This window comes from Hydrogenophaga sp. L76 (assembly GCF_057654755.1).
Genome location: NZ_CM172807.1, coordinates 2,499,796 through 2,556,207, shown reverse-complemented (window position 1 = coordinate 2,556,207; position 56,412 = coordinate 2,499,796). Strand labels below are relative to the sequence as shown.

The window sequence follows — 56,412 nt, the reverse complement described above, 5'->3', positions numbered from 1 at the left end:
CCGCGACAACATCCAGGGCTGAGCCCCACTTTTTTTCTTTTCAGGAGACACCCCATGAACAACCTGCCCGGCCTCAACTTCCAGCTCGGTGAAGACATCGACGCGCTGCGCGACGCGGTGCGCGAATTCGCGCAGGCCGAGATCGCGCCCCGCGCCGCCGAGATCGACAAATCCGACCAGTTCCCCATGGACTGCTGGCGCAAGATGGGTGAGCTGGGCGTGCTGGGCATCACCGTGTCCGAGCAGTACGGCGGCGCCAACATGGGCTACCTGGCGCACATGGTGGCCATGGAAGAGATCAGCCGCGCCAGCGCCTCGGTGGGACTGTCTTACGGCGCGCACAGCAACCTGTGCGTGAACCAGATCAACCGCAACGGCACGCCCGAGCAGAAGGCGAAGTACCTGCCCAAGCTGATCAGCGGCGAACACGTGGGCGCGCTGGCCATGAGCGAACCCGGCGCCGGCTCCGACGTGATCAGCATGAAGCTGAAGGCCGAAGACAAGGGCGGCTACTACCTGCTCAACGGCAACAAGATGTGGATCACCAATGGCCCCGATGCCGACACTTTGGTGGTCTACGCCAAGAGCGAGCCCGAGATGGGCGCGCGCGGCGTCACCGCCTTCCTGATCGAAAAAGGCATGCCCGGTTTCAGCATCGCGCAGAAGCTCGACAAGCTGGGCATGCGCGGCAGCCACACCGGCGAGCTGGTGTTCCAGAACGTCGAGGTGCCGGCGGAGAACATCCTGGGTGGCCTGAACATGGGCGCCAAGGTGCTGATGAGTGGCCTGGACTACGAACGCGCCGTGCTCACCGGCGGGCCGCTGGGCATCATGCAGTCGGTCATGGACAACGTGATCCCCTACATCCACGACCGCAAGCAGTTCGGCCAGAGCATCGGCGAGTTCCAGCTGATCCAGGGCAAGGTGGCCGACATGTACACCGTGCTGCAGGCCGCGCGCTCGTTCGCTTACACCGTGGCCAAGAACCTCGACCTGCTGGGCACCGACCACGTGCGCCAGGTGCGCAAGGACTGCGCCTCGGTCATCCTCTGGACCGCCGAGAAGGCCACCTGGATGGCGGGCGAGGGCGTGCAGATCTACGGCGGCAACGGCTACATCAACGAGTACCCGCTGGGCCGCCTCTGGCGCGACGCCAAGCTGTACGAAATCGGCGCCGGCACCTCGGAAATCCGCCGCATGCTGATCGGCCGCGAGCTGTTTGCCGAGACCTGCTGAAACACCGATGGACATCGGGGTGAACCGGCCTTGCCCGACAATGGCCAGACTGTTCAACCACATCTGACTTTCCATGAGCTCATCGCTGCAAGACCTGTTTGATCACAACCGCGAATGGGCTGCGGCCATGGTTCGCGAGAAGCCCACCTTCTTCACCGACCTGCTGGCCCAGCAGAGCCCGCAATACATGTGGATCGGCTGTTCCGACAGCCGCGTCCCGGCCAACCAGATCACCGGTCTGGCGCCCGGCGAGGTGTTCGTGCACCGCAACGTGGCCAACGTGGTGGTGCCGACCGACCTGAACTGCCTGTCCACGATCCAGTTCGCGGTGGACCAGCTGCAGGTGAAACACCTGATGGTGGTGGGCCACTACGGCTGTGGTGGTGTGAAGGCCGCGCTGAACGACACCCGCGTGGGTTTGGCCGACAACTGGCTGCGCCACATCAAGGACGTGCGCGACCGCCACGCCGCGCTCATCGCGGCCTCGCCCGAGGACTTCCGGGTCGAGGTCCTGTGCGAACTCAACGCCATCGAACAGGTGATGAACGTGGCCCAGACCACGGTGGTGCAGGACGCCTGGGCGCGCGGCCAGTCGCTCACGCTGCACGCCTGGGTCTACGCCCTGAGCGACGGCCTGTTGCGCGACATGCTGATGACGGTGGACGGCGCCAGCGGGCTCGAATCCATCTACCAGGCCGCCCTGGCGGGTGTGGCGGCCAAGCGCCGGAACACGGCGGCCTAGAGAGGCCGAGACAGCCGCCCCAAGGCCCTGCATGTTTCCCCAGCGACTTGACTCCACCGTGGCCTACGCCATCGCCAAGGCGATGATGGACGGCTTCAACCGCCACTACCGGCTGTTCCGCACCGAGTCGGCGCGCGCCAAACACCGCTTCGAGACGCGCGACTGGCGCGGCCAGCAGCGCGCACAGCGCGAGCGCATCGAGTTCTACGACCTGCGCGTCAACGAATGCGTGATGCGCCTGCACAAGGAGTTCAAGGCCGAGCAGCAACCCATGGACGTGTGGGAGCAGGTCAAGCTGCATTACATCGGCCTGCTGGTGAACCACCACCAGCCCGAACTGGCCGAGACTTTCTTCAACTCGGTCTGCACCAAGATCCTGCAGCGGGCCTATTTCCAGAACGACTTCATCTTCGTGCGCCCGGCGGTCTCCACCGAGTACATCGAAAACGAGGAGCCGCGGGCCCTGCCCACCTACCGCTGCCATTACCCGACCGCAGACAACATGGGGGCCGAGGTGCTGCGCATGATCGCGGACTTCGACCTGCGCGTGCCCTTCGAAGACCTCGCGCGCGATGCCCGTCTGGTGCTCGAAGCCATGAAGCCGCATTTCGACCACGTGAAGCTGCGCGCCAACTTCCAGTTCCAGGTGCTCTCGGGCCTGTTCTTCCGCAACAAGGGCGCCTACGTGGTCGGCAAGATCATCAACGGCTTCCAGGAAGTGCCGTTCGCGCTGCCCATCCTGCACAACGAAGACGGATTGCTGGTGGTGGACGCGGCGCTGTTCGGTGAAGACGACCTGCTGATCCTCTTCAGCTTTGCGCGCGCCTACTTCATGGTGGACATGGAGATTCCCAGCGCCTATGTGCAGTTCCTGCGCAGCATGATGCCGCGCAAGCCGCGCGCCGAGTTCTACAACGCGCTCGGTCTGGCCAAGCAGGGCAAGACGCTGTTCTACCGCGACTTCCTGTTCCACATGCGGCATTCCACCGACAAGTTCCGCATCGCGCCCGGCATCAAGGGCATGGTGATGCTGGTGTTCGACCTGCCGAGCTTTCCGTTTGTGTTCAAGGTCATCAAGGACTTCTACCCGCCGCAGAAAGACACCACGCGCGAGCAGATCCGTGGCAAGTACCTGCTGGTCAAGCAGCACGACCGCGTGGGCCGCATGGCCGACACGCTGGAGTTTTCCGAGGTGGGTTTCCCGCGCGAGCGTTTCACCGACGAGCTGATCGCCGAGATCCAGAAATTCGCGCCGAGCCAGCTGGAGATCAGCGACCGCAACGGGGACGGGGACATCGAGGTCATCCTCAAGCATTGCTACATCGAGCGGCGCATGATCCCGCTCAACATCTATCTGCAGGAGGCGTTTGATGCACTGCGGGGCGAGGGGGCGGACGACCTGTCGCTCAAGCGCGCGCGCCAGCAGCTCACCCGCGCCGTGGTCGAGTACGGCAATGCCATCAAGGACCTCGTTGCGGCCAACATCTTCCCGGGCGACATGCTGTGGAAGAACTTCGGCATCACGCGCCACGGCAAGGTCGTGTTCTACGACTACGACGAGATCGAGTACATCACCGACTGCAACTTCCGCCGTGTTCCCGCGCCGCGCAACGAAGAAGACGAGATGTCGGGCGAGGTCTGGTATCCGGTGGGTCGCCACGACGTGTTCCCCGAGACCTTCGGCCCCTTCCTGCTCGGCAACCCGATGGTGCGCGAGGAGTTCATGAAGCACCACGCGGACCTGCTCGACGCCGCCTTCTGGCAGGCTCACAAAGAGCGCATCGCCGCGGGCCATGTGTTTGACGTTTTTCCCTACGAGCGCGACCGGCGCTTCCATGTCCAGGCGGACAAAGAACTTTTAGCTTGAACTTTCACAGGAGATTTCCATGAACCCAACAGATCCCATCGTCATCGTCGGCGCCGCGCGCACCCCCATGGGTTCGTTCCAGAGCGACTTCGCTTCCCAGTCCGCCCACGATCTCGGCGGTGTGGCCATCCAGGCCGCGGTCGAGCGCAGTGGCGTGGACAAGTCGCTGGTCGACGAGGTGCTGTTCGGCAACTGCCTGATGGCCGGCCAGGGCCAGGCGCCCGCGCGCCAGGCCGCGCTCAAGGGCGGGCTGCCGCTGTCGGCCGGCGCGGTGACGCTGTCCAAGATGTGTGGCTCGGGCATGAAGGCCACCATGCTCGCGCACGACATGCTGCTCGCCGGCAGCGCCACGGTGATGGTGTCGGGTGGCATGGAGAGCATGACCAACGCGCCCTACCTGATGCTCAAGGGCCGCGGCGGCTACCGCATGGGCCACGACAAGATCTACGACCACATGATGCTCGACGGCCTGGAAGATGCCTACGAAGCCGGTCGCAGCATGGGGACCTTCGGCGAAGACTGCGCCGCCAAATACAGCTTCACCCGCGAGCAGCAGGACGCCTTCGCCATCGCCTCGGTGACGCGCGCCAAGGCCGCCACCGAGAGCGGTGCGTTTGCCAAAGAGATCGCGCCCGTGACGGTGAAAGACCGCAGCGGCGAACGCGTGGTGTCGGTGGACGAAGGCCCGGGCAAGGTCAAGCTCGACAAGGTCACTTCGCTCAAGCCCGCGTTCAAGAAAGACGGCACCATCACCGCTGCCAGCAGTTCCTCCATCAACGACGGCGCCGCCGCGCTGGTGCTGATGCGCGAGTCCACCGCGCTCAAGCAAGGCCTGAAGCCGTTGGCCCGCATCGTCGGCCACGCCACCCATGCGCAGGAGCCGAACTGGTTCGCCACCGCGCCCGTGGGCGCCACGCAGAAGTTGCTGGCCAAGACCGGCTGGGCGGTGGGCGACGTGGACCTGTGGGAGATCAACGAGGCCTTCGCCGTGGTGCCGATGGCGCTGATGACCGAGCTGTCGATCCCGCATGAAAAGGTGAACGTGAACGGCGGCGCCTGCGCGCTGGGCCACCCCATTGGCGCCAGCGGTGCGCGCATCCTGGTGACGCTGCTGTACGCGCTGCAGGCGCGTGGCGGCAAGAAGGGCGTGGCCACGCTGTGCATCGGCGGCGGTGAAGCCACGGCGATGGCCATAGAACTGGTCTGACGCTGCGCATGGCAACGGTTCTGGTCATCGGCGCGTCGCGCGGCATCGGCCTCGAATTCGTGCGCCAGTACCGCGAGGCGGGTGAGCGTGTGATTGCCACCGCGCGCGACGACGCCGGGCTGGAGCGCCTGCGCGCGCTCGGTGCCGAGCCGCTGCGGCTGGATGTGGGGCAGCCCACCAGTGTGAGTGCGCTGTCCTGGCAACTCGATGGCGAGAAGCTGGATGTGGCGCTCTATGTGGCGGGCGTGATCGATCGCGCCAGTGCCACCTCGCCGCCCACCCAACCGACCTTTGACCGCGTGATGCACACCAATGTGATGGGCGCCATGCAGGTGATCCCGCAGGTGTTGCCCCTGGTGGAAGAAGCCGGTGGCGTGTTCGGTGCGCTGTCCAGCGCCATGAGCCAGATCGGCAGCGTGCCGGGCAGCAACAGCTGGCTCTACCGCGTGAGCAAGGCGGCGCTGAACATGGCGGTGAGCAGCGCACGATTCGACTACCCGAAGGCCCGGCTGGTGGCGCTGGACCCGGGCTGGGTGCAGACCGACATGGGCGGCGGTGGTGCGCCGCTGACGGTCGAGGCCAGCGTGCGCGGTTTGCGCGCCGTGCTCGCCAGCGTGACACCCGAAGACAACGGCTGCCTGATACACCACGACGGCCGGCGCGCCGAGCACTGGTAAGACTTTCAAAACATCAACGAGACACACAACATGCTGCTGACCGAAGACCAGGTGATGATCCGCGATGCCGTGCGCGCCTTTGCGCAAGAGCAGCTCTGGCCGAACGCTGCGAAGTGGGACAAGGAACACCATTTCCCGAAGGACGTGCACAAGGGTCTGGCCGATCTGGGCGCCTACGGCATCTGCGTGCCCGAGGCGCTGGGCGGCGCGGGGCTGGACTACCAGACCCTGGCCATCGTGCTCGAAGAGATCGCGGCCGGCGACGGCGGCACCAGCACCGTGATCAGCGTGACCAACTGCCCGGTCAACGCCATCCTCATGCGCTACGGCAATGCGCAGCAGCAGGAGCAATGGTTGCGCCCGCTGGCCGCCGGACAGATGCTCGGCGCCTTCTGCCTGACCGAGCCACACGTGGGGTCCGACGCGTCCGCCCTGCGCACCACCGCAGTGAAAGAGGGCGATGAATACGTGATCAACGGCGTCAAGCAGTTCATCACCAGCGGCAAGAACGGGCAGGTGGCCATCGTCATCGCGGTGACCGACAAAGGCGCCGGCAAGAAGGGCATGAGCGCCTTCATCGTGCCGACGAGTGCGCCCGGCTACGTGGTCGCGCGCCTCGAAGACAAGCTGGGACAACACAGCAGCGACACGGCGCAGATCAACTTCGACAACTGCCGCATCCCGGCCGAGAACCTGATCGGCGGCGAAGGCGAGGGCTACAGGATCGCCCTCAGCGCGCTCGAAGGCGGGCGTATCGGCATCGCGTCACAAAGCATCGGCATGGCGCGCAGCGCGTTTGAATGCGCCGTGAAATACGCCAAGGAACGTGAGAGTTTCGGCCAGCCCATCTTCAACCACCAGGCGGTGGGCTTCAAGCTCGCGGAAATGGCGACGCAGATCGAAGCCGCCCGCGCGCTCACGCACCACGCCGCTGCGCTGCGCGACGCCGGCCAGCCCTGCCTGAAGGAAGCTGCCATGGCCAAGCTGTTCGCCAGCGAAATGGCCGAACAGGTCTGTTCGCAGGCGATCCAGGTGCACGGCGGCTACGGCTATGTGAGCGACTTCCCCGTTGAGCGCATCTACCGCGACGTGCGTGTCTGCCAGATCTACGAAGGCACGTCCGACGTGCAGAAAATCATTATTCAAAGGGCGCTGTGAGCGCCCATCCCCCTCGCCGCAGGCGGCGCAGGGGTACCATCCCGGCATGAAGATCATCATCTTGGGCGCTGGCCGCGTGGGCGAGAGCGTCGCGGAAAGCCTCGTTTCCGAGCAGAACGACATCACCGTCATCGACCAGGATCCGGCGCGGCTGCGGCTGCTGGAAGAAAAGCTGGACCTGCGGGGTGTGGTGGGCAATGGCATCCAGCCCTCCGTTCTGCAGGAAGCCGGGGCCCGCGATGCCGACATGGTGATCGCGTGCGCCGCGGCTGATGAGGCGAATCTGGTGACCTGCAAGGTGGCGCACGACGTGTTCAACGTGCCCACCACCATCGCCCGCCTGCGCTCGCCAGAGTTTGTCGAAGGCGATGAACTGCTGGGCAAGAACGGCTTTTCGGTGGACCACGTGATCTGCCCCGAAGAGTCGGTCACGCGCTACATCCACCAGCTCATCAGCTACCCCGAGGCGCTGCAGGTGCTGGAATTTGCCGATGGCCGCGCCAGCCTGATTGCCATGCGGGCGGCCTACGGCGGCTCCCTGGTGGGGCACACCATCGGTGAGTTCCGCGAGCGTTTTCCACACGCGGAAATGCGGGTGGTGGCGCTGTACCGTCTCGACACCGAAATGGAGGCGACCAAGACCACCCGCATCCTGGCGGGCGACGAGGTGTTCGTGCTGGCCGACACCGACAAGATCCGTTACGTGCTGGGCGCCATCCACAACATCGACAAGCCGGTGCAGCGCCTCATGATCGCGGGCGGTGGCAAGGTGGGCCTGCGTCTGGCGCGCAGCCTGGTGGGACAGTGCGAGGTGAAGATCATCGAGCGCGACAAGACGCGCTGCGAATACCTGGCCAGCCAGCTGCCGTCTAGCATGCTGATCCTGCAGGGTGACGGGGCGGACGAAGACCTGCTGCTGGAAGAAAACGTGGGCCAGATGGACCTGTTCCTCGCGCTCACCAGCGACGATGAAGACAACATCATGTCGGCCATGCTGGCCAAGCGGCTCGGCGCCGGGCGCGTGATGTCGCTGATCAACCGACGCGCCTACGCCGACATGATGCAGGGCAGCACGATCGACATCGCCATTTCACCGGCACAAGCCGTCATTGGTGAACTGCTGACGCACCTGCGCCGCGGCGATGTGGTGGCCGTACACAGCCTGCGCCGGGGGGCGGCCGAAGCGCTGGAAGGCGTGGCGCGCGGCGACGTGAAAACGTCCAAGCTGGTGGGCCGCAAGGTCGAAGAGGTCAAGCTGCCCAAGGGCACGCGCATCGGGGCCATCGTGCGCGGCCAGGGGCGCAGCTCGAAGGTCCTGATGCCGCACCACGACACGGTGATTGAAGCCGATGACCACATCATCATCTTCATCCCGAACAAGCGTCTGGTGCGCGAAGTCGAGAAACTGTTCCAGGTGACCGCCACCTTCTTTGGCTGAATTCCGCAGGGTCGCCATGCCGTTTCTGCGCATCTTTCCCGTGCTCGGCGCCATTGTGATGGTGTTCGCCCTGACCATGCTGGTGCCGTTGGGCGTATCCGCCTGGACGCACGATGGCGCCGAAGCGGCGTACCCCATCGCCATGCTGGTCACCTTCGCGGCGGGCCTGGCCATGCGCAGCGCGGTCTGGCGCGTGGGTCGGCAGCTGGACCTGCAGGCGCGCGACGGCATCCTGCTGGTCGGGATGGTGTGGACCCTGCTGCCGCTGTTCGCCAGCCTGCCCTTGCTGCTCTATTTCTCGGGCACGGCCTCGCCCATGTCGTTCACCGACGCCTACTTCGAGTCCATGTCGGGGCTGACAACAACCGGGGCGACGGTGCTGGTGGGCCTGGACGCGCTGCCTGCCTCCATCAACCTCTGGCGCTGCTTCCTGCAGTGGCTGGGCGGCATGGGCATCCTGGTGCTGGCGGTCGCCATCCTGCCGATGCTGGGCGTGGGGGGCAGCCAGCTCTTTCGCGCCGAAGCGACCGGTCCCATGAAGGACGCCAAGCTCACGCCGCGCATCACCGAAACCGCCAAAGGCCTGTGGAGCGTGTACAGCCTGTTGTCGCTGGCGTGCGTGCTGGGTTACTGGCTGGCCGGCATGCCGGCGCTGGATGCCTGGATCCACATGTTCTCGACCCTGAGCCTGGGCGGCCTGTCGTCGCACGACAGCAGTTTTGGCTTCTTCCAGTCGCCCGCCATGGAGTGGGTGGCGATCGTGTTCATGCTGCTCGCCAGCTGCAATTTCGCGCTCTATTTCGTGGCCCTGACCAAGCGCAATCCGGGGCGCATCTGGCGCGATGCCGAGTGGCGCGGTTCCATGGCACTGCTGGTGGGTTCGAGCGTCTTCATCGCCGGTTTGCTGCTGTTCAAGGGCACCATGAGCGATCCGCTGGAGACCCTGCGCGTGGCGCTGTTCAACGTGGTGTCGATCGGCTCGACCACCGGCTACTCCACCGTGGACTACACCACCTGGCCGGTGTTTGCGCCGCTGTACATGATCATGCTGTCGGGCATTGCCACCAGCGCCGGGTCCACCGGGGCAGGCATCAAGATGGCGCGGCTGGTGATCCTGTTCAAGCAGGCCAAGCGCGAGATGGCGCGCATCGTGCATCCGCGGGCGGTCAACCCCGTCACGCTCGGCGGCCACCTGATCGACAGCAGCACCATCTTTTCGGTGCTGGGCTTCATGCTGGTGTACGGCGGCACGATCATCGGCCTGACCATGTTGCTGCTGTTGACCGACATGCCGTTCGACACCGCGTTCACGGCCGTTGTGGCCAGTGTCAACAACATGGGGCCCGGGCTCAACGAGGTGGGTCCGGCGGGGAATTTTGCGGGCCTGACCGATTTTCAGACCTGGGTGTGCACGGCGGCCATGCTGCTGGGCCGGCTGGAAATGTTGTCGTTCCTGGTGCTGTTCACGCCCGGCTTCTGGCGCAAGTAGATCGCGCCCATGTACACGTTGCTGCCGGTCCTGAACGTGTTTTCGCGCATCCTGTTTGCGTTCGCCTTCAGCTTTCTGGTGCCGCTGGCCTGGGCCTGGAGCGAAGACCACGAGCAGTACCGCTACGTCTGGGAAGGGGCGTTTGCGCTGGCCGCGCTCAGCGGCCTGGCGCTGTGGGCCGCCACGAACCGCCACCGCCGCGAGCTGCAGGCGCGCGACGGCTTCCTGCTCGTCAATCTGGTGTGGATCGTGCTGCCGGCCTACGCCGCTTTGCCGCTGCTGTTCACGGTGCCCGGCATCGGCTGGACCAAGGCCTATTTCGAGGCCATGAGCGCGCTCACCGCGACCGGGGCCACGGCGCTCTCCGGGCTGGACTACCTGCCGGTGTCCGTCAATGTGTGGCGCTGTTTCCTGCAGCTGGTGGGCGGCCTGGGCATCATGCTGCTGGTGGTGGCGGTGCTGCCCATGCTGGGGCTGGGGGGCTACCAGGTCTACAAGGCCGAAACGCCAGGGCCCATGAAAGACGCGAAGTTCACACCGCGCATTTCCGAGACGGCGCGCGGGCTCTGGGGGGTCTATGCCGCTTTTTCGGTGGCCTGCATGCTGGCCTACCGCTGGGCCGGCATGAGCTGGGCCGACGCCTTCATGCACATGTGCACGACCATGGGCCTGGGTGGCTTTTCATCGCACGACGCCAGCCTGGGCCACTTCAGCTCGCCGACGATCGAGGCCGTCGCCACGGTGTTCATGGCCCTGGCCGGCATCAGTTTCGTGCGCTATTTCATCGTGATCCGCAGCCGCTCGCTGCGGCCCATCATCCGCGACCGCGAGATCCGCACCTACATCAGCGTGCTGCTGGTTTCGATCATGCTGGTCGCCAGCCTGCTGCTGGGGCACGGCGTGTATGACGACTTGGCCCTGGCCCTGCGCACCAGCGCCTTCCATGTGGTGTCGCTGGCCACCACCACCGGCTACGCCTCCACCGACTACGCGCAGTGGCCGGTGTTCGCGCCGGTGCTGCTGCTGTTCCTGGGCTGTTTCGTGTCCTGTGCCGGCTCCACCGGCGGCGGGATCAAGATGGTGCGCATGGTGTTGCTGATCAAACAGGCGCGGCGCGAACTGGTGCGCAGCATCCACCCGCGCGTGGTGAACCCGGTCACGATGGGCGGCGCCATCCTGCCCATGTCGGTCATGAACGCCACCTTTGGCTTCATGCTGATCTACGGCGCGGTCACCATGGGCCTGACCATGCTGTTGCTGTTCACCGGGCTGGACATCGTGACCGCGTTTTCTGCCGTGGTCGCCACGGTCAACAACATCGGTCCGGGGCTGGGACAGGTGGGGCCGACGAGCAACTTCGGCGTGCTGAGCGGTTTCCAGATCTGGGTGCTGACCTTCGCCATGCTGCTCGGCCGGCTGGAACTGCTGACGGTGCTGGTGCTGTTCACGGGCTCCTTCTGGAGGAAGTAGAGAGCACCCCCCGCGCCGCCTGCGGCGTCACCCCCCTCCAGGGGGGCGGCACAGGCCGTCCGGCAAAGCCGGCCCGGCGGTGCCCTGGGTGACGGCACTTCGGGCGCGACTGGTCGCGTGTTTCTCAGCTGCTTTTCAGGCCGGGGTTGCCGGGATGTTCAGGCCGCGTTGCACGGCGGGACGTTCGACAAACCGGGCCAGCACGCGGGCGACTTCGGGGAAGTCCTTGAAGCCCACCAGATCGCCCGCGCCGTAGAAGCCGACCAGGTTGCGCACCCAGGGCCAGGTGGCGATGTCGGCGATGCTGTAGTCGGCGCCCATGATCCAGTCGCGGCCCGCCAGGCGCTGGTTCAGCACGCCCAGCAGGCGGCGCGATTCGGCGGCGTAGCGGTCGCGGGGGCGCTTGTCTTCATAGTCCTTGCCGGCAAACTTGTGGAAGAAGCCGAGCTGGCCAAACATCGGCCCCACGCCGCCCATCTGGAACATCAGCCACTGCAGCGTTTCGTAGCGCGCAGCCGCGTCCTGCGGCAGGAACTGGCCGGTCTTTTCCGCCAGGTAGATCAGGATCGCACCCGATTCGAAGAGCGCCAGCGGCCGGCCACCGGGGCCGTTGGGGTCGAGGATGGCGGGGATCTTGTTGTTCGGGTTGAGCGAGAGGAACTCGGGCGAGAGCTGGTCGTTGCTGTCGAAGGCGACGCGGTGCACTTCGTAGGGCAGGCCGGTTTCCTCCAGCATGATCGAGACCTTCACGCCGTTCGGCGTGGGCAGCGAATACAGCTGCAGGCGGTCCGGGTGGCGCGCAGGCCACTTCTTCGTGATGGGGAAGGCAGACAGGTCGGTCATGGGCGCTCCAGGGCGGGGCGGCGGGCTGCCGCGAGGCATTCATTGGACACCGCCGCGCAATGCCCTTGTGCCAGCGAACCCATGGCGTTTGGCGTAGCCCGGTGGCGCGGATAATTCCCATCAAAGGAGACACCGACCCATGCCCATCACCAAAGGATTCCGCGTGCTCGTGGACGAAGCCACGGCGCAGATCACCACCTACAGCGTCGAGCAAGTGCGCAAGCGCCTCGAAGCGGGCGACGCCACCTTGCAGGTGGTCGACATCCGCGACGTTCGCGAACTCGAACGCGAAGACACCGTGCCCGGCGCGCTGCACGCACCGCGTGGCATGCTCGAATTCTGGGTCGACCCCGAGTCGCCTTACTACAAGCCGGTGTTCGGCGACGAAAGCAAGGAGTTCGTGCTGTTCTGCGGCGCCGGCTGGCGCAGCGCGCTGGCCACCAAGGCCCTGCAAGACATGGGCATGACCAACGTGGCCCACATCGACGGCGGCTTTGCCGCGTGGACCAGGGCCGACGCGCCCACCGAAACCCTGGAGGCGCACAAGGCCCGGCACGCGGCGCGCAAGGCCGCTTGATTGGGGTGCCCGTGAGCGTCTGTCCCTGTGGCCGGACCGACGCGCGGGGCAAAGCCAGTGCGTTCGACGACTGCTGCGGGCGCTACCTCGACCACGACACCCCGGCGCCCGACGCCGATAGCCTCATGCGCTCGCGTTACAGCGCCTTCGTGCTGGAGCGGGTGGCGTACCTGCAGAGCAGCTGGCACGCCAGCACCCGCCCGGCCGACCTGACGCTGGAGCCCGGTGTGAAGTGGCTGGGGCTGGACGTGAAACGCCACCGCGTGATCGACGCCGACCACGCCGAAGTCGAGTTCGTGGCCCGCTCGCGCGTGGCCGGCCGCGGGCAACGCTTGCACGAGACCAGCCGCTTCGTGCGCGAAGGCGGGCGCTGGTTTTATGTGGACGGCGACATCCGCTGACCCTTCACACGGGCTCAGCGCCCCGTTGGGCAACCAGTCGACAAACCACGTTTTTGGCTCCAAAATGGATCCAGATCCATTTTGGAGCCAAAACATGTCAAACCTGTCGATCAAAGACGTGCCTGAAGCCTGGGCCGAGGTGCTGCGCCAGCGGGCCGCGCGCAACCACCGCTCGCTCCAGGGTGAGCTCATGGCCATTCTGGAGCGCGCCGTGACCGAGGGCGCAGACGCTGGCGGGCCGGGCTTGCTGGCCAGTGGCACAGCGCGCGCACTCCCCAGCAGCTCCAGCCGGCAGGCCTGGAAACCCGTCGAGCAAGTGGCCGCCGAGTTGCGAGCCCGCTTCCCCCAAGGCCTGCCCACCGGGCCATCCAGCATCGATCTGATCCGGCAAGACCGGGACGCCCGATGAGCCAGGCCACCCCCACGCCCGTGTTGCTCGTGGCCGAGCCCCCGGCCCAGTACCTGCCCCGGCCGCCCATGGTGGTGGACTGCAGCGCGCTGGCCGGTGTGTTGTTTCAGGAGCCGTGGATGGACCAGGCCTTGCAGCGCCTGTCGGGTCAACGGCTCTATGCGCCCCACCTGCTGCAGGCTGAAATCTGCAGCGTCGCCGTCAAGAAGGCACGCCGAGGCGCGGCCGAAGCCGCCGCCGCCGGCCTGGCGCAATGGCACAGCGTGGCGGTCGAGCTGACCGACTTCGACGTGGAACAGACCTTTGCGCTGGCCCAGCGCTACCAGCTCAGCGCCTACGACGCGAGCTACCTTTGGCTGGCCGAGCAACTGCGCTGCCCGCTGGCCACCTTTGACGCCCAGCTCGGCGCCGCTGCCACCGCGCACCTCGGTGCGCTGGATTGAGACCCCATGAACACGACAACCCTGTTTGAAGCCGTGCTGTTTGATTGCGACGGCGTGCTGGTCGACAGCGAACCCATCACCAACGGCGTGCTGCGTGAGGTGCTGAACGAAGCCGGCTGGGCACTGACCCAGGCCGAGTGCATGCAGATCTTCATCGGCAAGGCCGTGCGCGACGAACGCGCGCGCATCGAGGCCGAGACCGGCCAGCCGCTCACCGATCACTGGATGCGCGCCTTCTACGCTCGGCGCGACCAGCGCCTGCGCGCCGAACTGCAGACCGTGGTGGGCGCGCTCGACGCCGTCATGGCCGCGCACGAACACACGGCAGGCCGCATCGCCTGCGCCTCCGGGGCCGACCGGCCCAAGGTCGTGATGCAGCTCGGCATGGCCGGCATGGCGCCGTATTTCGGTGACCGCATCTTCAGTGGTCACGACCTGCCGCGCTCCAAACCGCACCCCGACGTGTACCTGGCCGCCGCGGCCCACCTCGGCGCCGACCCGGCGCGCTGCCTCGTGATCGAAGACACCGCCACAGGTGCCCAGGCCGGCCTGGCCGCGGGTGCCACCGTTTGGGGCTACTGCCCGCAGGGCCACGGCCGCGCGTTCGACGGCCTGCCGGTGGCACGGGTGTTTCGCCACATGGACGAGCTGGCGCAGGCCCTGCCCACACTGCGGTAAAAACAAGCCATGCAAACCACACGCCGCCAACTGCTCGCGCACAGCGCAGCCCTGCCATTTTTGCCACTGGTCGGCCTTGGCCTCACTGCCTGCTCCACCGTCGAAACGACCAGCGTGCAGGCGCGCCTGCTCGGCAAGTCCATCACCGTCATCAGCACCATCGGCACCACGCTGCGCCTCAGCTGGCGCGGCACCACGCTGTTCAACAACGAGTTCGGCGAAGCCTTCGTGCCCGACTGGGGCTACAAGGAACAGCTCGAAAACCGCACCGTCGAACTGCTCAGGGCCTCGGGGCGTTTCTCCAGCGTGCAGCGCGTGACCATCACCGCCACCCGCCGAGAAGAAGCGCTCAAGGAGCTGAATGAACTCAAGACGCCGACCGACCACGTGCTGCTCATCTCGGGCGCTCCCTCGGCCGACAGCATCTGGGCCACCCGCGAAGGCTTCTTCGGTCTGGGCATCGCGCAGCGCAGCATCCTGCAGCTCGGCACCGAGTCGGTGGCCCACGCCTCGTTGCGCGTCGACCTGCTCGTGCCCAGCACCTTCGGCACGGTGCTCGGCGAAGCCACCGTGTCCACCGCCCAGCGCGTGCCCGCGCCCGCGCTGCTGCGCGGGCCGCGCCTGAACGACGACCACGCCGCTGCGGCGCGCGAGTCGCTCAAGGTGCAGGTGGACGCCGCGGTGCAGAGTTTGGTGAACCAGCTGGGGTTGGGGAAGGCGGCGCCTGCACCGGCCTCTTCGGCACCGAGGCCTGCACCGGCTCCCGCAGCGGCGCCGACGGCACCATCGAGCAACGCTTTCCCGGTGACCACGCCGAACGTGGAAGGCCGGGGCATTCCGGCGCCTTCAGGGGCTGGCGCGTCAGACAGCCTGCCTGAGAGGCGTTGATTGGGGCAATTTCTTTGCTGTCGTGTTCGGAGGCGCTGGGGACGTGCCGAATGCGATCAGACAGGTGGGTCTTGGTCAGCGTTGCCAAATGCCGGTTGAGTCGACAGGCGGACTGTTGTCGACCTGGAGCGGCCACCGCTCCATAGGGAAAGGTAAAGCTGACGTCCCGCTGTTGGTGCTCCGGTTGAGTTGGCGCAGCACTGGGCCGCGATAGCCCAGTGGGAGATGTCGTGCGGGGCTCACGCCATGAATTTTCGAATGGAGTCGCATACCGAGAGCAACTGCCGATCATCCATGCGGCCGATGATGTTTCTGATGACGGTGCCCATGACCTTCTGAACGCCGGATAGTCCGAGGGCAGCAGACTGCTGCACAACGAAGTTCGCCTTCGTGGCCTTCAGCGATTGCAGAAAGTACTGATCCATGCCGCAATCAGTCAGTTCAAGTACCAGCTCTGTGAGCTGGCCGGAGTGGACAGTTGCCTTCTCGGCGCCCTCGACGGCTTCGAGCACTTCAAGTGTCTTCACTCTCAATTCTTGCGAGTGATGGAAGCGCAGGAATGGCTTCGGGCCTGGCTCGGCGCTCTTCTTCGGTGCCCGCTTTGCTGCGGCAGGAGTCGTGCGCTTCGTTGAAGTTGGCATGGTTCGGATCCTGTCGCGGAAAGAGCACCATCGTACGCGTCATGGCCGCGCCTCGCCACTCCCCCGGCGTCACCCCCGTCCAGCCCTTGAACGCGCGCATGAAGCTCTTCTGGTTCTGGAACCCGGCCGCTTCGGCCACCTGTTTGATCGGCCGGGTCGTGCGCTGCAGCAGGTCGAGCGCGCGGTCGCGGCGCACCTCGTCTTTCAGTGCCTGCAATGTGGCGCCTTCGTCTTTCAGCTGCCGGTGCAGCGTGCGGGCCGAGGTGTTGAGCAGGGACGCGAGGTCGTTGGCGTTGTGCGCGTCCAGCGGCTGCGTCATGAGCACCTGGCGCACGCGCTGCACCAGCAGGCGGTCGCGCCGGTAGGGGCGCACCTGGATCGGCAGGGCGCGCTGCAGCATCTGGTTCATGGCGGCTTCGTCGCGCTTGACGGGCAGGGCGAGGTAGCGCGCGTCGAAGTGGATCGCGGTCTGGTCGGCGCCAAACACCGTCGGGCCATCGAACAGGACGCGGTAGACCTCGGCGTGCGCTGGTGCGGCGAACGGGAAGCTCGCGCCCAGCAGCGGGATGCGCGAGTCCACCAGCCAGCAGGCCAGGCCGTGGCTGTTGCGCAGCACCGAGACGCCACAGAATTCGCGCAGGCTGCCGTCGCCGCCCGGCGGGCGGTGTTCGGTGAGCACGATGCTGGCCACGTCGCCGCTGGTGGTCACGGCGAGCGTGATGTCGGGCGTGAGCAGGCCGTGGTGGCGGCACCAGCGTTTGAGTGCCACGCCCAGCGTGGGGGCCGACAGCGAGGCGCGCGCGAGCATGCCGTAGCTGCCCCAGGGCAGGGCGCGGCGAAACCAGCCCAGGGCTTCGTCGTCCAGTTCCTGCATGGCGGCGCCGGAGAGGGTTTCCATCTGGACGGCGGTGATGCGTGCCGCGGGATCGGCCACGCGTGCTGGCGGAATCTGTGCCTGCGCCAGGGCCTGCGCCGGGTCCAGCCCGCGCTGCTGGTAGGCGGTCACGATGGCCTGCACGAACGCCATGGGCGTGGCGGCGCGGTCGCTGCGGCGGTCGGATGGGCTGGCCAGGGTGGTGCGGGGGTCAGGCATGGCGCCAGTGTGCCTGATGGGTGGCGTGATTTGCAACCATTCTGGCAAGCGTTGTCGGCGCAAGCCTCCTAAGCTAGGCCTTGCAGTCCGGTGCGAGCCGGACCCTGGAACCCGAGGAGACAAGCCCATGAGCGACCCCCGAAACACGGCCGAGCCCCTGACGCTCAGCCTGGCGCGTGGCGCGACCGACGTGCCGCTGATCGAGCAGACCATCGGCGCATTTTTTGACGCCATGGTGGCGCGCCAGCCCGATCACGAAGCGCTGGTGAGCGTGCACCAGGGGCGGCGCTACACCTACCGCGCGCTGCAGGCCGACGCGCACCGCCTGGCCAGCGCGCTGCTGGCGCAGGGCCTGAATCCGGGCGACCGCGTGGGCATCTGGTCGCACAACAACGCCGAGTGGGTGCTGATGCAGCTGGCCACGGCGCAGGTGGGCCTGGTGCTGGTGAACATCAACCCGGCCTACCGCACGGCCGAGGTGGAATACGCGCTCAACAAGGTCGGCTGCCAGCTGCTGGTGAGCATGGCGCGCTTCAAGACCAGCGACTACCTGGGCATGCTGCGCGAGCTGGCGCCCGAGTGGGCGCACGGCCAGCCCGGCGCGCTCGAAGCGCAGCAGCTGCCGCACCTGAAAACCGTGGTCTGGATCGACGAGCCGGGGCAGGGCGCCGAAGAGCCCGGCCTGATGCGCTTCTCGGCGCTGCTGGCGCAGGGCGACGCGGCCGACCCGCGCGTGGCGCAGGTGGCGGCCACGCTCAAGGCGAGCGACCCGATCAACATCCAGTTCACCAGCGGCACCACCGGCTTCCCCAAGGGCGCGACGCTCACGCACCGCAACATCCTGAACAACGGTTTCTTCATCGGCGAGTGCATGAAGCTCACGCCGGCCGACCGCCTGTGCATCCCCGTGCCGCTGTACCACTGCTTCGGCATGGTGCTGGGCAACCTGGCCTGCTTCACGCACGGCGCCACCATCGTCTACCCGAACGACGGCTTCGACCCACTCACCGTGTTGCAGACGGTGCAGGACGAACGCTGCACCGGCCTGCACGGCGTGCCCACCATGTTCATCGCCGAGCTGGACCACCCGCGTTTTGCCGAATTCGACCTGTCCACGCTGCGCACCGGCATCATGGCCGGCTCGCCGTGCCCCACCGCCGTGATGCAGCGTGTGGTGAGCGACATGCACCTCTCGCAAATCACCATCGCCTACGGCATGACCGAGACCAGCCCGGTGAGCTGCCAGAGCAGCACCGACACGCCGCTGGACCGGCGCGTGTCCACCGTGGGCACGGTGCAGCCGCACCTGGAAGTGAAGATCGTGAACCCGGACAGTGGCGAGGTGATGGCGCCCGGCCAGTCGGGCGAGCTGTGCACGCGCGGTTATTCGGTGATGCACGGCTACTGGGAAGACCCGGCCAAAACCGCCGAGGCCATCGACACCGAGGGCTGGATGCACACCGGCGACCTCGCCACCATGGACACCGAGGGCTACGTGAACATCGTCGGCCGCATCAAGGACATGGTGATCCGGGGCGGCGAAAACATCTACCCGCGCGAGATCGAAGAATTCCTCTACCGCATGCCGCAGGTGCAGGACGTGCAGGTGGTGGGTGTGCCCGACGCGAAATACGGCGAAGAGCTGTGCGCCTGGGTCATCGTGAAACCCGGCCAGACGCTGGACGAAGACACGGTGCGCGCCTTCTGCAAAGGCCAGATCGCCCACTACAAGGTGCCGCGCTACATCCGCTTCGTGGACGCCTTCCCCATGACCGTGACCGGCAAGATCCAGAAGTTCAAGATCCGCGATGCCATGAAGGACCAGCTGGGGCTGGCCGAAGCCAAAACCGCCTGAAAGCACACCAACATGCCCGCACTCGACACAAAACTCAATGCCCGTTCCGCCGACTTCCAGGCCAACGCCACCGCCATGAAGGTGGTGGTCGACGACCTGAAGGCGCAGGTTGAAAAAGCCACGCTCGGCGGCGGCGATGCGGCGCGCGCCAAACACACCGCGCGCGGCAAGCTGCTGCCGCGCGACCGCGTGCAGATGCTGCTGGACCCGGGCACGCCCTTCCTGGAGCTGAGCCCGCTGGCCGCGATGGGCATGTACCCGGACCGCGACGGCAGCGACAGCGCGCCCTGCGCCGGTGTCATCGTGGGCGTGGGCCGCGTGAGCGGGGTGGACTGCATGATCGTCTGCAACGACGCGACGGTGAAGGGTGGTACCTACTACCCGCTGACCGTCAAGAAGCACCTGCGCGCGCAGGAAGTGGCGCAGCAGAACAACCTGCCCTGCATCTACCTGGTGGACTCGGGCGGCGCCAACCTGCCGAACCAGGACGAGGTGTTCCCTGACCGCGACCACTTCGGCCGCATCTTCTTCAACCAGGCCAACATGAGCGCGCAGGGCATCGCGCAGATCGCGGTGGTCATGGGCTCGTGCACGGCGGGCGGCGCCTACGTGCCGGCCATGAGCGACGAGACCATCATCGTCAAGAACCAGGGCACCATCTTCCTGGGCGGCCCGCCGCTGGTGAAGGCCGCCACGGGCGAGGTGGTCACGGCCGAAGACCTGGGCGGTGGCGATGTGCACACGCGCCTCTCGGGCGTGGCCGACCACCTGGCGCAGAACGACCTGCACGCGCTGGCCCTGGCGCGTCAGGCGGTGAAGAACCTCAACGCGCGCAAGGTCCCGCCCATCACCACCATCGACCCGGTCGCGCCGCTGTATCCGGCCGAAGAGCTGTACGGCGTGATCCCGACCGACACGCGCAAGCCGTTCGACGTGCGCGAGATCATCGCCCGCATCGTCGATGGCTCGGACTTCGACGAGTTCAAGTCGCGCTTCGGCACCACCCTGGTCTGCGGCTTCGCGCGCATCGAAGGCATGCCGGTCGGCATCATCGCCAACAACGGCATCCTGTTCAGCGAGTCGGCGCTCAAGGGCGCGCACTTCATCGAACTCTGCTGCCAGCGCAAGACGCCGATGGTCTTCCTGCAGAACATCACCGGCTTCATGGTCGGCCGCAAGTACGAAAACGAAGGCATCGCGCGCAACGGCGCCAAGATGGTGACGGCCGTGGCCACCGCCGCGGTACCGAAGTTCACCGTGATCATTGGCGGCAGCTTCGGCGCCGGCAACTACGGCATGTGCGGCCGGGCCTACAGCCCGCGCTTCCTCTGGATGTGGCCGAACGCGCGCATCAGCGTGATGGGCGGCGAGCAGGCCGCGAGCGTGCTGGCCACCGTCAGGCGCGACGGCATCGAAGGCAAGGGCGGCAGCTGGAGCGCGGAAGAAGAAGCCGCTTTCAAGGCCCCGATCAAGGAACAGTACGAGGTGCAGGGCCACCCCTACTACGCCACCGCCCGCCTGTGGGACGACGGCGTGATCGACCCGGCCGACACGCGCCGTGTGCTGGCGCTGGGGCTGAGCGCTTCACTCAATGCGCCGATCCCCGAAACAAAGTTCGGCCTGTTCCGCATGTGAGCACCGGCATGGACCCGATCGCCCACTTCACCCGCCAAGCGCGTTACCACGTCTGGGCCACGCACCGCTTGCTGGACGCCGTTTCCCGTCTGAACGATGAAGAGTACCGGCGCGATGTGGGCCTGTTCTTCAAGAGCATCCACGGCACGCTCAACCACCTGCTGGTGGGCGAGCACCTGCTCTGGTACGCACGATTCTCCAAGGGCGCGTCGCCGCTGCTGGCTTTGAACGCCGAGATCGAACCCGACCGCGAACGCCTGGGTCAGGCGCTCAAAGGCGGCGCCGCCAACTGGGAGCATCTGATCGCCAGCTGGCCCGCCGAGCGCTTTGATGGCCAGCTGGACTACCGGACCATGAAGGGCGTGCCGCAGTCGCTGCCGTTTGCGGCCACGCTGGCGCACGTGTTCAACCACGCCACCCACCACCGCGGCCAGATCACCGCCGCGCTCACCGCCCTGGGTCAACCCGGTCCCGAGCTGGACTGGGTGTACCACCTGCAACTGGAAGCCCAGAAGCCATGAACAAAGCCCTGACCATTGCGGTGCAAGACCGCATCGCCCGCATCACGCTCAGCCGCCCCGAGGTGCGCAACGCCTTCAACGACGAAGTGATCCAGCAGCTCAAGACCGCGTTTGAAGCCGTGGGCACACGCGACGACGTGCGCGCCGTGGTGCTGGCCGCCGAGGGCCCGACCTTCTGCGCCGGGGCCGACCTCAACTGGATGCGCCGCATGGCCGACTACACGCGCGACGAAAACGTGGCCGATGCGGGCCAGCTCGCCGCAATGCTCCAGGCCATCTACGAATGCCCCAAGCCCACCATCGCGGCCGTGCAGGGCGACGTGTTCGCCGGCGGCATGGGTCTGGTGGCGGCCTGCGACATGGCCGTCAGTGTGGACACCGCCACCTACTGCCTGAGCGAGGTCAAGCTGGGCCTGATCCCCGCGACCATCAGTCCCTACGTGATCCGCGCCATGGGCGCGCGCGCCTCGCACCGCTACTTCCTCACGGCCGAGCGCTTCAGCGCGCAGGAGGCGCACCGCATCGGCTTCGTGCACGAGCTGGTGAGCGCCGACGCGCTGGACGCCAAGGTCAACGAACTGGCCCAGGCACTCGTGAGCGCCAGCCCGGCCGCCGTGAAAGCCTGCAAGCGGCTGGTGCAGGACGTGGCCAAGCGAGCCATTGACGACGCACTGATCGCCGCCACGGTGCAGGGCATTGCCGACATCCGCGCGAGCGAACAAGGTCGCGAAGGCGTGCAATCTTTTCTGCAGAAGCGCAAGCCCGCGTGGCTGGCGGGCTAGCCGGTTTCTTCTCTCAAGGAGAACACCATGGACGCACTCTGGACCACCCTCGTCAACTGGCTGCACGGCATCGGTCTGCACCTGGGCACCGGCGTGGTCCATGAGGTCGGTGGCCAGGTGGCCGAGGGCGTGAGTGCCGCCGCCAGCCAGCTCGACATGCCCAGCCTGCTGGCGCTGGCCGCCGCGCTCGGCTGGGTCAGCGGCTTCCGGCTGTACGCGGTGGTGTTCCTGGTCGGTGCTTCGGGCGCGCTGGGCTGGATGCCATTGCCCGAAGGTTTGCAGGTGCTGCAGCACCCCGCCATGCTCATCACCAGCGGCGCACTGCTGTTCGTGGAATTTTTCGCCGACAAGATCCCCGGCCTCGACTCGCTGTGGGACATGGTCAACAGCGTGATCCGCATCCCCGCGGGTGCCGCGCTGGCGGCGGGCGCGCTGGGTGCCGACGGCGCCACCATGGCCCTGGTGGGCGCGCTGCTCGGCGGCACGCTCGCGGCCAGCAGCCAGGCCGCCAAGACCACCACGCGCGCGGCCATCAACAGCTCGCCCGAGCCGTTCTCCAACATCGCCATGAGCCTGGTCGAAGACGGCCTGGTGGTCGGCGCGGTCTGGCTGGCCACCCACCACCCGCTGGTGTTCGGCGTGCTGCTGGTCATCACCGTGGTGCTGATGTGGATCGTCACCTGGATGCTGTTCAAGTTCCTGCGCGCGGTGTTCCGCCGGGCGCAATCCCTGTTTTCTTCTGCTACCGCTTAGGACCCCTCATGTTCAACAAGATCCTGATTGCCAACCGAGGTGAAATCGCCTGCCGAGTCGCCGCCACCGCCCGCCGCATGGGCGTGCGCACCGTGGCCGTGTACTCCGATGCCGACGCCAGCGCCAAACACGTGGCGGCCTGCGACGAGGCGGTGCACATCGGCGGCAGTGCGCCGAAAGACAGCTACCTGCAGTGGCAGCGCATCCTGGATGCGGCCAAGGCCACGGGCGCCCAGGCCATCCACCCGGGCTACGGTTTCCTGAGCGAAAACGAGGCCTTTGCCAACGCCTGCGCCGAGGCCGGTCTGGTGTTCATCGGACCGCCCGCGAGCGCCATCCAGGCCATGGGCCTGAAGGCCGAGTCCAAGCGCCTGATGGAAAGCGCCGGCGTGCCGCTGGTGCCGGGCTACCACGGCGCCGACCAGGACCCGCACATGCTGCAGCACGAGGCCGACCGCATCGGTTACCCGGTGCTGATCAAGGCCAGCGCCGGCGGCGGTGGCAAGGGCATGCGTGCGGTCGAGAAGGCCGAAGACTTTGCTGCTGCGCTCGCTTCGTGCAAACGTGAGGCCATCAACAGCTTCGGCAGCGACGCTGTGCTGGTTGAAAAATACGCGCAGCGTCCGCGCCACATCGAGATCCAGGTGTTCGGCGACACGCACGGCAACTGCGTCTACCTGTTCGAGCGCGACTGCTCGGTGCAGCGGCGTCACCAGAAAGTGCTGGAAGAGGCGCCCGCGCCCGGCATGACGCCCGAGCTGCGCCAGCAGATGGGCCTGGCCGCCGTGGCCGCGGCGCGCGCCGTGAACTATGTGGGCGCCGGCACGGTGGAGTTCATCGTCGAGCAGCCGCCCGAAGGTGGCATGCGTTTCTATTTCATGGAGATGAACACGCGCCTGCAGGTGGAACACCCGGTGACCGAAGCGATCACGGGGCTTGATCTTGTTGAATGGCAGCTGCGCGTCGCCAGCGGCGAGCCGCTGCCGCTGACGCAGGAGCAACTGCATATCGACGGCCACGCCATCGAGGCGCGCATCTGCGCCGAAACGCCCGACAACCAGTTCCTGCCCGCCACCGGCCGGCTCGACGTCTACCGCAAGCCCGCCTGCACCAGCTTCGAACGCGGCGCGGTGCGCGTGGACGACGGCGTGCGCGAGGGCGACGCGATCAGCCCGTTCTACGACTCCATGGTCGCCAAGCTGATCGTGCACGGCCGCACCCGCGCCGAGGCACTGGCCCGGCTCGACGCTGCGCTGGCTGAAACGCGCATCGTCGGCCTGTCGACCAACGTGCAGTTCCTGCGCCACGTGGTCGCCAGCCCCTCGTTTGCGCAGGCGAATCTGGACACGGCGCTGATCCCGCGCGAAGCGGGCGTGCTGTTCAACCAGGACAAGGTCGGCCTGAACCTGGCCGTTGCCGCCGCCGTGGCGCAGACCCTGCTGGCCGAGCGCGCGAGCGAAGGCAAAGACCCGTTCTCGCGCCGCGACGGCTGGCGCCCGCACGGCCTGACCGTGCGCCGCTTCGACTTCGAATACCTGGGCGAGGCCATGCAGGCCAGCCTGACCTACCTGCACGACGGCGCGTTGCAACTGGCGTTCCATGAAACCAGTGGCCTGCTTGAGTTGGATGCGCTGCCGGCGGAGAACGGCACGCTGATGGACCTGCGCTTCATGGGCCAGCGCCAGACGGTGCAGACCTGGCAGCGCGAAGAGATCGTGCACATCTTCTGTGCCCTGGGCGCCACCCAGATCACCGAGCTCGACGCACTCGCCCACGCCGGTGAAGCCGCTCACGACGTTGGCCGTCTCACCGCGCCCATGCCGGGCAAGGTGGTGTCGTTCGCCGTGAAGGCCGGCGACGCGGTGAAGAAGGGCCAGCCGCTGGCGGTGATGGAGGCCATGAAGATGGAACACACCATCGCCGCGCCGGCCGATGGCACCGTGGCCGAGCTGCTCTACGCGCCGGGTGACCAGGTGGCCGAGGGCGCGGAGCTGCTGAAGATCCAGACCGCCTGACCACAACAACGGGCCTGTGTTGCAAGGCGGTGCGGACCCGCATCCACCGTCCGACCTGAGCCTGTCGATGGGCCTTGAGCGAACGGGCCTCCCAGCCAACGGGCTATTCGTCTTGCCATAAGCTCGCCGCATGAACATCACTTTCTGCTGCACCGACACCAAGGCACAACCCTGGCTGGACGGCCTGCGCGCGGCGTTTCCCGAAGCGTCCGTCGAGGTCTGGGAACCCGGCGCGCCACAGGCCGACCACGCCGTGGTCTGGGCGCCGCCGCAACAGTTCCTGGATCAACAGCAGGCGCTCAAGGGCCTGTTCAACATCGGCGCGGGTGTGGACGCGCTGCTCAAGCTGCGCCTGCCGCCCGGCGTGAAAGTCGTGCGTCTTGACGACGCGGGCATGTCGGTGCAGATGGCCGAATACGTGTGCCACGCGGTCATCCGCCACTTCCGCGAATTCGATGGCTACGAGGCCGACGTGAAGGCCGGCAAATGGTCGTACCGCAAGCCGTGTGATCGCCAGGACTTTTCCATCGGTGTGATGGGCCTGGGCGTGCTCGGCGAGCGCGTGGCCAAAGCGCTGCGGGTGTTCGAGTTTCCGGTGCACGGCTGGAGCCGCAGCCCCAAGGCCATCGAGGGCGTGCTCACCCACAGCGGAGAGGCCGGGTTCGATACCTTCCTCTCAAACTGCCGCGTGCTGGTGAACCTGCTGCCGCTCACGCCCGACACGCGGGACATCCTCAACCGCGACACACTCGGACGCCTGAAGCCCGGCGCTTACCTCATCAACGTGGCGCGTGGCGCGCACCTGGTCGAGGCCGACCTGCTCGCCCTGCTGGAGAGCGGCCACATGGCCGGCGCCACGCTGGACGTGTTCCGCACCGAACCATTGCCCGCTGACCACCCGTTCTGGAACCACCCCAAGATCACCGTCACGCCCCACACCTCGGCGCGCACGCTGCGCGACGAAAGCATCGCCCAGATCGCGGGCAAGATCCGCGCGCTGGAGCGTGGGGAGCCGGTGGCGGGTGTGGTCGATCCGGTCAGGGGCTACTGACCCGGCACAATCACCAGATGTCCGCAAAAGAAGCACAGGCGAGGATCAAGATCAACAAGCTGCTCGAAGCAGCAGGCTGGCGCTTTTTTGATGACCCCAAGGGTCGGGCCAACGTGGTGTTGGAACCCAACGTCCAGCTCACCCAGGCGCAGGTCGATGCCATGGGCAACGACTTCGAAACCAGCAGCAAGGGCTTCATCGACTTCCTGTTGCTCGACGAACAAGGCTTTCCCCTCGTGGTGCTCGAAGCCAAGGCCGAGAGCAAGAACCCGCTCATCGGCAAAGAGCAGGCCCGCAAATACGCGAAGTCGCAAAACTGCCGCTTCGTCATCTTGAGCAACGGCAACCTGCACTACCTGTGGGACCTGCGCCAGGGCAATCCGCAGCTCATCACCGCCTTCCCCGCGCCCGATGCCATCAAGGGCTACACCCGCTTCCAGCCCGAGCCCGCGCGCCTGATCGCGGAGGACGTGGCGGCCGACTACATTGCCCGCACGCAAATGCCCGCGTACGACGCCGAGGCCGGCTGGAAAGACGAAGCCCAGCGTCCCGACTTCGTGCAAAAGCAGCGCCTGCGCTTCATGCGCGCCTACCAGCAGCGTGCGGCCCAGGCCATCCAGCTCGCGGTGAAAGGCGGCGCTTCGCGCTTCCTGTTTGAAATGGCCACCGGCACCGGCAAGACGCTCACTGCCGCCGCCGTCATCAAGCTCTTCTTGCGCACCGGCAACGCCCGCCGCGTGCTCTTTCTGGTGGACCGGCTGGAGCTGGAAGACCAGGCCAACAAGGCCTTCGTCTTCCTGCTCAAGAACGACTACAAGTCCACCATCTACAAGGAAAACCGCGACGACTGGCGCAAGGCCGAAATCGTCGTCACCACCGTACAGAGCTTGCTCTACGGCAACAAGTACAAGCAGTTCGCCCCCACCGACTTCGACCTCGTCATCTCCGACGAAGCGCACCGCTCCATCGGTGGCAACGCACGCGCCGTGTTCGAGTATTTCGTGGGCTACAAGCTTGGCCTCACCGCCACGCCCAAGGACTACATCAAGCAGTTCAACCTCGCCAAGCCCACAAGCAAAGACCCGCGCGAGGCAGAGCGCCGCCTGCTGCTCGACACCTACCGCACCTTCGGCTGCGAATCCGGCGAACCCACCTTCCGCTACTCCCTGCTCGATGGCGTTCGGGAAGGCTTCCTCATCAACCCGCTGGTGGTCGATGCGCGCACCGAAGTCACGACCCAGTTGCTGTCTGACGAGGGCTACGCCGCCGTCGTGGTGAGCGACACCGAGCAGGGCGAACAAACGTCCGAACAGCGTTTCAAGCAAAAGAGTTTCGAGAAGAAGTTCTTTTCAAAACCCACCAACGAGCTGTTCTGCAAGACCCTGCTGCAGCACGGCCTGCGCGACCCCATCAGCGCCGAGTTCGGCAAGACCATCGTCTTCGCCGTCAGCCAGGCCCACGCCGCCAAGCTCACGCAAATCCTCAACGAGCAGGCCGACGCGATGTTCCCGGGGCGCTACCAGTCCGACTTCGCCGTCCAGGTCACGTCCAGCATCCCGGACGCGCAGCAGTTCACCATCAACTTCACCAACAACAACCTGCTCGGTTCCGCCAACGGCTTGCCCACTTACAAGACCAGCAAGGCTCGCGTGTGTGTGACTGTGGGCATGATGACCACCGGCTACGACTGCCCCGACCTGCTCAACCTCGCGCTCATGCGCCCGGTGTTTTCGCCGTCCGAGTTCGTGCAGATCAAAGGACGCGGCACACGCAAGCACGACTTCCGCGAGCAACTGCAAGACGAAGCGCTCAAAAACCAGGTCAGCGCGCCGCACAAGGCCGCCTACAAGCTGTTCGATTTCTTCGCCACCTGCGAATACTTCGAAGAGACGTTCAACTACGACGAGGTGCTCAAGCTGCCGCGCGTCACAGCCGGCAAGCCTGACACAGGCGGTGGTACGGGAACGGGTGGTGAAGGAGGCGATACGGGAGGGGGCGGTGACACCGGCGACGGCCACTACCACCACACCGGCGCCGACGCCATCACTGCGCAGGAAGAAACCCAGATCGGCTTCCAGGGCATGAGGGTGGACCGCATGTTCTTCGAGAAATTCGAAGACACCGTCAAGGCCGACCCCGTGGTGGCGAAGCAGGTGAGCGATGGGCAATGGGATCAGGCCATCGACTACATCTCGACCGAGCTGTTCGACAAACCAAACGAGTACTTCAACCTCGACAAACTCCGCCGCGCTGCCGGGGTGGACCGCCGCCTCGGCCTGCGCGAGATCCTGGAAAAAGCCTTTGGCTTCATCACCGGCTTCAAGAGCAAAGACGAACTGCTCGAAGAAGAGTTCGAGAAATTCCTGCTCGACCAGCAAAACGCCACCGGTTTTCACGCCGATTCCACCGCCAGCGCCGTGCAGGCCATGAAGTACTACTTCAAGGCTTACGCCACGGATCACAACCTGCGGCAAATCATCGAGACCAAGACGCTGACCTCACTCAACGTCTATCCGTCGTTCGGCATGAGCGACTTCAAAGCCGTTCCGCCCGCCTGGCGCACCCGCATACCCGAGTACGTCAAAGACTACGTGCCGCTCAATCAGTTCATGTAGGCCGGTCCGTCCCGCCTGAAACACAAAACGCATCCAAGGCGGCTTCAATCGTAGCCAATATGGATACAATCGAAGCCTGAACAGCTACACCCTCCCGCCATGTTGACCGACCTGCTCCTGGGCGATTACCGCAAAAAGCTGCTGAGCCAGCTGCTGCTGCACCCCGATGCGGATTACCACGTGCGCGAACTCGCCCGCCTCACCGGCACCTCCCCCGGCAGCCTGCACAAAGAGCTGGCCCGCTTGGCCGCTGCCGGGTTGTTGCTGCGCAAAGAGCAGGGCAACCAGGTGCGTTACCAGGCCAACCGCCAATGCCCCGTGTTCCCCGAGCTGGCCAGCCTGCTGCGCAAGACCACCGGCGCGGCCGAGCTGCTGGCCCAGGCGCTGGCGCCGCTGCAGCCCGCGCTGGCCCTCATCTTCGGCTCGGTCGCCCGCGGCACCGAAACTGCCGCCAGCGATGTGGACCTGCTCGTGGTCACCGAGCGCGGTTTCGGCGAGGTGGTGCGCGCGCTGCATGGCGCGCAAACCACGCTGGGCCGCGAGATCAACCCCGTCGTCTACACCCCGGCCGAGCTGCAAGGCCACGTGGCCGAGCAAGACCCGTTTGTCATGAACCTGCTCGCCGGCCCCCACATTTTTCTGAACGGAACCCCCGATGACATTAGCCAACTTATTGGCCATCCAGCGCCTGCAAGCGTTTAACGCTTCGCCGCAGGGTGTGCAGCGCCTGCTGGCCGCCGCCGCCCGCAACCTGTCCGACGCGCAGCTGCAAGCCCTGAGCGCTGAAAACCGTTTCGATGCCGCCTACAAGTGCATCCTGCAATGCGCCATGCTCGGCCTATGGGCGCAGGGCTACCGCACCCCCACCAGCCAGCCCGGCCACCACCAGACCACGCTGCAGTGCCTGCCGCTCACCATGGGCCTGCCTAACGACGTGATCATCGTGCTCGACGCCCTGCGCAAGCAGCGCAACCAGAACGACTACGAAGGTGACCCGGTGAGCGCCGCCGTGGTCACCGAATGCATCACCCAGGCCACCGGCCTGCTGGCCCACACCCGCCAGTTCCTGCAAACCCAGTTCCCAGCCTTGCTGAAGTAAAGCGCCCATGCTCGACGCCACCACCAAGAAGCGCATTGACGACTGCCGCGACATCCTCGTCGGCAAAGTGCCCGACCCGAAATCCCAGGTCGAGCAGATCACCATCGCGCTCATCTACAAGTTCATGGACGACATGGACGCCGAGGCCGAAGAGCTGGGCGGCCAGCGCAGCTTCTTCACCGGCGAATACGCACGCTTCGGCTGGGCCCAGCTCATGGCGCCGGGCATGGGCGGCTTTGAGGTGCTGGCGCTCTACAGCGCCGCCGTCCAGAGCATGCGGCTAAACCCCGGCGTGCCCGAGCTGTTTCGCGACATCTTCAAAAACGCCTACCTGCCCTACCGCGACCCCGAAACGCTCAAGAGCTTTCTGAAGGAAATCAACGGCTTCAGCTACGACCACTCTGAGCGCCTGGGCGATGCCTTCGAGTATTTGCTGAGCGTCCTGGGCAGCCAGGGCGACGCGGGCCAGTTCCGCACGCCGCGCCACATCATCGACTTCATGGTCGCCGTGCTCGACCCTCAGAAGAACGACACGATTCTGGACCCGGCCTGCGGCACCGCCGGCTTCCTGATCTCGGCGTGGAAACACATCCTCCAGGCCAACACCACACCCGGTGCCAAGACCCCGGGCGACCGCCTCACGCCCGACGAACGCGCCCGTCTGGCCGGCAGCATCAAGGGCTACGACATCTCGCCCGACATGGTGCGCCTGAGCCTGGTCAACCTGTATTTGCACGGCTTCGCCGACCCGCACATCGTCGAGTACGACACCCTGACGCAAGACGACAAGTGGAACGAGCTGGCCGACGTGATCCTGGCCAACCCACCGTTCATGAGCCCCAAGGGCGGCATCAAACCGCACAAGCGCTTTTCGGTGCAAGCCACCCGCAGCGAAGTGCTGTTTGTCGACTACATGGCCGAGCACCTCACGGCCACCGGCCGCGCCGCCATCGTGGTGCCCGAGGGCATCATCTTCCAGTGCGGCACCGCCTACAAAGCCCTGCGCAAGATGCTGGTGGAGAGCAGCCTGGTGGCCGTGGTCAGCCTGCCGGCTGGCGTGTTCAACCCCTACAGCGGCGTCAAAACCAGCATCCTCTTTCTGGACAAACGTGTTCACAAGCAGACCGACAGCGTGCTGTTTGTGAAGGTGGGCAACGATGGCTTCAACCTCGGTGCCCAGCGGCGGGCGGTGGCGAACAGCGACTTGCCGGAAGCGGCGCGCTTGCTGCGCAGCTGGATCACGGCACCTCAGGCGTTTGAGGGGGATGAGGTGATGGCGCAGGCGGTGGCGCGTTGCCGGATTGGCGAGGGTGGGGGCTTCAATTTGAGTGGCGAGCGCTACCTGACAGCGGTGAGTTTTGTGAATCACCAGTGGCCCAATATTTCCTTAGGAGAGATCGGTTACTTGCAGCGCGGATTGACCTACAGCTCGGCAGAACTGGGGAGTAAAGGAAATGGTGTTCCGTTTTACAACTTGAAATCAATCAAGAAGGCAGAATCGTCGCAAAACACCGACTTTAAATACTTCAAGGGAATAGTAAAAGAAAAGCATTTTGTGGCTTGCGAAGATATTCTTATTGCATTAACTGATTTAACCCCGACGTCCGATTTAATTGGTTCTCCAAAAATAGTTACCGATTCAATTGAGGCAGCGTACTCGGCAGACTTAGGGAAGCTGGTCTTAAAGACCGAAATAGTTGCTCCTAGGTTTTTATATCGGCTGTTGCGCTCCGACCGCTATCGAACCTACATAGTCACGTACTCGCATGGGGCCAACGTTAAACATTTGCAGTCGGACGGCTTCTATGGCTTCAAAATTCCGCTTCCTCCGATCGAAGTTCAGCAGCAAATCGTGGCCGAAATCGAGGGCTACCAAAAAGTCATCGACGGTGCTCGGCAGGTGCTTGATGAATATAAGGTTCAAATCACCATCGATCCCGACTGGAACAAGTTGCGAGTGGACGACCTGTGTGTCTTGGTCAGAGGCAGTTCGCCACGACCACAGGGCGACCCCCAATTTTTTGGCGGCCCGGTGCCTCGTTTGATGGTGGCAGACATCACACGCGACGGCATGCGCGTAACGCCAGCCATTGACACACTGACAGAAGAAGGTGCCAAAAAGAGCCGCCCCATGCTGGCGGGGAGCGTGGTGATGGCGGTGAGTGGCAACCCGGGGCTCCCGGCCATCCTGCAGGTTGACGCATGCATTCATGACGGATTCGTGGGCTTCCGTGATCTGGACAGTCAGCAGCTGCTGCCCGAGTATTTCTATTACGTCTTGCTGGCGAACAAGGAAACCAACAAGTCGCAGTCGGTGGGCGCAGTGTTCATGAACCTGACCACCGATCAGATTCGTGAATTCCTGATTCCCGTGCCCGACCTCGCCACCCAGCGCGCCATCGTTGCCGAGATCGAAGCCGAGCAGGCTCTGGTCAACGCCAACCGCGAACTCATCCGCCGCATGGAAGCCAAGATCAAAGCCGCCATCGACCGCGTGTGGGGGAGCGAAGCCCCGAGCGCCGTAGCAGATCCCGCGCCCACTGCCGCCGACACCGAAACCCCCGAATCACAAACCGCCGAGGTGATGCCATGAGCGCCCTGAACAACTTGCCTTCCCGTGTCCGCCTCATCGACGTCGGCCCGCGCGACGGCCTGCAGAACGAAAAGCAGCCGGTGCCCGCCACCGTGAAGATCGAGCTGGTGCACCGCCTGCAGGCCGCCGGCCTGAAAGAGATCGAGGTCACCAGCTACGTGAGCCCCAAGTGGGTGCCGCAGATGGCCGACAACCACGAGGTGATGGCGGGCATCACGCGCCAGGCCGGCGTGCGCTATTCGGTGCTCACGCCCAACCTCAAAGGTTTCGAGGCTGCGCTGGCCGACAAGCCCGACGAGATCGTGGTGTTCGGCGCCGCCAGCGAGGCCTTCAGCCAGAAGAACATCAACTGCTCCATCGCCGAAAGCATCGAACGCTTTGCGCCCGTGGTCGCCGCGGCCAAAGATGCCGGCATAGCGGTGCGCGGAGCCATGAGCTGCACGGTGGGCTGCCCCTACGAAGGCGAGATTCCGCCCGAGCGTGTGGACTATCTCGCGGGGCTGATGAAAGGCATCGGCGTCGAACGTGTGGACGTGGCCGACACCATCGGCGTGGGCACGCCGCGCAAGGTGCAGGCCGCCATCGAGGCGACCCTCAAACACTTCCACATCGATCACGTTTCCGGTCACTTCCACGACACCTACGGCCAGGCCCTGTCCAATACGCTCGCTGCGCTGGAGCTGGGCGTCTGGAACTTCCAGTCCTCCGTGGCCGGCCTCGGCGGCTGCCCCTACGCCAAGGGCGCGACCGGCAATGTGGCGACCGAAGACGTGGTCTACCTGCTGCACGGCATGGGCATTCAGACCGGCATCGACCTGGATGCGCTGGTGGATGCGGGCCAGTTCATCAGCGAACACCTGAACCGCCCGAGCGGCTCGCGCGTGGCGCGCGCGTTGCTCGCGAAACGCCAGGGCTGAACACCATGGATCTCAACATCTGGCTCGCGTTCTTCGCCGCCTCCTGGGTGATCGCGATTTCACCGGGCTCGGGCGCGGTACTGTCCATGAGCCATGGTCTGGCCTACGGCGTGCGCCACACCAGCGCCACCATCGCCGGCCTGCAGCTGGGGCTGTCGGTGATCCTGCTGATCGCCGGGGTGGGCGTGGGCGCGCTGCTGCTCGCCTCGGCCACCGCGTTCACCGTGGTCAAGGTGCTGGGCGCGGGCTACCTGATCTGGCTGGGTGTGAAGCAGTGGCGCTCGCCGGTGCATGCGGCCCATGCCCACCAGCAGGCCGCCGACGGCGTCGCTGGCCTGAAGCCCGGGCTGCCCACGGTGCGCCAGCGGGTGCTGACCGGCTTCATGACCAACGTGACCAACCCCAAGGGCATCGTGTTCATGGTGGCCGTGCTGCCGCAGTTCATCGACCCGTTGCGTCCGCTGTGGTTGCAGCTGCTGATCCTGCTGGTGACCTCGATCTCGGTCGATCTGGTGGTGATGCACGGCTACGCCTTCCTGGCCTCCCGCGCGCAGCGCTGGCTGGCCACCGCGAAGGCGCGCCGCGCGCAGAACCGCGTGTTCGGCGGCGTGCTGGTGGCCATGGGTGCGAGCCTGATGCTGGTGAAACGGGCCGCCTGATGGTGGCAGGTACCATTCCCGCCCATGACTGACGACACCCTGAATTCTGTGGAGCTGCCGCCCGGCGTGCAGCGTGTCATGGCCGCGCTGGCTGAACGCGGCCACCCGCACACGCCCGTGATGCTGAGCGATGCCGCGCGCACCGCGCAGCAGGCGGCGGACGCCCTGGGTGTGGCCCTGGGCCAGATCGCCAAGAGCATCATCTTCCGGCGCAAGAGCGATGACGTGGCGGTGCTCGTCATCACCTCGGGCGACCTGCGTGTGGACGAAAAGAAGGTGCAGGCCATCGTCTGCGCCGAGGGCGGCAAGCTCGGCCGTGCCGACGCCGATTTCGTCAAGAGCAAGACCGGCTTCTCCATCGGCGGCGTGTCGCCGCTGGCGCACGCCACGCCGCCGGTGACGCTGATCGACGATCAGCTGTTCCGTTTTGCCGAAATCTGGGCTGCGGCGGGCCACCCGCACGGCGTGTTCCGCCTCAGCCCGCATGAACTGCAAAGCCTGACCGCCGCACCCGTGCACGATGTCACCGCGCCGCTGGCGCCTCTCTCATGAATGCGCCCCTGATCAACCTGCGCGACGCGCGCGAACGCCACCCTGGCCCCGGCGTGCCCTCGCCCTGTGTGTCCATCTGCGAACTGGACGAACGCAGCAGCAGCTGCAAAGGCTGTTACCGGACCCTGCCCGAAATCGCCACCTGGAGCGCATTGGCGGATGCGGAAAAGCTGGTGATCTGGGAACGCATCGAGGCGCGCCAGAGCGCCTGACCCGAGAGGACCCCATGAGCGTTGACACCCTGCACGACATCACGTTCTGGTACGACCCGATCTCGCCCTACGCCTACCTCGCGTTCGAGCGCCTGCCCGAAGCGCTGATGGGACTGAGCGTGCGCGTGCGCTACAAGCCGGTGCTGTTCGCGGCCTTGCTCAAGGCCAATGGCCAGCTCGGGCCGGCGGAGATTCCTTCCAAGCGCGACTGGACCTACCGCCAGGTGGGCTGGCTGGCGCACCAGCACGGCGTGACGCTCGACCTGCCAGCCGCCCACCCGTTCAACCCGCTGGCGCTGCTGCGCCTGGGACTGGCCACCGCAACCGATGACCTGCCTGGCGAGACCAACCGCTATGTGACCGAGCAGCTGTTCCACCATGTCTGGCAGGGCGGGCACGACGCGGTGGCGCCGGATCGCCTGGCCGCGCTGCAGACCCTGCTGCAGGACCACATGGCCCAGCGCGAGAAGCCCTGGCACGCACCCGACAGCGAGGTGGTGAAACAGCGCCTGCGCAGCAACACCGGCGCCGCGCTGGCGCTCGGCCTGTTCGGCGTGCCGGCACTGGAGACCGCTGGCCGTGTGTTCTGGGGGCAGGATGCGCTGCCCATGCTGCGGGCCCAGCTGGAGGGTGATCCCTGGTTCGATTCCGGTGCCTGGGAGGCCGCAGCGGCGCTGCCTGTGGGCGTGCGTCGCGGGGGCTGACGCCCGGGTCGTTGACGGGCCTCAAGCCGGGGGGCGCGCGATGACGACTAAGATGGTGTGCACCCGTCGCGGCCGGGATCCTGAAACGGACCTCAGGCTGGAACTGAAACACTTTCACCCACAAGGAGATATGGCATGTTCAAAAAAATTCTGGTCCCTACCGATGGCTCGACCCTGGCGCAGAGCGCAGCCACCACCGCCGCCCAGCTCGCCAAGAGCCAGGGCGCGCAGGTCGTGGGCGTGTATGTGATCGACCCGTTTCCCTACATCGGCATCGGTGATGCGTCCGCCGTCGGTTTGCAGGCCTACATGGCCGAAGCCCGCAGCGCCGCCGGGCAAGCGCTGGAGGCGCTGGGCAAGGTCTGCAAGGAAGAAGGCGTGCCTTTCGCGGGGGACACCATCGAGCGCAACGTGGTCTACGAAGGCGTGATCGAAACCGCAAAAGCCGAAGGCTGCGACCTGATCGTCATGGCCTCACACGGCCGCCAGGGCGTCAAGGCACTGATCCTGGGCAGCGTGGCGCAGAAGGTGCTCACGCACGCCAGCATGCCGGTGCTGATCGTGAAGGGCTGAAGGAAACACCCCCGCCGCGCTTCGCGCGACGGCGGCACTGGCCGTCCGGCAAAGCCGGCCCGGCGGTGCCCTGGGTTGCCCCCTTTTCAAGGGGGCGGCGACGCAGGGGCTATCGTCTGAACTTCCCCGCTGCATCGACGATCGACAGGTCGGCAAAATCGAGGCCGGTGTGGTTGTCCGGTCCGTAGCTCACGCTCAGTCCGCCGATGTTGAAGTTCTGCAGGCCCTCCAGCGCATCCCGCAGGCTGCCGGATGTCGGGTTGGGCCCGGCGCGTCGCAGGCCTTCGACCAGCACCTTGGCGGCTGCAAAGCCTTCGATCATCGCGGGCGACACGCCTTCCATGCCCCTGGCCTTGGCCAGCGTTTGCGCCTCCCGGATCAGGGGGTAGGCCAGCGAGCGTTCATTGGGAAATACCTGGGTCACGATCACGCCGTGTGCGTGTTCACCCAGCAGCTTGATGAACCCTTCTGAGGCGTTGTTGGACAGGGTGACGATCTGTGCCCTTGAGCCGGCGGCGCGGATCGCCCTGACCGCGTTGGCGGTGTTGCCGGCCGAGCCGATCACCATCACGGCCTGGGCTTTCTGCTGGGTCACTTGCTGGCCCAGCGCGGCAAACTCGGGTTTGTCGCGTGGAAACTTCTCCAGCAGCAGCGGTTTCTGCCCGACCTTCTCAAAACCTTTCTGCGCCCCGGCGGCCGAATCCGCGCCAAACGAATCGTCGGTCTGCAGCACCGCGATGCGCGTCATGCCGATGCTGGCCAGGTGTTCGATGGCCTTGGCCGCTTCGCGCTGGTAGGTGGCGCGCACGTTGAACACCCAGGGGTTGACGGGGGTGTGCAGCGCCATGGCGCCTGTGCTGGGGCCCACCAGCGGCAGCTTGTGCTCGGCCAGCAGCGGCAGCAGGGCCTGGGCGTGCGGTGTGCCGCGGTTCAGAAACAGCGCCAGCACCTTCTGTTGGGTGATCAGTTCGCGGGCCACCTCGACCGTGCGCTTGGGGTCGAACTGGTCGTCCACCGAAATCAGCTCGATCTTCTGGCCGTTCACGCCGCCGCGCGCGTTCACCGCGTCCAGGTAGAGCCTGGCGCCTTCGGTGTTCTCTTTCACGCCGGCCGCCACCGAACCGGTGAAGCCCGAGGGCTGACCGATGCGCAGCTGGGCCCAGGCGGGCATGGCGAGGGTGGTGAGGGCCGTCAGGCAGACGGTGACCAGAGCCAGGCGGTGCCCTGGGCGGGTGGGTGTCATGTGTTTGTCTCCAAGGATGGCGCCAGTCTAGGCGCGGCGCCGTCGCGGGAAATTGTGGAAATGACGTAGCCGCGCACGGCGCGGGCCTTGCGCTCCTAGAATGTTTGCCTCCCCACCGGAAGCCCCCTCATGTCTGATGCGCACCCGCTCCTGAACCCCTCGTCCCCGTCCGAACCCGCGGACGCTGCGCCGGCAGACAGCCCGGCGCACACCGAGACCGGGCTGATCCGCATCCGCGGCGCGCGCCAGCACAACCTCAAGAACATCGATCTCGACATCCGCACCGGTGAACTCACGGTGGTCACCGGGCCCAGCGGTTCGGGCAAGTCCAGCCTGGTGTTCGACACGCTCTTTGCCGAGGGCCAGCGCCGCTACGTGGAGACCTTCAGCGCCTACGCGCGCCAGTTCCTCGACCGCATGGACAAGCCGGCGGTGGACCGGGTGGATGGCGTGCCGCCCGCCATCGCCATCGACCAGACCAACCCGGTGCGCAGCTCGCGCTCGACCGTGGGCACGATGACCGAGCTGAACGACCACCTGAAGCTCCTGTTCGCGCGCGGCGCCGACCTGTTCGACCGCGAGACCGCGCTGCCGGTGCGGCACGATTCGCCGGAGTCGATCTGCGCCGAGCTGCAGAAGCGTTGTGTGGCGTTGAACGATCCCAGGCTGGTGGTGACCTTCCCGGTCGAGCTTCCGGCCAGCACGACCCCCGAGGAGATCGAACAATGGCTCTCGGCCAGCGGTTACACGCGGGTGCAGGCCGAGCGCATCGTGCAGCGTGCCGCACCGGCGCCCGATGCGAAAGCGGCGAAAACCACCAAGGTCAAAGCCACCAAGAGCACCGCGGCCAGCGAAGCTGTGAAGGTGCTCGACGTGGTGGCCGACCGCTTCCGCATCGGCACCGCCGAGCAGGCCCGTGTGATGGAGGCCATCGAAGCCGGCCTCAAGCGCGGCAGCGGCAAGCTGATGGTCTATGTGTTGGGTGAAGACGGTTCAGAGCCTGTCATCTGGCGGTTCTCGACCGGCCTGCACTGCCCCGAGAGCGACATCCGCTACACCGACCCCACGCCCTCGATGTTCTCGTTCAACTCGGCCGTGGGCGCCTGCGAGGCCTGCCGCGGCTTCGGCCGTGTGATTGGGGTGGACTACGGCCTGGTGATCCCGAACGACAAGCTCACACTGCGCAACGGCGCGATCAAGGTGTTCCAGACCCCCGCCTGGAAAGAGGCGCAGGACGACCTGATGCGCCACGCTGAAAGCGCGGGCATCCCGCGCGACACACCCTGGAGCAAGCTCACGCCCGAGCAGCAGCACTGGGTCAGGGCCGGATCGCCGAACTGGAACGGCAAGTGGAACCAGCACTGGTTCGGCATCGCGCGTTTCTTCGAGTACCTGGAGAGCAAAGCCTACAAGATGCACATCCGCGTGCTCTTGTCCAAGTACCGCAGCTACACCGAATGCCCGAGCTGCGGCGGCGCGCGCCTGAAGACCGACAGCCTGCTCTGGCGCATCGGCACCAAGGCCCAGGCCGACGCGGTGCTGCCGCCCGAGAAACGGTATCTGCCGAAGGGCGTGAAGTGGTCGCGTGCGCAGCTGGAGGCTTTGCCCGGCCTGTGTCTGCACGACCTGATGCTGCTGCCGCTGGACAAGCTGCGGGTGTTCTTTGCGGCGCTGGACAAGACGCTGGTACCGGCGGGTTCGGACCTTGCGGGCGCCGGTCAGGCGCAGGCGGTGCGTCTGCTGTTCGAAGAGATCAACACCCGCGTCCGCTACCTCTGCGAGGTCGGCATCGGCTACCTCACGCTCGACCGCCAGAGCCGCACCCTCAGCGGCGGCGAGGTGCAGCGCATCAACCTCACGACCGCGCTCGGCACCTCGCTGGTCAACACGCTCTTCGTGCTCGACGAGCCCAGCATCGGCCTGCACCCGCGCGACATGGCGCGCATCAACGACGCCATGCTGCGCCTGCGCGACGCCGGCAACACCCTCGTGGTGGTCGAACACGACCCGGCCGTGATGCTGGCGGCCGACCGCCTGATCGACATGGGCCCCGGCCCGGGCGAGCGCGGCGGACAGATCGTGTTCGACGGCACGCCCGAGCAGATTCGCAGTGCCGACACGCTCACCGGTGCCTACCTTGGTGCCCGCAAGACCATCGGCATGGGCTTCAAGCGCATGGTGACCGACAGCACACCGCGGCTGATCCTCGAAGGCGCGCGCGAGCACAACCTGCAGAACGTCTCGGTCGAGTTCCCGCTGCAACGCCTGGTGGTGGTCACCGGCGTCTCGGGCTCGGGCAAGTCCAGCCTGATCCAGGACGTGCTCGCGCCCGCGCTGCTGCGCCACTTCGGCAAGTCCACCGACAGCCCGGGCGCACACGACCGCCTGCTCGGTGCCGACTTCCTGAGTGAAGTGGTGTTCGTGGATCAATCGCCCATCGGCAAGACCGCGCGCTCCAACCCGGTGAGTTACGTCGGTGCCTGGGACGCGGTGCGCGCGCTGTTCGCCGACGCGCCGCTCTCGCGCCAGCGCAGCTACACCGCGAGCAAGTTCAGCTTCAACAGCGGCGACGGGCGCTGCCCCACCTGTGGCGGCTCCGGCTTCGAGCACGTGGAGATGCAGTTCCTGAGCGACGTGTATTTGCGCTGCCCGGATTGCGATGGCAAACGCTACCGGCCCGAGATTCTGGAGGTGAAGATTGAACGCGGTGCCCGCTGGTTCAGCGTGGCCGACGTGCTGAACCTCACCGTGAGCGAAGCCGCCGCCTTGTTCGTCGGCGATCGCGAAGTCATCCGTGCGCTGCAGCCCATCGTGGACGTGGGGCTGGAGTACGTGAAACTGGGCCAGCCGGTGCCGACCCTGTCGGGTGGCGAGGCGCAGCGCCTGAAGCTCGCGGGTTTCCTGGCCGAAGCCGCCAAGAGCGCGAGCGCCAGCCGCCAGCCGATCTCGCGCAAGGGCACGCTGTTCCTGTTCGACGAGCCCACCACCGGCCTGCACTTCGACGACATCGCCAAGCTCATGCGCAGCCTGCGCAAGCTGCTCGAAGCCGGGCATTCGCTGGTCGTGATCGAACACAACCTCGACGTGATCCGCGCCGCCGACTGGCTGATCGATCTTGGCCCCGAAGGCGGCGCGGGCGGTGGTCTGGTGGTGGCCGAGGGGCCGCCCGAAGACCTGCGACAACACCCCACCAGCCACACCGCCAAAGCCCTGCGCGACTACGCCGAGTCCATGGGCGAGGTGCACGCGGTGCACGAAGGCCGGCTGGTCGACTACCTGAAGCAGCCGCAGCGCCAACGCGCCTCGGCCGCGCGCGCCGAGGGTCACAGCAACGCCATCCGCATCGTCAACGCCAAGGAACACAACCTCAAGAACCTGAGCGTGGACATTCCGCGCGGCCAGTTCAACGTGATCTCCGGCGTGAGCGGTTCGGGCAAGTCCACGCTGGCCTTTGACATCCTTTTCAACGAAGGCCAGCGGCGCTACCTCGAATCGCTCAACGCCTATGCGCGCAGCATCGTGCAGCCCGCGGGCCGGCCCGAGGTGGACGCGGTCTACGGCATCCCGCCCACGGTGGCGATCGAACAGCGCCTCAGCCGCGGCGGCCGCAAAAGCACGGTGGGCACCACCACCGAGGTCTGGCACTTCCTGCGCCTGCTCTACGTGAAGCTCGGCACGCAGCACTGCGTGCACGATGGCGCGGCCGTGATGCCGCAGAGCCCCGAGAGCATCGCCGCCGCCATCCTCACGCGCTACGCCGGCCAACACATCGGCCTGCTCGCGCCGCTGGTGGTCAACCGCAAGGGTGTCTACACCGAGCTGGCCGACTGGGCGCGCCCGCGTGGCCACACGCACCTGCGCGTGGACGGCGAGTTCCTGCCCACGAGCGGTTTCCCGCGCATCGACCGCTTCAAGGAACACACCATCGAACTGCCGGTGGCCGACGGTGTGGTGGACCCGGCCAACGAGGCCTGGCTGCGCAGCCAGCTCGGCAAGGCGCTGGAGATCGGCAAGGGCCAGGTGCATGTGCTGCACCAGATGGAGGGCCTGGCAGAGGCCATGGCCGAAGGCATCACCACCGTGGGCCTCGGCAAACTGGAAGTCTTTTCAACCAACCGCGCCTGCCCGGTCTGCGCCACCAGCTACCCCGAGCTGGACCCGCGCCTGTTTTCGTACAACAGCAAACACGGCTGGTGCCCCGACTGCGTGGGCACGGGCCTGGCGCTTTCGCGCGAGCAGCGCAAGGCGCTGGACGATTCGGTGCGCGACGACAACGAGCGCGGTCGCGAGCAGAGCTTTGCCGAGCCCGAGGTGGAAGACCTGGCCGACCGGCCTTGCCCGGGTTGCGAAGGCACCCGTCTCAATGCGCAGGCCCGCGCGGTGAAGTTTGGCGGTGTGGGCATCACCGACGTGGCCCGTCTGTCGGTGAATGAAGTCCGCTCTTGGGTGCAGGGCTTGCTGAAAGTGGCCGTGCTGACGAGCCGCGAGGCCGACATCGCGCGCGACCTGCTGCCGGAGATTGAAAGCCGCCTCGCCTTCCTCGAAGAGGTGGGGCTGAATTACCTCACGCTCGACCGCGGCGCCCCCACGCTCAGCGGCGGCGAAGCGCAGCGCATCCGCCTCGCAGCGCAGCTCGGCAGCAACCTGCAGGGCGTGTGTTACGTGCTCGACGAGCCGACCATCGGCCTGCACGCTCGCGACAACGCCATCCTGCTCAACGCGCTGCACAAGCTCGGCGAGATGGGCAACACGCTGGTGGTGGTGGAACACGACGAAGACACCATCCGCCGCGCCGACCACATCATCGACATCGGCCCGAGTGCGGGCAAACGCGGAGGTCGTGTGGTGGCGCAAGGGTCGGTGGCCGACCTGTCGGCCAACGCCGAATCTGTGACCGGGCGCTACCTGCTGCACGCGATGAAACATCCGCTGCAGCTGCGGCGAGCCGTGGATTCGGCGGCTCCCGCACTCGAAGTCCGTGGCGCCAAGCTGCACAACCTGCAGAACCTCACCGTCGCCGTCCCCCTGCAACGCCTGGTCGTGGTCACCGGCGTCAGCGGCTCCGGCAAGTCCACCTTCGCGCGCGACGTGCTGCTCACCAACGCGGCGACTGCCGTGTCCCAGCGCAGCACCTTCGCCGGCCGCACCAGCTGGGACGCGGGCGAGCGCCCCACCTGGACCGGCTGCGACAAGCTGCTCGGCTCCGAGGTGGTGGACCGCGTGCTCGAAGTCGACCAGACCCCCATCGGCAAAACGCCCCGCAGCTGCCCGGCCACCTACATCGGTTTCTGGGACACGGTGCGCAAGCTCTTTGCCGACACGCTCGAAGCCAAGGCCCGTGGTTACGGCCCGGGTCGCTTCAGCTTCAACACCGGCGAAGGCCGCTGCCCGGGCTGTGAAGGGCAGGGCCTGCGCACCATCGAGATGAGCTTCCTGCCCGACGTGAAAGTGCCCTGCGAGGTCTGCCACGGCGCGCGCTTCAACCCCGAGACCCTGGCCGTCACCTGGAAGGGCAAGAGCATCGGTGACGTGCTGCAGATGGAGGTGGACGAAGCGGTCGAATTCTTCGCCGCCATGCCCAGCATCAGCCACCCGCTGCAGCTGCTGAAAGACGTGGGCCTGGGTTATCTCACGCTGGGCCAGCCCAGCCCCACGCTGAGCGGTGGCGAAGCCCAGCGCATCAAGCTCGTGACCGAACTCAGCAAGGTGCGCGACGACATCGGCCGCCGTGGCCAGAAGGCGCCGCACACGCTCTACGTGCTCGACGAACCCACGGTCGGCCTGCACATGGCCGACGTAGAAAAGCTCATCCGCGTGCTGCACCGGCTGGTGGACGGTGGCCACAGCGTGATCGTGATCGAACACGACCTGGACGTGATGGCCGAAGCCGACTGGATCATCGACCTCGGGCCCGAAGGCGGCGGCGGCGGTGGCCGCGTGGTGGCCGAAGCCCCACCCGACGAGGTGGTGCGGCTGGGCACGCACACGGGCAGGGTGCTGGGGCCAGTGTTGGCGCGGGCGTGAATCTTTCCTTGGCCGATACGCCAGTTAAAGAAACGCGCGTTTCTTTGACCAGCGATCACCCCCCACCCGACGCCACCGTCCCTGGCAGCTTGTAAGCCTGCAAATTGTGGTTCGGCGACTCCGGGTACAAAAACACCAAGGTACCCGACGGGATCAGGACGGACAAGTGCTGATTGCGCAGGTGTTTCAGCTCTTTGCCCAAGAGCTTCGCCAACGTTTCCCCCCTGAGCGGGTGCCACCCGCACAGGTCGCAAATCATCTTCCAGGGGCAGCTTGCCCTGTTCCGGGTGTGGGTCTGGCCGCTCCCCACCTTGCTGACCTGAGCACTCACCCGGGATGTTTTCCTGGGTCTGCGCGCGGCCGGGTTGGGCGCGGTGCCAGCCTTCGTGCTCGCGCTGCTGGCGCTTTACCCGCTCAACACCTGGCGCGACGCGCCGCTGTTTCCCACGCTGGTTTCAGCGCTCAAGGACCTGGCGGGCAAGATGCCTTTGCCGCCCGGTGCCTCGGGCCGACATTGGTGCCGCCGACGGGTTGCCGTTTTGCCAGCGCTGGAGCCGTCCGACGGACACCACCAGAGCGGCGGCTTCCCGGTTCAGGCCCAGGCCATCCAGGCCAGCGCCAGTGCCAGCACCGAAAAACCCCAGAGCAGCAGGCGCGTGCGCACGCGCAGCGCCTCCACGGCGGTGACCAGGCGCGCGTTCTGTTCGGCCAGTTCGGCCACGGTCTGGGTCAGCTGTTCCTGCGCCTGGGCCTGATGATGAATCTGCTGCTGCGCCACGATCAGGCGGTTGGTCAGCTCCCCCAGGCTCGGTGTTTCACCCGCCGGCATCTCGATGACCTCGACGGCCGGTGGCGTCGCCGGGGTCTGAGCGCGCTGTCGTTCGAGCAACTTGCGCGCGGCGCTGAGCACCTTGGGCGCATGTTCGATCACGTCGCCCCAGGGGATGACTTTCAGGGCAACCAGCCAGGGGATGGCCATGGATTTCCTTTCAGGGACGATTTCAGGAAGCAGTCGGCTGGTTTGAGCTTACCCGTGTTGACCGGTTCACCGGATGTTGCGCCGCATCAAGTCCCGCACCGCGGGCGGGCGTAACATGGTCGCTTGCGCATATTTTCATGAATGGAGTCGTCATGGACTGGACGGGCTGGATCGAGCGTTTTGGTGAACCGGGTGTGCTGGCGGTCTGTGGCCTGCTCACCGGGCTGGCCTTCGGCTTCTTTGCGCAACGCTCCAGGTTCTGCCTGCGCGCGGCCGTGATCGAGTTCTGGCACGGCAAGTTCGGCGACAAGCTCGCGGTCTGGTTGCTGGCCTTTTCCACCGCCGTGGTGGCCGTGCAGTTGTTCGTGGTCTCGGGGCTGCTCGACGTGAGCACCGCGCGCCAGCTGTCGTCCCGCGGCAGCCTGTCCGGTGCGCTCATCGGTGGACTGATCTTTGGTGTCGGCATGGTCATGACGCGCGGCTGCGCCAGCCGCCTGCTGGTGCTCTCGGCCAACGGCAACCTGCGGGCGCTGCTCTCGGGACTGATCTTTGCCGTGACGGCGCAGGCTTCGCTCAGTGGCGTGTTGTCGCCCTGGCGCGAAACCATCGCCGGCTGGTGGACGGTGGACGGTGGCCCCGCGCGCAGCCTGCTGGCGGTGGTGGGCGTCGGCCCGATGGACGGGCTGGCTTTCGCCGCGGTGTGGCTGGTGACGGCGCTGTTTTTTGCCTACTACAGCGGCTGGGGTTTCTGGAAGTGGGCTGGCGGCATCGGCACTGGTCTGGCCGTGGCGCTGGCCTGGCTGGCCACCTACCAGGTGCTCGCGCATTCGTTCGAGCCGGTGCAGGTCCAGGGCATGACCTTCAGTGGCCCCTCGGCCGAATGGCTGATGCGCGTGCTGAGCAACCCGAACGACCCCTGGAACTTCGACCTCGGCCTGATGCCGGGCGTGTTCCTGGGCTCGCTGATCGGTGCGCTGGTGGGGCGCGACTGGAAGCTCGAAGGTTTCGGCGGCGGTTACACCATGCCGCGCTACATCATCGGTGCCGTCCTGATGGGTTTTGGCTCCATGCTGGCCGGTGGTTGCGCCGTGGGCGCGGGCATGACGGGCGGCGCGATCTTCGCCGTCACGGCCTGGGTGACGCTCGTGGGCATGTGGGTGGGCGGCGGTGTGGCCGACCGTGTGTTCGACGGGGCGCACAAGCCGGCACCCGCACCGGCACCTTCGCCCGAGCCGGCTCCCTTGGCGGCCAGCGCTCCGACGGCAGCGCCCTGAACAGAGCCTAACCGCGGCCGGTGCGGTGCAGCAGCCACCAGCCCGGCCCGGCCACCGCCAGCAGCAGCGCCGGAAAGCCCAGCGCCGGTGCCCAGTCCAGCATGGCCGCACCCAGCGCGGGCGCCAGCACGCCGCCCAGGGTGTACGACAGCACCAGCACGGCGGTGCTGTTGACCAGGGTGATGCCTTCTTCGCGCGAGCCGATGTCGATCATCGCCAGCGTGTAGAGGCTGCCGCCGGCGCCGCCCCATGAAAACGCCACCGCCGCCGCCAGCCAGGGCGTGCCCGCGACAAAAGGGATCAGCGCCGTGGCAGCCAGCGTGACGAGCGCGCACCAACGCATGAGCGCGAGGCGGGCGCTGCGCGGGTCACCCCAGCGGGGGAGGGCGCCCAAGCGGTCGGCCAGCAGCCCGGCGGGCAGCATCATGAGCGCGCTGCCCAGGCCACTGGCCGAGACCAGCAAGGCCGCCGCCGTCACGCCCAGCCCCAGACTCAGGCCGTACAGCGGCAGGATGGATGTGAGCCCACTTTCGAAGAAACCACCGACGAAACCCACCGTCATGATCAGCGGGTGCGCGCGCAGCGCGTGCCACACGCCTTGCAGGCCCACACGGGCGCTGTGGGCATCCGTGGCGCCCGGCAGCCTCGGGATCAACAGGCTCCACAGCAGGCCGAGGGTCATGCTGGCAAGCACGATCCACAGCGCCACCGGGCTCTGCGCGCCCACGGTGGCGAGCAGCGCGGGTCCGATGACGAAGGTGGTGCCCACCATGGTTTCAAACAGGCCCACCAGGCGCCCGCGCCGCTGCGGTGGCGCGAACTCGGCCACCACCGCCTCGGCCAGCACCCAGCGCAGGCCCGACGCCGCGCCGGCGACGAACTCGAACACAAACCAGGCGGGCAGCCAGCGGGTGAACAGGAACCCGGTCGTGCTGAGCACCGGCACCAGCGCCGCCAGCCACAGCGTGGGGCGCCGCCCCAGCCGCTGCGTGATCGCCGAGGCAAACGGCGTGATGGCGAACACGCCCACCCAGCCCGTGGCCGCCAGCAGGCCCGCCAGCGCGTTGGACACACCGTCGCCCTTGAGGCGCAACAGCAGCAGCGGCATGAGCATGAAGTAGCCCACCAGCTCAAAGAAGGTGGAGCCAAAGATGGCCACCAGGCCGAGGCGGGCCTGCGAGGGGGGTGATGCGGGCAGGGCCAGGCCGCCGTGGCCGGGCGGCAGCGGGTGTCCGCTCATCGGGCAGGCTCCGCCCTTCGGGCTGCGCTGCGAGTCCCTTTCGGAACGGCCGGACGGGGGCTCATGCGGTCCTTCCCTTGCGGCCAGCCAGCAGGGCCTGCACCACCTCGGCAAAGCCGGCACCACGCTCGCTCCGGGTCACATAGCGCGGGCGGTGGTCGAGCCGGTCCCAGAACCGCGCCACGTTGGCCACGCCCACGCTGTGCGGGAAGTGGCCGAACATGACCGCGTCGTTGGTCGAGTCGCCGACGTAGACCCAGTGCTCGGGCTCGGCGTCCAGATTCCGGCCGAGCTGTTCGCGCACCACCCAGCGCGCGCCCGCCAGTTTGTCGTGTTCGCCGATCCAGCCATTGACGTGGATGGAACTCACCGTGGCATGCAGGCCGCCCGCCTGCATCAGGCGCACCACCTGCGCGATGGTCGCACCGTCCAGCTGCGCGAACTCGCTGTGGTCGATGGCGATGTCGGTCTCGCGCCCAGGGCTGTCCTGCGACAGGCGGGTCTGCGGCAGCTCGCTCAGGATGCGCTGCGCCACCGCCTGCAGGCGTTCGAAGTTGGTTTGCCGTGTTGCTGTGTCCTGCAGGTAGGTCTTGTGCAGCGTGCCGCCCGGGTCGCGTGACAGCGCGACAGCGCCGTTTTCCGCCACGATGGCGTTCACCGGCCAGTCCAGCGCAAAGGCTTCGCTCCAGCCTGCGGGCCTGCCGGTGATGGCGAACACCGGCAGGCCCGCTGCGCGCAGGGCTTGCAGGGCGGCCAGCGCGTCCGGCGTGATCGCCCCCCCGGTGGTGAGGGTGTCGTCGATGTCGGTGAGCACACCGTGGATGTGGCTGCGCGCGGCCGCCGGCCAGTCGGAAAGGGTGAGATGAGGCATAAAGGCTGAAGAGTTTCGCAGATGCGCAAAAAGCCCGTCTGCGGTAGAATCATGTGATCCGAGGAGCGTTGCAGCGCACCCCTGACCACCGGTCAGCGCGGGGCGTGAGGCTCGGAAATCCATGCAACGACGCTCATCCACTGAACGTGCGATGGGCTTTTTTTTGCCCCCGCGTCCAGTGGTTATTGCCAACCTCATCTGGAGCGAACCATGAACGCACGCATTCCCAACGCCGTCAACGCCGACTGCGTCATCACCGACATCGGCCTGGCCGACTGGGGCCGCAAGGAAATCCGCATCGCCGAGACCGAGATGCCCGGCCTGATGGCCATCCGCGAAGAGTTCGCACCCAAGCAGGCGCTCAAGGGCGCGCGCATCACCGGCTCGCTGCACATGACCATCCAGACGGCCGTGCTGATCGAGACCCTGCAAGCGCTGGGCGCCGAAGTGCGCTGGGCGTCGTGCAACATCTTCTCCACGCAGGACCACGCCGCCGCCGCGATCGCCGCCGCCGGCACGCCGGTGTTCGCCGTCAAGGGCGAGACCCTGACCGACTACTGGGACTACACCCACCGCATCTTCGACTTCGGCCCCAAGGGCAGCGAAGGCGAAGGCCCGAACATGATCCTGGACGACGGCGGCGACGCCACGCTGCTGATGCACCTGGGCAAGCAGGCCGAGAAGGACCAGAGCGTGCTGGCCAACCCCGGCAGCGAAGAAGAGCGCATCCTGTTCGCCGCCATCAAGGCCAAGCTGGCCGAAGACAGCACCTGGTACAGCCGCAAGAGCGCCCAGATCATCGGTGTGACCGAAGAAACCACCACGGGTGTGCACCGCCTGAAGGAAATGTCGGTCAAGGGCAGTCTGATGTTCCGCGCCATCAACGTGAACGACTCGGTGACCAAGAGCAAGTTCGACAACCTCTATGGCTGCCGCGAGAGCCTGGTGGACGGCATCAAGCGCGCCACCGACGTGATGATCGCCGGCAAGGTCGCCTGCGTGGCCGGTTACGGCGACGTGGGCAAGGGCTCGGCACAGGCCCTGCGCGCCCTGAGCGCCCAGGTGTGGGTGACCGAGATCGACCCCATCAACGCCCTGCAGGCTGCGATGGAAGGCTACAAGGTCGTGACCATGGAGTACGCCGCCGACAAGGCCGACATCTTCGTGACCACCACCGGCAACCGCGACGTGATCACCTTCGACCATATGGCCGCCATGAAGGACCAGGCCATCGTCTGCAACATCGGCCACTTCGACAACGAGATCCAGGTCGCCCAGCTGGAAGAGAAGTGCCAGTGGGAAGAGATCAAGCCCCAGGTGGACCATGTGATCTTCCCGGACGGCAAGAAGATCATCCTGCTGGCCAAGGGCCGCCTGGTGAACCTGGGCTGCGGCACCGGCCACCCGAGCTTCGTGATGTCGTCTTCGTTTGCCAACCAGACGATTGCGCAGATCGAGCTGTTCACGCACAGCGACTTCTACGAAAACGGCAAGGTCTACGTGCTGCCCAAGCACCTGGACGAGAAGGTCGCCCGTCTGCACCTGAAGAAGGTCGGCGCGATGCTGAGCGAGCTGAGCGACGAGCAGGCGGCGTACATCGGTGTGCCGAAGCAAGGTCCGTACAAGCCGGACTCTTACCGCTATTGATCGCCGATGCGCGCTGACCAGTTGCTCGTCGAGCGAGGGTTGGCTGCTTCGCGCTCGCAGGCCCAGCGGCTGATCGCTGCCGGGGTGCGCTGGCGGGTGCCCGGTGGCGACTGGAAGGCCGTGAGCAAAAACGGCGACGAGCTGCGTGAGGCGGTGGAGCTGGAGCTGCTGGACACGGCGGAGTCGCGTTTCGTGTCGCGCGGCGGGCTCAAGCTCGACGGCGCGCTGGCGCACTGCGGGATGGACGTGACCGGCCAACGCTGCCTCGACGTGGGGCAGAGCAGCGGTGGTTTCACCGACTGCCTGCTGCAACGCGGCGCCACCCAGGTGGTGGGCCTGGACGTGGGGCAGGGTCAGTTGCACCCGAAGCTGCGCAGCGATGCGCGGGTGGTCTGCATCGAAAAGTGCAACGCCCGTGAACTCACGGCGCAGCAACTGGCGCAAGCCGGTGGTGAGGCCGCTTCAGCGCCGTTCGACCTGATCGTGGGCGACCTGTCGTTCATCTCGCAGACCCTGGTCTGGCCGGCCATCGTGCCGCTGTTGAAAGACGGCGGCGACTTGCTGATGCTGGTCAAGCCGCAGTTCGAACTGCAGCCGGGCCAGATCGGCAAGGGCGGCCTGGTGAAGGACGTTGCGAGCTATGCGGTCGTGCGCGAGCGCATCGCGCTGGCCTGCGTGGACAACGGCTTGACGCTGTTGGACTATTTTGAAAGTGCCATCACCGGTGGTGACGGCAACCGCGAATTTTTCGTCTGGGCGAAGCGGGCGGCCTGAAGCCGTCCCGTGGACCCGACGCTCGACAAGGAATCACCATGGCGTTGCCAGTGAGTTTTGAATTCTTCCCGCCCAAGACGCCCGAAGGCGCCGAGAAACTGCGCGCCGTGCGCCAGCAGCTGTATGGGCAGAAGCCCGAATTCTGCTCGGTCACCTACGGCGCCGGCGGCTCCACGCAGCAGGGCACCTTCGACACCGTGGGCGCCATCCTGGCCGAGGGGGTGGCCGCCGCCTCGCACTTCTCCTGCATCGGTGCCACCCAGGCCAGCGTGCGCGAGCAGCTGGTTACGCTCAAGGCCATGGGTGTCAGGCGCCTGGTGGCGCTGCGCGGCGACCTGCCCAGCGGTTATGGCATCGGCGGCGAGTTCCACTATGCGAGCGACCTCGTGGCGTTCATCCGCGCCGAGACCGGGCGCGACTTTCACATCGAGGTGGCTGCCTACCCCGAAGTGCACCCGCAGGCGAAGTCGCCCGAGTCCGACCTGCAGGCCTTCGTCACCAAGGTGCGCGCCGGCGCCGACTCGGCCATCACGCAATACTTCTACAACAGCGACGCCTACTTCCGCTTCGTGGACGAGGCGCACAAGCTCGGGGTCGACGTGCCGGTGGTGCCGGGCATCATGCCGATCACCAGCTCCACCCAGCTGATGCGCTTTTCCGACGCCTGCGGCGCCGAGATCCCGCGCTGGATCCGTCTGCGCCTGCAGGCTTACGGTGACGACACCGCTTCCATCAAGGCCTTTGGCCTGGACGTGGTCACCGACCTGTGTGACCAGCTGCGCAACGCCGGTGTGCCAGCTTTGCACTTCTACACCATGAACCAGAGCGTGGCGACGCTGGAGATCGTGAAGCGTCTTGAGCTGGGTTAAGGTCGGAGGCTGGCCCGGAATGCAGAGAGGAAACACCATGCCCCACACCTGGAAACACCCCGCAGTTCGCCGGCATCTGGCGCCTGTCCTGCTGGCCGCGCTGCTGACCGCTTGCGCCGTGCCTGCGCCCGTGCAGCGGGATGCTCCAGTTGGTCAGCAGGCGGATACCGCATTCAGCGCCGAACCCGCGCAAGCGGTGGGTCGGGCGGGAATCCCACTGACGCCCTCGGCGGCACTTGAAATGCCCCCGCCTGACGTCAGTGAGAGCCCTTCGTCGGACGGTCCGCTCGCGGCACCATCGGTTCCGGACAAGCTGATCGACAAAGGGATGGCGTCCTGGTACGGGAAACGTTTCCACGGCCGGCGCACGGCCAGCGGTGAACGCTACGACATGCACACTTTCACGGCGGCGCACAAGACCCTGCCGTTCGGCACCAAGGTGCGGGTGCGCAGCATGCACACCGGCAAGGAAGTGGTGGTGCGCATCAACGACCGGGGGCCCTACACACACAAGCGCATCATCGATCTCAGCCAGGCCGCGATCACCGCCCTGGGTGTGCGCCACCGCGGGGTGAGCGTGGTGGAGCTGCTGAGAGAATGAGCGCGAGCGATCGCAACAACCCATCCAGGAGACCCGCCACATGAAAATCGAAACCATCGCCGTGCACGGCGGTTACACCCCCGACCCCACCACCAAGGCGGTGGCGGTGCCGATCTACCAGACCGTGGCCTACGCGTTCGACGACACGCAGCACGGCGCCGATCTGTTCGACCTCAAGGTCGCCGGCAACATCTACAGCCGCATCATGAACCCGACCAATGGCGTGCTCGAAGCGCGCCTGGCGGCGCTCGAAGGCGGCATCGGTGCGCTGGCCATGGCCTCGGGCATGGCGGCCATCACGGCCGCGATCCAGACCATTGCCGAAACCGGCGACAACATCGTCTCGGCCTCCACGCTCTACGGTGGCACCTACAACCTGTTCGCCCACACCTTCCCGCAGCAGGGCATCACCGTGCGTTTCGCCGACCCGCGCGACCCGACCGCGTTCGCCGCGCTGATCGACGAGCGCACCAAGGCGGTCTACTGCGAATCGGTGGGCAACCCGCTGGGCAACGTGACCGACATCGGCGCGCTCGCCGCCGTAGCACATGCGGCGGGTGTGCCACTGATCGTGGACAACACGGTCTCCAGCCCCTACCTGTGCCGCCCGTTTGAACACGGTGCCGACATCGTGGTGCATTCGCTGACCAAATACCTCGGCGGCCACGGCACCACCATCGGCGGCGCCATCGTCGACAGCGGCAAGTTCCCCTGGGCCCAACACAAAGCCCGCTTCAAGCGCCTGAACGAGCCCGACGTGAGTTACCACGGCGTGGTCTACACCGAAGCGCTGGGCGCTGCCGCCTACATCGGCCGCGCCCGCGTGGTGCCGCTGCGCAACATGGGTGCGGCGCTCTCGCCCATGAACGCGTTCCAGATCCTGCAGGGCATCGAGACCCTGGCGTTGCGCATGGACCGCATCTGCGACAACGCGGTCAAGGTGGCGACGCACCTGCAGAACCACCCCAAGGTGGACTGGGTGAACTACGCTGGCCTGCCCGACCACAAGGACCACGCGCTGGTGCAGAAATACATGGACGGCAAGGCGTCCGGCATCATCAGCTTCGGCCTGAAGTCCAGCGATGCGATCGCAGCCGGCGCGCGTTTCCAGGACGCACTGATGCTGTTCACGCGCCTGGTGAACATCGGCGACGCCAAGTCGCTCGCCTGCCACCCGGCCACCACCACGCACCGCCAGCTCAACCCCGACGAAATGAAGAAAGCCGGCGTGAGCCCCGAGATGGTTCGCCTGTCGATCGGCATCGAGCACATCGACGACCTGATCGCCGATCTGGAGCAGGCGCTAGAAAAGGTGTGAAGGTCCAGGCGTGATGAACACGCTGCGCAAGACCTTGCTCTGGCCGCTCTGGGGGCTGGCCTTGTTGTACCTGGCGGGCTGCGCCGCCATGTTCACCTGGCAACGTGCGCTGCTGTACCACCCGCAGCCGGCTCGGCTGGCGGTGGCATCGCTCACGCTGCTGGTGGACGGCGCAGCGTTGCAGGTCAGCGTGCAGGCCCGGCCGGGTGCGCCGGCGGTCCTGTACTTCGGCGGCAATGCCGAAGATGTGTCGGGCACTCTGCCGCATCTCGCGCGCCTGTTCCCGGACCATGCGCTGTATTTGATGCACTACCGGGGCTACGGGCAGAGCACGGGAAATCCCAGCGAGACCGTTTTGCACGCCGATGCCCGCGCGCTCTACCAGCACGTGCGGCGGGAACACGCCGAGATCAAGCTGATCGGGCGCAGCCTGGGCAGCGGCGTGGCCGTGCGCCTGGCCAGTGAACAGCCCGTGGCCCGCCTGGCTCTGGTCACGCCCTACGACAGCATCGAGAACGTGGCGGTCGAACACTACCCGTGGTGGCCCGTGCGCTGGCTGATCCGGGACCGTTTTGACTCGGCGGCCGTGGCCGGGCGCATCAACGCACCCACCACGCTCATCGCCGCCGAACACGACACGTTGATACGGCCCGAGCGCACGGCGCAACTCGCCATGCATTTCAAGCCGGGTGTGGCGCGTTCGGTCATGGTGCCGGGCGCCGACCACAACGGCATCGGCGCCCAACCGGTCTACGAGCGGGCGCTGGTGGAGGCGCTTGCTGCGGATTGATCTGAATCAATTCGTATGCATTTCCGGGCTCGCACCGCTTCTGTGCACGGTGCCGCTTGATCTTCCGCAAGTGGGTGCCCTGCGGGGTCTTCTGTAATGCCTGCCGGGAATGTTCCCGTGTCAAGGACTGAAGGAAGACCATGAAGAAGCACATCGTTGCCGTTGCCGCACTCTGTTTGCTGGGCTCGGGCGCCGCACTGGCGCAGGATTTCAAGGCGGGTGACCTGCTGGTCCGTGCCCGCGCCGTCCACCTGGACAGCGCCAACAAGGACAGCACGGGCCTGGATCTCGCGGTCAACGACAAGTGGCTGCCCGAAGTGGATTTCACCTATTTCCTGAGCCCGAACCTGGCTGCCGAACTGATTCTCACCGTGCCCCAGAAACACACGCTGACCGCCGGCGGCGTCCCCATCGGCAGCCTGAAGCACCTGCCACCCACCTTGACGGTGCAGTACCACTTCACGGACTTCGGGGCCTTCAAGCCGTATGTGGGCGCGGGTCTGAACTACACCCGCTTCAGCTCGGTGAACCTGCCCGCTGGCGTGGACATCAAGCGCAACAGCTTCGGTCTGGCGCTGCAGGCGGGCATGGACTTTCGCCTGACGGACACGATGTACCTGAACGTCGATGTGAAGAAGGTCCAGATCGCCACCAAGGTGAGCGCGGGCGGCACCGAGATCGGCAAGCTGAAGGTGGACCCGCTGTTGCTGGGTGTCGGTGTGGGCTGGAAGTTCTGATCTCTGCCCGGTTCACCTGGGTCCGGGCCCGGCGCGTCCATCGACCGGGCTTTTTTTGCCCGGCGAATTTCAGCGTTCGTCGTAGCTCACCACCAGCCGGTCTGTTGTCGGCCGCGCCTGGCAGCTCAGCACAAAGCCTTTGTCGGTTTCCCAGGGTTCGAGCGTGAAGTTCTTGTCCATGGTGACAGCGCCTTCCACCACCTTGGCGCGGCAGGTGCAGCACACCCCACCGCGGCACGACCAGGGCAGGTCCAGCCCGGCGTTGAGCGCCACGTCCAGCACGTGTTCGTCCTTGCCCATGCGCAACTGGTGCGGCTTGCCGTCGAGCACCACGGTCAGCGCCACTTCGCCATCGGTGCGGACCGCCGGGTGGCCGAGCACCGCGGCCTGGCGCTGATCGGCGGGCAGGGCTTCCAGCGTCGGTGAGGTGAAACGTTCGGTGTGCACGCGGTCGGGCCGCACGCCGGCTTCCAGCAGCGCCTGCTGCGTAGCTTCGATCATGGCGTCAGGACCGCAGATGAACACCTCGTCCATGCTGCCCACCGGCAGCAGCGCGGCGATGATGGCGCGCACCTTGTCGCCGTCGATGCGACCTTCGAGCAGCGGCACTTCCTGCGCCTGGCGCGAGAGCACGTGTATCAGCGTGAGGCGGCTGGGGTAGCGGTCCTTCAGGTCCTGCAAAGCTTCGTTGAACATCACGCTGGCCATGCGTCGGTTACCGAAGACCAGGGTGAATTTGCTGTCGGCCGATTCCTCCAGCGTGCTGGCCATGATGGACAGGATGGGCGTGATGCCCGAACCGGCCGCGAAGCCCACACGGTGCAGGGCGCGCGGCTTGTGGATGGTGAAGCGGCCGTCGGGTGGCATCACGCGCAGCGCGTCTCCGGCCTTCAACTCGGTGGCGGCCCAGTTCGAGAACACACCGCCTTCGACCGGGCGGATGCCCAGCGTGAGTTCGCCCTGCTGCGTGAGCAGGCTGCGCGGGCTGCTGATGGAGTAGCTGCGCCGCACATCCTGCCCGCCGATGGTGGTGCGCAAGGTGAGGAACTGGCCCGGCTCGAAGGCAAATGTGTCGCGCAGCTCCGGCGGAATGCGCAGTGAAACCGCCACCGATCCGGCGGCCTCGGGGTGGATGCGCGAGACGGTGAGGTCGTGGAAGCGGGGGACGGCGTGGCTCATGGTGTCAGTACGGCTTGAAGTAGTCGAAGGGTTCCAGGCAGTCCAGGCAGCGGTACAAGGCTTTGCAGGCGGTCGAACCGAAGGGCGAGGTTTCTGTGGTGTTGTGCGAGCCGCACTGGGGGCAGGGCACTGCGGTGTGCCGGACTGCGTGCCGGCTGAACTTCACCACGCCGGCGGGCGTGTCGGCATGGCTGCCACACTGCGGTGGCGCGATGCCGTAGGCGCGCAGCTTCTCGCGCGCGACCTCGCTCATCCAGTCGGTCGTCCAGGCCGGCGAGAGCTGCGTGATGACGCGACCGGGCAGCCCGGCGGCGCTCAGGGCCGCGTGGATGTCGTCCTCGATCTGGCCCATGGCCGGGCAGCCGCTGTAGGTGGGCGTGATGACCACTTCCGGCACGCCGTCGGCCCCCTCGCGCACGTCGCGCAGGATGCCCAGCTCGCGCAGGCTGATGACCGGAATCTCCGGGTCGGCCAGGTGCGCCAGCGCCTCGGTGATGGCCTGCAGCGAAGCGTGGGTGACCACATCCATGGTGTTCACCAGACCGCGGTCGGGTGCGCCCGCGCCAGGCTCTGCATCTCGGCCAGCAGGAAGCCCAGGTGCTCTGAGTGCACGCCCACATGGCCTTGGGCCACATAGCCCGCGTGCGGCTGGTCGTGACGCGTGAGCGTGGCTTCGGCCAGGGTGTCGTTCACCAGTGCGTTCCAGTGATCGCGCAGCGTTCGCACGTCCACGCCACTGCCGTCGGCTGCGGCGGCCTGTTCGGCGGGGGAAGGCTGCCAGAAGGCTTCGCAATACGGCAGCAGGTGATCCAGCGCGGCCTGCGCGCGGCGTTTCGATTCGTCGGTGCCGTCGCCCAAACGCACCAGCCAGTCGCCCGCGTGGCGCAGGTGGTAGCTCACCTCCTTGAGCGACTTGGCGGCGATGGCGGCGAGCTGCGGGTCTTTTGATGCCTGCAACCGGTCCCACACCAGCACCATGAGCGCGCTGACGAGGAAGTTGCGCGCGATGGTCACGGCGTAGTCGCGCTCGCTCACCGCATAGCCCACCAGCGGGCCGTGGTGCGGCAGCTCCA

General features: G+C 66.4%; 52 protein-coding genes, 1 pseudogene and 1 riboswitch (2 of these 54 cut by a window edge). Of the genes and pseudogenes, 43 read left to right on the top strand and 10 right to left on the bottom strand.

Annotation, left to right across the window (positions count from 1 at the left end):
* From AC23D4_RS12230 to AC23D4_RS12185, 10 genes are all read left to right on the top strand, one after another.
* On the top strand, positions 1-22 hold the 3' end of the coding sequence (locus tag AC23D4_RS12230) for a PaaI family thioesterase (RefSeq protein WP_472888766.1). The gene continues 440 nt to the left of window position 1, outside the view; only the last 22 of its 462 coding nucleotides appear in the window; the start codon falls outside the window, past its left edge; its stop codon occupies positions 20-22.
* Positions 23-54: 32 nt separating this feature from the next.
* Positions 55-1,236 (top strand): isovaleryl-CoA dehydrogenase, encoded by a 1,182-nt coding sequence (locus tag AC23D4_RS12225; RefSeq protein WP_226464842.1) that lies wholly within the window; start codon positions 55-57, stop codon positions 1,234-1,236.
* A 73-nt stretch (positions 1,237-1,309) separates the two neighbouring features.
* Positions 1,310-1,978, top strand: coding sequence for a carbonate dehydratase (gene can / locus AC23D4_RS12220; protein WP_472888765.1), 669 nt, complete (start codon positions 1,310-1,312; stop codon positions 1,976-1,978).
* A 31-nt stretch (positions 1,979-2,009) separates the two neighbouring features.
* Positions 2,010-3,845, top strand: coding sequence for a bifunctional isocitrate dehydrogenase kinase/phosphatase (aceK, locus tag AC23D4_RS12215; protein ID WP_472888764.1), 1,836 nt, complete (start codon positions 2,010-2,012; stop codon positions 3,843-3,845).
* Positions 3,846-3,864: 19 nt separating this feature from the next.
* Complete coding sequence (locus AC23D4_RS12210) at positions 3,865-5,052, top strand: acetyl-CoA C-acyltransferase (RefSeq protein WP_472888763.1); 1,188 nt, start codon at positions 3,865-3,867, stop codon at positions 5,050-5,052.
* 8 nt (positions 5,053-5,060) lie between these two features.
* Entirely contained in the window at positions 5,061-5,729 is a 669-nt protein-coding gene (locus tag AC23D4_RS12205; protein WP_472888762.1) for an SDR family oxidoreductase, read from the top strand.
* A gap of 30 nt (positions 5,730-5,759) precedes the next feature.
* Entirely contained in the window at positions 5,760-6,887 is a 1,128-nt protein-coding gene (locus AC23D4_RS12200; protein WP_472888761.1) for an acyl-CoA dehydrogenase family protein, read from the top strand.
* A 46-nt stretch (positions 6,888-6,933) separates the two neighbouring features.
* Positions 6,934-8,325 carry a Trk system potassium transporter TrkA gene (trkA, locus tag AC23D4_RS12195; protein ID WP_472888760.1) on the top strand — a complete coding sequence of 464 codons (1,392 nt, stop codon included), beginning with the start codon at positions 6,934-6,936 and terminating at the stop codon, positions 8,323-8,325.
* Positions 8,326-8,341: 16 nt separating this feature from the next.
* The gene (locus AC23D4_RS12190) at positions 8,342-9,814 is read left to right on the top strand and encodes a TrkH family potassium uptake protein (protein WP_472888759.1); all 1,473 of its coding nucleotides are present in this window, start codon (positions 8,342-8,344) and stop codon (positions 9,812-9,814) included.
* 9 nt (positions 9,815-9,823) lie between these two features.
* Entirely contained in the window at positions 9,824-11,284 is a 1,461-nt protein-coding gene (locus AC23D4_RS12185) for a TrkH family potassium uptake protein (RefSeq protein ID WP_472888758.1), read from the top strand.
* Positions 11,285-11,419: 135 nt separating this feature from the next.
* On the opposite strand, the gene AC23D4_RS12180 is transcribed toward AC23D4_RS12185, so the two are convergent.
* Entirely contained in the window at positions 11,420-12,127 is a 708-nt protein-coding gene (locus AC23D4_RS12180) for a glutathione S-transferase N-terminal domain-containing protein (protein ID WP_472888757.1), read from the bottom strand.
* A gap of 139 nt (positions 12,128-12,266) precedes the next feature.
* Here AC23D4_RS12180 and AC23D4_RS12175 point away from each other — a divergent pair, with 139 nt between their 5' ends.
* The 6 genes from AC23D4_RS12175 (at position 12,267) to AC23D4_RS12150 (ending at position 15,523) form a co-directional block, all read left to right on the top strand.
* The gene (locus AC23D4_RS12175) at positions 12,267-12,704 is read left to right on the top strand and encodes a rhodanese-like domain-containing protein (RefSeq protein WP_472888756.1); all 438 of its coding nucleotides are present in this window, start codon (positions 12,267-12,269) and stop codon (positions 12,702-12,704) included.
* A 5-nt stretch (positions 12,705-12,709) separates the two neighbouring features.
* Positions 12,710-13,105, top strand: coding sequence for a YchJ family protein (locus AC23D4_RS12170; protein ID WP_472888789.1), 396 nt, complete (start codon positions 12,710-12,712; stop codon positions 13,103-13,105).
* Positions 13,106-13,199: 94 nt separating this feature from the next.
* The gene (locus AC23D4_RS12165; RefSeq protein WP_472888755.1) at positions 13,200-13,514 is read left to right on the top strand and encodes a FitA-like ribbon-helix-helix domain-containing protein; all 315 of its coding nucleotides are present in this window, start codon (positions 13,200-13,202) and stop codon (positions 13,512-13,514) included.
* Positions 13,511-13,957, top strand: coding sequence for a type II toxin-antitoxin system VapC family toxin (locus tag AC23D4_RS12160; protein WP_472888754.1), 447 nt, complete (start codon positions 13,511-13,513; stop codon positions 13,955-13,957). Before AC23D4_RS12165 ends, AC23D4_RS12160 begins: the two co-directional genes overlap by 4 nt.
* A 6-nt stretch (positions 13,958-13,963) precedes the next feature.
* On the top strand, positions 13,964-14,635 hold the full coding sequence (locus AC23D4_RS12155; protein ID WP_472888753.1) for an HAD family hydrolase: 672 nt from the start codon (positions 13,964-13,966) through the stop codon (positions 14,633-14,635).
* 9 nt (positions 14,636-14,644) lie between these two features.
* Positions 14,645-15,523 (top strand): hypothetical protein, encoded by an 879-nt coding sequence (locus tag AC23D4_RS12150; protein ID WP_472888752.1) that lies wholly within the window; start codon positions 14,645-14,647, stop codon positions 15,521-15,523.
* A 239-nt stretch (positions 15,524-15,762) separates the two neighbouring features.
* Here the strand turns inward: AC23D4_RS12150 and AC23D4_RS12145 are convergent, their stop codons facing one another.
* Both AC23D4_RS12145 and AC23D4_RS12140 read right to left on the bottom strand, forming a co-directional pair.
* Complete coding sequence (locus tag AC23D4_RS12145; protein ID WP_472888751.1) at positions 15,763-16,050, bottom strand: hypothetical protein; 288 nt, start codon at positions 16,048-16,050, stop codon at positions 15,763-15,765.
* The gene (locus tag AC23D4_RS12140; protein ID WP_472888750.1) at positions 16,037-17,257 is read right to left on the bottom strand and encodes an AraC family transcriptional regulator; all 1,221 of its coding nucleotides are present in this window, start codon (positions 17,255-17,257) and stop codon (positions 16,037-16,039) included. The genes AC23D4_RS12145 and AC23D4_RS12140 overlap by 14 nt, the downstream gene beginning before the upstream one ends.
* A gap of 127 nt (positions 17,258-17,384) precedes the next feature.
* Between AC23D4_RS12140 and AC23D4_RS12135 the strand changes: the two genes are divergently transcribed.
* From AC23D4_RS12135 to AC23D4_RS12050, 18 genes and pseudogenes are all read left to right on the top strand, one after another.
* Positions 17,385-19,112, top strand: coding sequence for an AMP-binding protein (locus AC23D4_RS12135; RefSeq protein WP_472888749.1), 1,728 nt, complete (start codon positions 17,385-17,387; stop codon positions 19,110-19,112).
* 12 nt (positions 19,113-19,124) lie between these two features.
* The gene (locus AC23D4_RS12130; protein ID WP_472888748.1) at positions 19,125-20,747 is read left to right on the top strand and encodes a carboxyl transferase domain-containing protein; all 1,623 of its coding nucleotides are present in this window, start codon (positions 19,125-19,127) and stop codon (positions 20,745-20,747) included.
* A gap of 8 nt (positions 20,748-20,755) precedes the next feature.
* Positions 20,756-21,268 carry a DinB family protein gene (locus AC23D4_RS12125; protein WP_472888747.1) on the top strand — a complete coding sequence of 171 codons (513 nt, stop codon included), beginning with the start codon at positions 20,756-20,758 and terminating at the stop codon, positions 21,266-21,268.
* On the top strand, positions 21,265-22,050 hold the full coding sequence (locus AC23D4_RS12120) for an enoyl-CoA hydratase/isomerase family protein (protein ID WP_472888746.1): 786 nt from the start codon (positions 21,265-21,267) through the stop codon (positions 22,048-22,050). The genes AC23D4_RS12125 and AC23D4_RS12120 overlap by 4 nt, the downstream gene beginning before the upstream one ends.
* A 27-nt stretch (positions 22,051-22,077) precedes the next feature.
* Entirely contained in the window at positions 22,078-22,803 is a 726-nt protein-coding gene (locus tag AC23D4_RS12115) for a DUF4126 domain-containing protein (protein WP_472888745.1), read from the top strand.
* Positions 22,804-22,811: 8 nt separating this feature from the next.
* Complete coding sequence (locus AC23D4_RS12110; protein WP_472888744.1) at positions 22,812-24,818, top strand: acetyl/propionyl/methylcrotonyl-CoA carboxylase subunit alpha; 2,007 nt, start codon at positions 22,812-22,814, stop codon at positions 24,816-24,818.
* A gap of 130 nt (positions 24,819-24,948) precedes the next feature.
* Entirely contained in the window at positions 24,949-25,869 is a 921-nt protein-coding gene (locus tag AC23D4_RS12105) for a 2-hydroxyacid dehydrogenase (RefSeq protein ID WP_472888743.1), read from the top strand.
* A 17-nt stretch (positions 25,870-25,886) separates the two neighbouring features.
* Positions 25,887-26,189 (top strand): annotated as a pseudogene (locus AC23D4_RS12100) (hypothetical protein); the annotation flags it as partial.
* Positions 26,190-26,369: 180 nt separating this feature from the next.
* Complete coding sequence (locus AC23D4_RS12095; protein WP_472888788.1) at positions 26,370-28,484, top strand: DEAD/DEAH box helicase family protein; 2,115 nt, start codon at positions 26,370-26,372, stop codon at positions 28,482-28,484.
* 99 nt (positions 28,485-28,583) lie between these two features.
* Entirely contained in the window at positions 28,584-29,186 is a 603-nt protein-coding gene (locus AC23D4_RS12090; RefSeq protein WP_472888742.1) for a nucleotidyltransferase domain-containing protein, read from the top strand.
* Positions 29,140-29,583: a DNA-binding protein gene (locus AC23D4_RS12085; protein WP_472888741.1), complete on the top strand. Its 444-nt coding sequence runs from the start codon at positions 29,140-29,142 to the stop codon at positions 29,581-29,583. The genes AC23D4_RS12090 and AC23D4_RS12085 overlap by 47 nt, the downstream gene beginning before the upstream one ends.
* Before the next feature lie 7 nt (positions 29,584-29,590).
* A complete protein-coding gene (locus AC23D4_RS12080; RefSeq protein WP_472888740.1) occupies positions 29,591-32,176 on the top strand; it encodes an N-6 DNA methylase in 2,586 nt (861 codons plus the stop codon).
* Positions 32,173-33,093 carry a hydroxymethylglutaryl-CoA lyase gene (locus AC23D4_RS12075; RefSeq protein ID WP_472888739.1) on the top strand — a complete coding sequence of 307 codons (921 nt, stop codon included), beginning with the start codon at positions 32,173-32,175 and terminating at the stop codon, positions 33,091-33,093. The genes AC23D4_RS12080 and AC23D4_RS12075 overlap by 4 nt, the downstream gene beginning before the upstream one ends.
* 5 nt (positions 33,094-33,098) lie before the next feature.
* Positions 33,099-33,752 carry a LysE family transporter gene (locus AC23D4_RS12070; protein ID WP_226464871.1) on the top strand — a complete coding sequence of 218 codons (654 nt, stop codon included), beginning with the start codon at positions 33,099-33,101 and terminating at the stop codon, positions 33,750-33,752.
* Positions 33,753-33,776: 24 nt separating this feature from the next.
* On the top strand, positions 33,777-34,304 hold the full coding sequence (locus AC23D4_RS12065; protein ID WP_472888738.1) for a YbaK/EbsC family protein: 528 nt from the start codon (positions 33,777-33,779) through the stop codon (positions 34,302-34,304).
* Entirely contained in the window at positions 34,301-34,516 is a 216-nt protein-coding gene (locus AC23D4_RS12060) for a DUF1289 domain-containing protein (protein WP_177132314.1), read from the top strand. The genes AC23D4_RS12065 and AC23D4_RS12060 overlap by 4 nt, the downstream gene beginning before the upstream one ends.
* Positions 34,517-34,545: 29 nt before the next feature.
* Positions 34,546-35,220, top strand: a complete 675-nt coding sequence (locus AC23D4_RS12055; protein ID WP_472888787.1) for a 2-hydroxychromene-2-carboxylate isomerase — start codon at positions 34,546-34,548, stop codon at positions 35,218-35,220.
* Between the two features lie 135 nt (positions 35,221-35,355).
* Positions 35,356-35,793: a universal stress protein gene (locus AC23D4_RS12050; RefSeq protein WP_472888737.1), complete on the top strand. Its 438-nt coding sequence runs from the start codon at positions 35,356-35,358 to the stop codon at positions 35,791-35,793.
* A 109-nt stretch (positions 35,794-35,902) separates the two neighbouring features.
* Here the strand turns inward: AC23D4_RS12050 and AC23D4_RS12045 are convergent, their stop codons facing one another.
* Positions 35,903-37,036 carry an ABC transporter substrate-binding protein gene (locus AC23D4_RS12045; RefSeq protein WP_472888736.1) on the bottom strand — a complete coding sequence of 378 codons (1,134 nt, stop codon included), beginning with the start codon at positions 37,034-37,036 and terminating at the stop codon, positions 35,903-35,905.
* A 129-nt stretch (positions 37,037-37,165) separates the two neighbouring features.
* On the opposite strand from AC23D4_RS12045, the gene uvrA reads away from it, so the two are divergent.
* Positions 37,166-43,060, top strand: coding sequence for an excinuclease ABC subunit UvrA (uvrA, locus tag AC23D4_RS12040; RefSeq protein ID WP_472888735.1), 5,895 nt, complete (start codon positions 37,166-37,168; stop codon positions 43,058-43,060).
* 592 nt (positions 43,061-43,652) lie between these two features.
* Here the strand turns inward: uvrA and AC23D4_RS12035 are convergent.
* Entirely contained in the window at positions 43,653-44,039 is a 387-nt protein-coding gene (locus AC23D4_RS12035; RefSeq protein WP_472888734.1) for a hypothetical protein, read from the bottom strand.
* A gap of 137 nt (positions 44,040-44,176) precedes the next feature.
* Here AC23D4_RS12035 and AC23D4_RS12030 point away from each other — a divergent pair, with 137 nt between their 5' ends.
* Positions 44,177-45,313 carry a YeeE/YedE family protein gene (locus AC23D4_RS12030; RefSeq protein ID WP_472888733.1) on the top strand — a complete coding sequence of 379 codons (1,137 nt, stop codon included), beginning with the start codon at positions 44,177-44,179 and terminating at the stop codon, positions 45,311-45,313.
* 7 nt (positions 45,314-45,320) lie between these two features.
* Here the strand turns inward: AC23D4_RS12030 and AC23D4_RS12025 are convergent, their stop codons facing one another.
* On the bottom strand, positions 45,321-46,553 hold the full coding sequence (locus AC23D4_RS12025) for an MFS transporter (protein WP_472888732.1): 1,233 nt from the start codon (positions 46,551-46,553) through the stop codon (positions 45,321-45,323).
* A gap of 61 nt (positions 46,554-46,614) precedes the next feature.
* On the bottom strand, positions 46,615-47,424 hold the full coding sequence (locus AC23D4_RS12020; RefSeq protein ID WP_472888731.1) for an HAD-IIB family hydrolase: 810 nt from the start codon (positions 47,422-47,424) through the stop codon (positions 46,615-46,617).
* Between the two features lie 54 nt (positions 47,425-47,478).
* Positions 47,479-47,566: riboswitch (S-adenosyl-L-homocysteine riboswitch) on the top strand.
* Positions 47,567-47,634: 68 nt separating this feature from the next.
* Here AC23D4_RS12020 and ahcY point away from each other — a divergent pair.
* From ahcY to AC23D4_RS11985, 7 genes are all read left to right on the top strand, one after another.
* The gene (ahcY, locus tag AC23D4_RS12015; RefSeq protein ID WP_472888730.1) at positions 47,635-49,071 is read left to right on the top strand and encodes an adenosylhomocysteinase; all 1,437 of its coding nucleotides are present in this window, start codon (positions 47,635-47,637) and stop codon (positions 49,069-49,071) included.
* 6 nt (positions 49,072-49,077) lie between these two features.
* Entirely contained in the window at positions 49,078-49,845 is a 768-nt protein-coding gene (locus tag AC23D4_RS12010) for a TlyA family RNA methyltransferase (RefSeq protein ID WP_472888729.1), read from the top strand.
* Positions 49,846-49,883: 38 nt separating this feature from the next.
* Positions 49,884-50,714, top strand: a complete 831-nt coding sequence (metF, locus tag AC23D4_RS12005; RefSeq protein ID WP_472888728.1) for a methylenetetrahydrofolate reductase [NAD(P)H] — start codon at positions 49,884-49,886, stop codon at positions 50,712-50,714.
* A 37-nt stretch (positions 50,715-50,751) separates the two neighbouring features.
* A complete protein-coding gene (locus AC23D4_RS12000; RefSeq protein ID WP_472888727.1) occupies positions 50,752-51,315 on the top strand; it encodes a septal ring lytic transglycosylase RlpA family protein in 564 nt (187 codons plus the stop codon).
* Positions 51,316-51,355: 40 nt separating this feature from the next.
* Positions 51,356-52,633 carry an O-acetylhomoserine aminocarboxypropyltransferase/cysteine synthase family protein gene (locus AC23D4_RS11995; RefSeq protein ID WP_472888726.1) on the top strand — a complete coding sequence of 426 codons (1,278 nt, stop codon included), beginning with the start codon at positions 51,356-51,358 and terminating at the stop codon, positions 52,631-52,633.
* Between the two features lie 13 nt (positions 52,634-52,646).
* Entirely contained in the window at positions 52,647-53,423 is a 777-nt protein-coding gene (locus AC23D4_RS11990) for an alpha/beta hydrolase (RefSeq protein ID WP_472888725.1), read from the top strand.
* A 140-nt stretch (positions 53,424-53,563) separates the two neighbouring features.
* On the top strand, positions 53,564-54,160 hold the full coding sequence (locus tag AC23D4_RS11985) for an OmpW/AlkL family protein (RefSeq protein WP_472888724.1): 597 nt from the start codon (positions 53,564-53,566) through the stop codon (positions 54,158-54,160).
* Positions 54,161-54,229: 69 nt separating this feature from the next.
* On the opposite strand, the gene AC23D4_RS11980 is transcribed toward AC23D4_RS11985, so the two are convergent.
* The 3 genes in view from AC23D4_RS11980 to paaC are tightly spaced (at most 5 nt apart) and all read right to left on the bottom strand, a layout consistent with a single transcriptional unit that may run on beyond the window.
* Positions 54,230-55,339, bottom strand: a complete 1,110-nt coding sequence (locus AC23D4_RS11980) for a 2Fe-2S iron-sulfur cluster-binding protein (RefSeq protein ID WP_472888723.1) — start codon at positions 55,337-55,339, stop codon at positions 54,230-54,232.
* Positions 55,340-55,343: 4 nt separating this feature from the next.
* A complete protein-coding gene (gene paaD / locus AC23D4_RS11975; RefSeq protein ID WP_472888786.1) occupies positions 55,344-55,868 on the bottom strand; it encodes a 1,2-phenylacetyl-CoA epoxidase subunit PaaD in 525 nt (174 codons plus the stop codon).
* Positions 55,869-55,873: 5 nt separating this feature from the next.
* Positions 55,874-56,412, bottom strand: partial view of a 1,2-phenylacetyl-CoA epoxidase subunit PaaC gene (paaC, locus tag AC23D4_RS11970; protein WP_472888722.1) — the 3' portion only. Its footprint extends 424 nt past the window's final position; only the last 539 of its 963 coding nucleotides appear in the window; its start codon lies beyond the right edge, outside the window; it ends in the stop codon at positions 55,874-55,876.

Excerpts from the sequence above, each read along its gene's own strand:
- ahcY (WP_472888730.1), top strand. The coding sequence starts at position 47,635 with ATGAACGCACGCATTCCCAACGCCGTCAACGCCGACTGCGTCATCACC.
- AC23D4_RS12200 (WP_472888761.1), top strand. The coding sequence starts at position 5,760 with ATGCTGCTGACCGAAGACCAGGTGATGATCCGCGATGCCGTGCGCGCC.
- AC23D4_RS12205 (WP_472888762.1), top strand. The coding sequence starts at position 5,061 with ATGGCAACGGTTCTGGTCATCGGCGCGTCGCGCGGCATCGGCCTCGAA.
- AC23D4_RS12030 (WP_472888733.1), top strand. The coding sequence starts at position 44,177 with ATGAATGGAGTCGTCATGGACTGGACGGGCTGGATCGAGCGTTTTGGT.
- AC23D4_RS11985 (WP_472888724.1), top strand. The coding sequence starts at position 53,564 with ATGAAGAAGCACATCGTTGCCGTTGCCGCACTCTGTTTGCTGGGCTCG.
- AC23D4_RS12185 (WP_472888758.1), top strand. The coding sequence starts at position 9,824 with ATGTACACGTTGCTGCCGGTCCTGAACGTGTTTTCGCGCATCCTGTTT.
- AC23D4_RS12190 (WP_472888759.1), top strand. The coding sequence starts at position 8,342 with ATGCCGTTTCTGCGCATCTTTCCCGTGCTCGGCGCCATTGTGATGGTG.
- AC23D4_RS11980 (WP_472888723.1), bottom strand. The coding sequence starts at position 55,339 with ATGAGCCACGCCGTCCCCCGCTTCCACGACCTCACCGTCTCGCGCATC.
- can (WP_472888765.1), top strand. The coding sequence starts at position 1,310 with ATGAGCTCATCGCTGCAAGACCTGTTTGATCACAACCGCGAATGGGCT.
- AC23D4_RS12080 (WP_472888740.1), top strand. The coding sequence starts at position 29,591 with ATGCTCGACGCCACCACCAAGAAGCGCATTGACGACTGCCGCGACATC.
- AC23D4_RS12140 (WP_472888750.1), bottom strand. The coding sequence starts at position 17,257 with ATGCCTGACCCCCGCACCACCCTGGCCAGCCCATCCGACCGCCGCAGC.
- AC23D4_RS12025 (WP_472888732.1), bottom strand. The coding sequence starts at position 46,553 with ATGAGCGGACACCCGCTGCCGCCCGGCCACGGCGGCCTGGCCCTGCCC.
- AC23D4_RS12125 (WP_472888747.1), top strand. The coding sequence starts at position 20,756 with ATGGACCCGATCGCCCACTTCACCCGCCAAGCGCGTTACCACGTCTGG.
- AC23D4_RS12085 (WP_472888741.1), top strand. The coding sequence starts at position 29,140 with ATGACATTAGCCAACTTATTGGCCATCCAGCGCCTGCAAGCGTTTAAC.
- AC23D4_RS12115 (WP_472888745.1), top strand. The coding sequence starts at position 22,078 with ATGGACGCACTCTGGACCACCCTCGTCAACTGGCTGCACGGCATCGGT.
- AC23D4_RS11995 (WP_472888726.1), top strand. The coding sequence starts at position 51,356 with ATGAAAATCGAAACCATCGCCGTGCACGGCGGTTACACCCCCGACCCC.
- AC23D4_RS12105 (WP_472888743.1), top strand. The coding sequence starts at position 24,949 with ATGAACATCACTTTCTGCTGCACCGACACCAAGGCACAACCCTGGCTG.
- uvrA (WP_472888735.1), top strand. The coding sequence starts at position 37,166 with ATGTCTGATGCGCACCCGCTCCTGAACCCCTCGTCCCCGTCCGAACCC.
- AC23D4_RS12090 (WP_472888742.1), top strand. The coding sequence starts at position 28,584 with ATGTTGACCGACCTGCTCCTGGGCGATTACCGCAAAAAGCTGCTGAGC.
- trkA (WP_472888760.1), top strand. The coding sequence starts at position 6,934 with ATGAAGATCATCATCTTGGGCGCTGGCCGCGTGGGCGAGAGCGTCGCG.
- AC23D4_RS12160 (WP_472888754.1), top strand. The coding sequence starts at position 13,511 with ATGAGCCAGGCCACCCCCACGCCCGTGTTGCTCGTGGCCGAGCCCCCG.
- AC23D4_RS12175 (WP_472888756.1), top strand. The coding sequence starts at position 12,267 with ATGCCCATCACCAAAGGATTCCGCGTGCTCGTGGACGAAGCCACGGCG.
- AC23D4_RS12110 (WP_472888744.1), top strand. The coding sequence starts at position 22,812 with ATGTTCAACAAGATCCTGATTGCCAACCGAGGTGAAATCGCCTGCCGA.
- AC23D4_RS12075 (WP_472888739.1), top strand. The coding sequence starts at position 32,173 with ATGAGCGCCCTGAACAACTTGCCTTCCCGTGTCCGCCTCATCGACGTC.
- aceK (WP_472888764.1), top strand. The coding sequence starts at position 2,010 with ATGTTTCCCCAGCGACTTGACTCCACCGTGGCCTACGCCATCGCCAAG.
- AC23D4_RS12225 (WP_226464842.1), top strand. The coding sequence starts at position 55 with ATGAACAACCTGCCCGGCCTCAACTTCCAGCTCGGTGAAGACATCGAC.
- paaD (WP_472888786.1), bottom strand. The coding sequence starts at position 55,868 with ATGGATGTGGTCACCCACGCTTCGCTGCAGGCCATCACCGAGGCGCTG.
- metF (WP_472888728.1), top strand. The coding sequence starts at position 49,884 with ATGGCGTTGCCAGTGAGTTTTGAATTCTTCCCGCCCAAGACGCCCGAA.
- AC23D4_RS12130 (WP_472888748.1), top strand. The coding sequence starts at position 19,125 with ATGCCCGCACTCGACACAAAACTCAATGCCCGTTCCGCCGACTTCCAG.
- AC23D4_RS12010 (WP_472888729.1), top strand. The coding sequence starts at position 49,078 with ATGCGCGCTGACCAGTTGCTCGTCGAGCGAGGGTTGGCTGCTTCGCGC.
- AC23D4_RS12135 (WP_472888749.1), top strand. The coding sequence starts at position 17,385 with ATGAGCGACCCCCGAAACACGGCCGAGCCCCTGACGCTCAGCCTGGCG.
- AC23D4_RS12000 (WP_472888727.1), top strand. The coding sequence starts at position 50,752 with ATGCCCCACACCTGGAAACACCCCGCAGTTCGCCGGCATCTGGCGCCT.
- AC23D4_RS12180 (WP_472888757.1), bottom strand. The coding sequence starts at position 12,127 with ATGACCGACCTGTCTGCCTTCCCCATCACGAAGAAGTGGCCTGCGCGC.
- AC23D4_RS12050 (WP_472888737.1), top strand. The coding sequence starts at position 35,356 with ATGTTCAAAAAAATTCTGGTCCCTACCGATGGCTCGACCCTGGCGCAG.
- AC23D4_RS12155 (WP_472888753.1), top strand. The coding sequence starts at position 13,964 with ATGAACACGACAACCCTGTTTGAAGCCGTGCTGTTTGATTGCGACGGC.
- AC23D4_RS12060 (WP_177132314.1), top strand. The coding sequence starts at position 34,301 with ATGAATGCGCCCCTGATCAACCTGCGCGACGCGCGCGAACGCCACCCT.
- AC23D4_RS12020 (WP_472888731.1), bottom strand. The coding sequence starts at position 47,424 with ATGCCTCATCTCACCCTTTCCGACTGGCCGGCGGCCGCGCGCAGCCAC.
- AC23D4_RS12065 (WP_472888738.1), top strand. The coding sequence starts at position 33,777 with ATGACTGACGACACCCTGAATTCTGTGGAGCTGCCGCCCGGCGTGCAG.
- AC23D4_RS12150 (WP_472888752.1), top strand. The coding sequence starts at position 14,645 with ATGCAAACCACACGCCGCCAACTGCTCGCGCACAGCGCAGCCCTGCCA.
- AC23D4_RS12035 (WP_472888734.1), bottom strand. The coding sequence starts at position 44,039 with ATGGCCATCCCCTGGCTGGTTGCCCTGAAAGTCATCCCCTGGGGCGAC.
- AC23D4_RS12165 (WP_472888755.1), top strand. The coding sequence starts at position 13,200 with ATGTCAAACCTGTCGATCAAAGACGTGCCTGAAGCCTGGGCCGAGGTG.
- AC23D4_RS12095 (WP_472888788.1), top strand. The coding sequence starts at position 26,370 with ATGCCCGCGTACGACGCCGAGGCCGGCTGGAAAGACGAAGCCCAGCGT.
- AC23D4_RS12120 (WP_472888746.1), top strand. The coding sequence starts at position 21,265 with ATGAACAAAGCCCTGACCATTGCGGTGCAAGACCGCATCGCCCGCATC.
- AC23D4_RS11990 (WP_472888725.1), top strand. The coding sequence starts at position 52,647 with ATGAACACGCTGCGCAAGACCTTGCTCTGGCCGCTCTGGGGGCTGGCC.
- AC23D4_RS12210 (WP_472888763.1), top strand. The coding sequence starts at position 3,865 with ATGAACCCAACAGATCCCATCGTCATCGTCGGCGCCGCGCGCACCCCC.
- AC23D4_RS12045 (WP_472888736.1), bottom strand. The coding sequence starts at position 37,036 with ATGACACCCACCCGCCCAGGGCACCGCCTGGCTCTGGTCACCGTCTGC.
- AC23D4_RS12070 (WP_226464871.1), top strand. The coding sequence starts at position 33,099 with ATGGATCTCAACATCTGGCTCGCGTTCTTCGCCGCCTCCTGGGTGATC.